Source organism: Pseudomonas amygdali, from assembly GCF_002699855.1.
Lineage (GTDB): Bacteria > Pseudomonadota > Gammaproteobacteria > Pseudomonadales > Pseudomonadaceae > Aquipseudomonas > Aquipseudomonas amygdali.
In genome coordinates this window covers 54,203-98,269 of record NZ_LKBW01000277.1, presented here as the reverse complement: position 1 = coordinate 98,269, position 44,067 = coordinate 54,203, and the positions used below count along the sequence as shown (strand labels likewise).

Sequence of the window (44,067 nt, the reverse complement as noted above, 5' to 3'; positions counted from 1 at the left end):
TTTGGTCGGCATACATGCACCTCTAGCTACATGTTATGCCCGAACACAAAATTTCTGACAGTCTCCGCTGGAGTAGTAAGCACTTGGAAGGCAGCTACCATTAAGACAGTGGCACAGGAAGCAAAAAACAAGTCGGCAGAAACCATTCTTCTCATCAGCCGACGCACGTACGACAAAGTGAATAAAAGCATTTCATATGCGCTGCCTTTTGCCTGCTCAACCTTTGTAATTCCCTTCAATTTTTTAATCCTGCCCATTGTGAAAGGTACTCACATTGCGCTCTCAGGGAGTCGCCATGAACACTACTCAAGCATTCAGAAAACCACATGAACGCGATGAGTTATTCGTCATGCCCAATGCGTGGCGTGAGGGAAGCGTGCTGCCAGTTAGGCAGTCCATGCGCCTAATGCCTATTTTATCGTCACAGCCAGGACAGACTATCTGCTTGGAGCGCATGAGTATTCGTTGAGTGAGGTTGTTACACTTATTTGGCTTGGAGAACACCTGGATTTGCAAAACTGCACAGGTGGTAACTAACACGGTAAGCTCACTCCATCTGTCGGGGGCTCACTCCGCATGCAACGGAATAAACACCGCAAAGGTAGTCCCAAGATCCGCTTTTGACGTCACTTCAATACGCCCGCCATGGGCATCGACGATCTTGGCGACGATGAACAAGCCAAGCCCAAGGCTTGAGTAAGGACCGTTGTCAGTCATTTTCTCGGGCGAGTAGCGATCCATCGGGTTGAAGATGAAAGGAAGCACGTCTTCGGGAATCGGACTGCCTGTGTTATGCACGGTGAACTGAAGCGTGCCGTCAGAAGCTGCCAGCGTTAACTCGACAGGATCGCGGCTGTTGCCGTGCTGTATGGCATTGCCAATGAGGTTAGAGAAGACCTGTTCCAGGCGATCACCATCAAAATTGCCAATGACCGGATCGTTGGAAGTCAGGTGAATATCCGCCTCTGGATTGACCGTACGCGATTCGTCAACGATGCGAGCACAGATGGGCTGGATGTCTGTCTGGGTCTTTTTCAACGGAATGCCGGGACCGATCTGTGACCGTGTGAAGTCGAGCAGATCGCCAACGATCTGATTGGCTCGTTTCACGCTTGAGTAGATCCTTGATGCCACCTTGGTCGGCCGCGCGCCCAGGTCATTGGTACGCAACAGCACGTCTGCACCCAGCAATATGGCACTTAACGGTGTGCGCAAGTCGTGCCCGAGGATGCCCAGAAAGATATTGCGCGAGGCTTGAACCGCACCGGTATAGCTGGAGATGGATTCCGCGAGAGCCTGATCTATTGCTTCGTTGAAGCGGATCATGTCATCCCTCTGCTGCTGGGTGTCCGAGGTCGGGCGCATCATCCACTGTTTTATCACGCTCGCGCGTAACGCTCGAAACTCCGAGACCACCTGATCGATGGTGAAGCCTGACATCAAACGAGTGATCGCATGGCTTTTCGCAGCGGTGTCTTCTTGCGATACGACCTGACCCTGAGATTTGTCGACCTGTTGCTGCGACGACTGATCCGTCCTCAGATCAGTGGCAATGGCTCGAAGCATCTGCTCGGCGTGATCCCTGAGCTCCTTGGTATCCAGAGGCTCACCGAGCGTGGACATGGTGCGCGCGAAGTCGGTCCACTCCAGTACAATAGGCTCGATGTTCTCAAGGATGAAGCCCGATAACCGCATAGCAATTAAAACCCGAAAATGAACCCCGCGAATTGCAGATTCGTGGGGCGAGTTAAACACCAATTCCGATCAAAAAGACGGATACATTTGTTAAATGAATTTCACGCAGACCAGGAAAATATCGAGGCCCGGAGCTAATCGGAAAGCGCTTGTAAACGAGCCTGAACTGCGTCGTCAAAAATGATGTAAAGCGCCTCGGCATCGGCGGGACGCAGCTTTCTGCTTGTCTCAAGACCGTGAATGTAATCGATCTGCAACGCCCCTTCGGCCTCCACGTCAGCGCGGGTGCTGGTTGCCTCGAGCGCTCTCACCAGATCACTGATAGCCCCCTGGACAGCCTTGGGGAGCCGTAACTGGTCAAGTTGTTCCTGCATTCGCTCAATTTCCGGGTTAAAACCATAGGGTCGGCAGCAGATCACGGTGAAGCGTGCAATGCAAGGCCATGAGCCCGATCATCGATGAGCTGAAGAGGCGGTGCGCCCTTCAAGAAGGTTTTTCAGGCTGTAGGTCACTACACCCAGAATAATCAGGTCGTCGTGGTCAGTGACATGCAGTGGTGGATAATCCGGGTGTTCGGATTTGAGGATCACGACATCGCCATGCATGTGCAAACGCCGACACATCTGCCTTGCGTTGAGTGAGGCGACGACGATGTCACCGTGCTCGGCGTACTGACTGCGGTCGACAACCAGCATGTCACCGGTGCGCATGCCGCCTCCCTGCATCCCTTCATCCCTTCATCCCTTCATCCCTTCATCCTCGACCCTGGCCAGATAAACGTGCGGTTCACGGACCTCACAAAGCTCTGCGATAGAGACATGCTTCTCGACCACTGACGACCTGGAGCCGACGGATGACAAGGATAGCAAAGGGAGCTTGATGCCCTCTGCCGACAAGGGGCCAAGGAATGTGACACACATGGGGCGAGCCTTTTATGATTAACTGTATACATATACAGTTAATCGTTTATCAGGCGCCAGGTCAATCTCCACTACCCGACCCATCGACAAATGGCGTGGACTCAACCCGATGCACGGTCAACATCCGCTGACTGTCAGGGCGCCTCACCTTGCGACAAGCGGGTAATCAGCGCCACCGTCAGGTAAAGCCTGGGAGCGATACTCGACAGTTCGATGTACTCATTGTCCGCATGCAAGCCGGCCCCGACAACACCCATGGTTTCCAGCACGGCAGGCTTTGCGCTACCCGGTACGTAGGCGTAGCCCGCATCGGTGCCGAAGCGCATGGCGATCGGCTCGACACTGCGACCGATTTTTTCATAGAGCGTCTGCGCGGTTTTCGCCAGTTGCTCGGAACCCGGATTCCTGGCCAGTGGCGGACGGCCTTTTTCCATGCGCAAGGTCACTTCGGTGCCTTCAACGAGGGTTTTCTTCATAATCCGCTGACCGTCGGCGAGCACCCTGTCGCTCTCGCTCGGATCGGAATAGCGCATGTCCGCCTCGGCCGAAGCGCTGGACGGGATGATGTTGCGCTTCTCACCGCCTTTGACAAGCGTCCAGTTGACGGTCGTACCCTTGCCAGGATCGCCAAGGTCCTTGAGTTGCAGCAGTTGGTGCGCCAACTCGATCGCCGCATTGCGCCCGGCTTCAGGGGCCGAACCTGCGTGTGACGACTTGCCTTTGACGTCGAGGAGCAAGCCATTGATGCCATTGGTGGCGACAGTCACGGCGTCTTTGTCAGGCGGCTCATAGGAAAACACGTAGTCATGCTGGCGAGCGAGTTCGGCTATGACTTTCTTCGACCCGCTGGAGCCGGTTTCCTCGTCCGGATTGAAGAGCACGGTGAGCGTGCCGAAATCCTTGAAATTCTGGTCCTGCAGCAGTTGCAGCGAATGCAGAATCATCGCCACGCCGCCCTTCGCATCTGCCACACCGGGACCATAGGCGCGTTCGCCGTCGAGCCTGAACGGGCGTTTGGCGGCAGTGCCCGGCCCGAAGACCGTGTCGTAATGGACCATTAGCAGAAAGGACCGGGTGCCATTGCCTTTGAACCTGCCAACGATGTTGTCACCCGCAGAAGGGTCTGCCGGCGTGGTGGAAACTTCGGCACCCAATGCCTTGAGACGCTCCACCAGCATCGCGCTGACGGTTTTCAGTCCGGGTGCCTGGCCGGTACCTGTATCGATATCCACGAGTTGCCGGACGGTTTCGAGGTAGGAGTGTTGTTCAGCCTGAGCTTTTTTCAGTAACAGATCAGATGGCAGCTCAGCGGCGATGACGCCCATGGAAAACAATGAAAAGCCGATTGCGGCCGTGGTGGGGAAACGTCGTGAATGCATGCTGGTTCCTTCAGATCATCGCGAGTTGAACAGCATCTTTACCCCAATGCACTGCTCGACGCCACAAGCGAGTCTCATCAGATAAATATGTATGAGAATGTAACTGATAGTGATTAGCATTTAATAAGATATGAAAAATTTGTTAGTCTCGCCCTCCGCTGCCGCCTGTCACGACCTGCCAGCCAGCACGCCATCACCCAGGTTTCCCGCCACGTCCCAGTCCTCCCTGCAGGAATTACCCCAATGCTTCGTCCGTTTCTACCTTCTTTGACCAGCCTCGTGGCTCTCGGTCTGTCGGCCGCCGCTCTGGCCAGCCCCGTTCAACTCGATCTGCCTGCACAGGCGCTTTCCAGGTCGCTCGCACAACTGAGTCAGGCGAGCGGCATGCAGATATCGGTTGATGACCAATTGCTTGCAAGCAAGCAGGCTCCAGCCATCAGAGGCAGCCTGGAGCCGGCTCAGGCATTGAATCAGCTACTGCTGGGCAGCGGCCTTGATGCGCAGGTGCAGGGCAATGCTGCGAGGGTATTCCAGCCATCGAGCGGTGGCTCGCTGACGCTGGGCAATGTGGACATCAGCGCTCAGGCGGGCATTGCAGGAATGGCCACCACAGAAGGCAGCGGTTCGTACACCACGGGCTCGATGAGCAGCGCGACCGGGTTGCCCCTTTCGATTCGCGAGACGCCGCAGTCGGTAAGCGTGATCACTCGCCAGCGAATTGAAGATCAGGGCATGAACGACCTCAATGATGTCGTCAAATATGCACCCGGCGTGACACTGCGCAAATTCGGCTCGGACCGTCAGCAGTTTCTGGCGCGCGGCTTTACCATCGATAACCTGATGTATGACGGTCTGCCGACCATCGTCAGCACCTTTACACTGGATACCATCTCCGGTGCTGACCTGGCCTTGTACGACCGCGTTGAAGTGGTACGCGGCGCTACGGGGCTGATGACCGGTGCAGGCAGCCCCTCGGCGACACTCAATCTGATTCGCAAGCGCCCTACTGCTACCCCGCAAGTCAGCGTGACCAGCAGCGCCGGGAGCTGGGACCGCTACCGTACCGAGGTGGACGCGTCGAACAGGCTCAACGATTCCGGTACGTTACGTGGCCGGGTGGTGGCAGCCTATGAAACGGGCAACAGTTTTGTCGATGAGCTCGATAAAGAGCGTCAGACGTTCTATGGCGTTCTGGAAGCCGACCTTAACGAGTCGACCACCTGGACCATAGGAGCCTCGAAGCAGCGCGATGATGCAACGTCGGACTGGGGCAGCCTGCCATCCGGCCCTAACGGTGAAAACCTTCACCTGCCACGTTCCACCTTCCTCAGTAACGACTGGGCGTATTGGGACAGGGAAAACGTCAGTGTTTTCACGGACCTGACTCATCGCTTCGACAACGGCTGGAGCAGCAAACTGGCGGCGACCAGAATCTGGGCTGAATCCGACATGTACTCCAACTACCTGACCGCCAGTGGCACCGGTTACGGCCAGGCGGCTGGCGAGTACGACACCACAGACGTGCAGACCAGTCTGGATGGTTCGCTGTCCGGTCCATTCCAGCTGTTTGGCCGGCAGCACGAGCTGATGCTCGGCGTCAGTCGGCGCGAAGAAAAGTTTGATCAGAAAGGCGGCTTTTACGGCTCTACACCGGTCGATATCTACACCTTCAACCCCAATCTCATTGCAAAACCGGACCCTGCCACGCGTACCGCCTACGTCAATCAGAACACCGCCACCGAGGAAGGCGTCTACGCCGCCGCACGTTTCAACCCGATTGATCCATTGCACGTTATCGTCGGCAGCCGGGTAAGCTGGTACGACTATCAGAATCGTTCGGCCAGCAATGGTGACTACAAAGTCATTCGTGAGGTCACGCCTTATGCCGGCATCGTCTATGACCTGAACGATACCTACTCGGCCTACGCAAGCTATACCGAGATCTTCAAGCCGCAGAACCAACTGGACGTGGGAGGCGGCGTATTGGACCCGATGACGGGCGAAAGTTACGAAATCGGCCTGAAAGGCGAATACTTCGACGGTGGTCTGAACGCATCGCTTGCAGTCTTCGACATGACCCAGGAAAACCGCGCGTACGCCATCGTCAATCCGCCAGTCACTTGCCAGCAGCAGAATCGCGTCTGCTACGAAGCAGCCGGTGAAGTGCGCAGCCGAGGGATCGACGCAGAAATCAGCGGCCAGCTGACACCTGACTGGCAGGCTTCCGCCTCCTACACACTGGTGTTGAGCCAGTACGTCAAGGACCGGACCAATGACAAGGGCGACCTGTTTGCGCCCAATCAACCGAAACACCTGTTCAAGGCAGCAACGTCCTATCACCTGCCCGGCAACCTGAACAAATGGCGCGTGGGTGTCGACGTTCTGGCGCAAAGCGAGACGTACAACCGGGTCGGCACCGGTCACTCCGAGCAGGACGCCTATGCGGTTGTGGGACTGATGGCAGGCTACCGTTTCGACGAGCACTGGGATGCACGGGTCAATCTCAACAACGTATTCGACGAAAAATACTGGCAGGGCATTCCCTTGGCGACCGGTAGCGGCGTTTACGGTGACCCGCGCAACCTGATGGTCTCGCTGAAGTGGTCGCTCTGACTCTTGCACGCTGCAAGCTGCCTGATGGCCGTTAAATTCACATCAAGGGAACAAGCAGTGCGTGCGAGGCTCAAAAACAGTCTCGACAAAGGTATTCACGACAATGCCGTCCCTCAGGGCCTATCATCGGCAGCAGGAAACGCTGCGGCCTTGAGTGGTCGGCAGCGCTCGGGTAATGTCATCCAACCGCACAGGACAGAACACGCTCATGACTTCCAAGCTGGATCAACTCAAGAAATTCACTACCGTTGTTGCTGATACCGGCGACTTCGGCGCAATCAAAAGCCTCGAACCAGAGGACGCCACCACCAACCCTTCGCTGCTGCTCAAGGCCGCATCCGACGTAAACAACGCTCAGATGCTCGCCGACGCATTCAGCGGTGCCAAGGGTGACATCGGCCTGGCCTGCGACCGCTTTGCAGTCGCCATCGGTCAGGAAATTCTCAAGGTGGTTCCGGGCCGCGTATCCACTGAAGTGGACGCACGCCTCTCGTTCGACACCAATGCCCTGATCGAGCGCAGCGAGCGCTTGATCGGCCTTTACGATGCCGCCGGCATCAAACGTGATCGGGTGCTGATCAAGCTGGCAGCCACGTGGGAAGGTATCCGTGCCGCTGAGAAGCTAGAGAAGGACGGTATTCAGACCAACCTGACGTTGTTGTTCTCCTTCGCCCAGGCAATCGCCTGTGCCGAGGCTGGCGTGTTCCTGATTTCTCCGTTCGTGGGCCGTATCTACGACTGGTACAAGAAATCTTCAGGCATCGACTACGTTGGCGCAGAGGATCCGGGTGTGCAGTCTGTGACGCGCATCTATAACTACTACAAGGCCAACGACTTCAAAACCGTGGTCATGGGGGCAAGCTTCCGCAATCTGAACCAGATCGAACAGCTGGCGGGCTGTGATCGCCTGACCATCAGCACCGACCTGCTCAAGAAACTGGCTGAAGATACCGGTACGCTGGAACGCAAGCTTGCACCGGGCAATGCCGGTGAGGCTCGTCAGAGCCTGACCGAGAGCCAGTTCCGCTGGGCCTCCAATGAAGATGCCATGGCCACTGAAAAACTGGCTGAAGGCATTCGTCAGTTCGCTCGCGATCAGGAAAAGCTGGAAGCGCTGCTCTCCGCAAAAGCCTGATAACGAAAAAGGGCGACACCTTAACGGGTGTCGCCCTTTTTGCTGCCTGTCGTTCAGTGATCAGAAGGACAGACGCCAATGGCGCCTAGCGCTGACCTTCCAGTGCATTGACCAGATCATGGAACGCTTCACGATTCGAGTCGTTAAGGCCCATGAGAATCTTGTGCGCCTCAAGTACCTTGGCCTTTACCACTTTCTCGCACTGATCCTGCGAAGGCAGGTCAGTCAGGCTCTCAGGCCGCGGCAGGGGCCGGTCAACGATGTTGAACACCTGATCAAAGCCCATCGACTGCAACAGGCGCGTGATGTCCTCGTGAGTGGTCACGAGAGTCGGCAACAGTCCAACCTTCTGGCGCGACAGGATCGAAAGTTTGGCCAGCAAGCCAAGCGTTGTGCTGTCAATGCTGCGCGTCTCGGTAAGATCGATGACCACCGCCGAGAAATTCAACGCAGTGAAGATACGCTCGATAGTCGCATCCAGAGCCGAACACAGCGTCAACCGCACTTCACCCACGAACTTGAGAACGAAGGTGCCTTCCTGCTCGGCGAACTGGATTCTACCGGTACTCATTCAAGATTCCTGCTTAACACTAACAAGGCGATATCATCCGGCATCTCCCCTAGCGTTGCCAATTCAAAAACCCGCTGCAAGCCATCCAGGCTGCCGCCAGCCGTCTTGACCAACTTGGGAAGGACGGCTTCTTTCTCTTTGAGTGTATCACCGGGCAACAGATCCAGTATGCCATCAGACAACATGGTCAGACTGAAGGATGCTGGCAGGTCGATTTCGTGATCCTGATAGGTCGCTTCGTTGAACAAACCGACCGGTAGGCCGCGACCTTCCAGATAACGCGCCTGCCCTTCGGAATACAACACCGGCAGTGGCAGATGACCACCCACGGCATACGTCAGTTTACCTGACTCTTCATCAATAACACCGCCGACCATCGTAACGTGCTTGCCCAGCTTGCAACTGATAAGCCCGCGGTTGATATGCCCCAGTACATCCGACGGTTTGAATTCCGGCAGTGTTCCGCCACGCCTGGATTCAAACAGCAGCCGAGTCGTCATGAACTTCAGCAGCACCGTGATGAACGCCGATGAAGCACCGTGACCTGAAACATCTGCCAGGTAGAAGGCAACACGCCGTTCGTCGACCCTGAAGTAATCGACAAAATCGCCGGACAGATACAACGACGGAATGATCTGATGGGCAAACTTGAATTCGTCAATCGACCACGGGGTGATCGGCAACATGTTCATCTGCACTTGCCGACCTGCGTCCTGATCTTCCTGCAACAGGTGAAGACTGGCTTCAAGTTCGCGATTGGCCTTTTCCAGCTTTTCGCGGTAGACCTGGTTTTCAGTAAGCAGACGAGCCCGATCCAGCGCCCGACGCACTGAATGCTCCAGCACGGCAAGATCTTCAAGGGGCTTGATCAGATAATCGGCAGCGCCGAGGCGCAAGGCCTCTACCGCATCGCTCATCACGCCCGCACCGGATACAACGATGACAGGCGTCTGTGGAGCGATGGCGGTGACCTGACGGATCAGCTCAAGCCCGCCCATCTGAGGCATGCGTAGATCGCAGACCACCAGATCGGGGTTCTCTTGCTCGAACATCTGAATTCCCTGCAAGCCACTACTCGCTTGCAGAACGCTGAAGCCACTGTCTTCAAGGTAGGCGGCAAGGCTCGCGCGCACTACGTCGTCGTCATCGATAATCAGCAGCTTGGCACTGGTTTTTGGCATGGGGGCAAACGGCGCCAGATCAGGTTGGCGTAGGCGGCCCGGTGTTTCCGGAACCAGCTTACTGGATTCGCTTCTAGCCTCTCCGTAATAACACGCGACAACTGGATGTGCGTGGCGTGTCTCAGAGGTGCCCTTCAAGGCGCAGACGGTACTCCCATCCGACGGGTGTTTCAAGCATGCTCCTATCCTCACTTTGCGCTCTTTACATCGCAAATCACCCGGAGTTATAAGAACTCACAAATCAGCAACTAAAACGAAGGACTGTACATGAGTGGAAACGATCGCAACTACGAGGAAAAGCGGGATTACATCCGCATGCGCGTCGAAGCAGACGTCAACCTGATCCACGCGGGCCAGGTGATTACCGCCGTATGCATTGACCTTTCCAGCTCAGGCATGCAGGTCCAGGCACCACGCTCATTCCAGGTCGGGGACAAGCTTAGCGTGAGCATCGACTCTGATCATCCTGCGCTCAAGGGACTTGAGGCCGAAACCGAGGTGGTGTGGGTCAATGACGAAGAAGGCGGCGGACAGAAACTGGGGCTTTCCATCGTCTCGATGCGCTGACTGCAGGCGGAATTACTTCACACTTTCAAAAAATAATAAAGGCGACCCAGGGTCGCCTTTATTGATTCACGCAGAGGCAAAGTGTCGATTAAAAATCGTCTTCGACCTTTCCGTCCTTGACCTTGAACTCGCGGTTCTGCAGGTAAGCGTTACGGATGAACGTGTAACGATCACCGCTGACCATACGCTCGGCAGACAGCAGGCTGGCACGCGTATCGATGAGGTTGACGCCCAGCGCCGTGTTACGGGTCGGCACATGATCGATGTAGCGGTATGGAGACGTGTAGGTGTCCGGGTATTTGGCGAAGGCATCACGCACGGTGCTTGGACCCAGCAGCGGAATCACCACGAACGGGCCGCTCGGCACACCCCAGTAGCCCAGTGTCTGGCCAAAATCTTCATCGTTGCGTTGCAGGCCCATGCGGGTACCCACGTCAATGAAACCCAGCAGCCCGAACGTGGTGTTGACGATCAGGCGCGCAGTGTCGACACCGGCCGCTTCAGGCTTGGCTTGCAGCACGTTGTTCGCCAGGTTGCCGACATCGCCGATGTTGTTGAAGAAGTTATGGATACCGTCTTCGACAAATTGTGGCGCGATGTACTGATAACCCTTAGCCAGCGGCTTGAGCGTATAAGCGTCGAGGGTATCGTTGAAGCTGAAAATGGAGCGGTTGATGCCTTCCCACGGGTCATCTTCGGCGGCCTGAACGGCTACCGGCACCAGCGCAATGCCGGCACAGAGGGACAATTGCAGCAAACGCTTGATAAAGCCTGCACCGGTCACGGGCATAGCTGACACTCCTGATCGAGATATCGAAATAATGACGCGGGTGCTACGCCCCACACGCTAGGACAGGGAGTATAAAGCCTTCTGTCATGAATAAGGCAGGTCTGTCAGCAAAGGGTTCCGGATAAACCCCCGTCATCGCACATTCATCGAAGTGTCACAAAATACCGGTAGCGTTTCTGGATATTTCAGAGAGATCCTCATGCTCGCGCCGGTCCTCACGCCTCTGCCAACCTTTCCCGCCCTGCTGTTCGGCCTTAGCGGCTGTCTGGTGGACTTCGGTGCGCAGGCCGCGACCTCGCTTACACCAGGCAATGAGCTCACACAGCTCACACCTGGCGCAAAGGATATTCTGCGGACTCTGCGTGATCAGGGAATGCCTTGCGCCTGGCTTGACGAGCTGCCTGAAACCGTCAGCGCTACGCTGGCTGAACCAGTAAGTGACTGGATGATTCCCGCCCCTCGCCCAACCGCCAAATGGCCCGCCCCGGATGCTTGCTGGATGGCGCTGATGGCCCTGAAGGTCAGCCAGCTGGATGGCTGCGTGCTGATCAGCGGCGACCCACGCCTGTTGCAGTCCGGGCTGAATGCCGGGCTGTGGACCATTGGCCTGGCGTCTTGCGGGCCACTGTGCGGACTTTCGCCTTCGCAATGGCAGGCACTGAGTGACGCCGAACGCGAGCAGCGACGCGCGCAGGCCACGCTCAAACTCTATTCGCTGGGAGTACACTCGGTCATTGATCACCTTGGCGATCTGGAGTTCTGCCTGGCCGATATCGCATTACGCCGCAGCAAAGGTGAAAAACCCTGATACACATGCAGCCAGGCACTGACTGGATTAGTCTTGAGTGATCATGGACCTTTAGCTCTTCGGCGAAGTCCATGAGACAGACTTATCAATCAAGGAGCACGTCATGCCCGCCCGCGAACTGCAAGAACAACTCAACACCCTGCGCGAGCAACTGGAGCATAACCCCCCGCTTTCGGAGTCTGACCGGGAAAACCTGCACGAACTCATGCAACAAATCGAAACTAAAATTCAGCTGGAACACCCCACTCATGAACAGGACAGCAGTCTGGCTGACGGCGTGAACCTGGCCGTCGAGCGTTTCGAGCTGGAGCATCCGACCATCGCTGGCACCTTGCGCAACATCGTGCAGACGCTGGGCAATATCGGAGTCTGATGGGGAATGCCGCTCTGCTGACTCTGCGTCCGGCCGCTGCTGCATGGTGAGGCGTAGAGTTGTGACGCAGAGCGTCACCCAACGCATGCCGACGCGGAGCGTCGGCACGATAATCCTGAACCTGGAAATATCAGTCAGTGGGTAACGACGCGCTGCATCGGCACTGATGGACACAGACAACTATCGTTCCACACTCCGCGTGGGAATGCCGTTCCGGACGCTCTGCGTCGACGCCCTTGGCGGCAGACGCTACTACTGCCGCGCCAGCCTGTGATTGTCCACATTGAGCGTTTCTGTGCTGCGATACGGGTTGATATCCAGACCACCGCGGCGCACGTAGCGTGCATAAACCGTCAGTTTTTCCGGTTTGAGCAAACGCTGCAGGTCGAGGAAGATTCTTTCCACACACTGCTCGTGAAAGTCCGAATGCTGGCGGAAGCTGACGATATACGCCAACAGGCTGCGGTGATCCAGCGCCGCCCCGCGATACTCGACCACTACACTGCCCCAGTCGGGCTGACTGGTGACCGGGCAGTTGGATTTGAGCAAATGACTGTGCACGCTCTCTTCGATAATTCGCGACTCATCGCAGCGCAGCAGCTCAGGCTGAGGGCGATCGTAGCTACTGACCGTGATATCCAGATCGTCGATGCAGACGCCCGGCAAAGTCGCCACACCCTCCCCCTCAATGTCGCTCAGGCTGCGAATGCGCACGCCAACCGGCTTGCCGGCCGCAGCTGACAGATCCTGCTCAAGGGTTGCCTGCACTTGCTCAACGGTAGCGAAGGCGGTCTGATTCAACGAGTTTAGGTACAGCTTGAAGGACTTCGATTCGATGATGTTCGGCGAATCGGCCGGAATGCTGAACTCGGCAATGGCCACCACCGGTTTGCCGGATGGCAGCAGCCAGGACAACTCGTAACAATTCCAGAAATCGACACCCTGATAAGGCAGCGTCTGAGCCGTCAGCCCAAGCTCCGCCCATTTTGCAGCACGGGGGATCGGGAACAGCAAAGATGGCGTATAGGTGGCGATGTACTCACTGGACTTGCCCAGCGGCGAGTGTTCGGCTGCGGGATGCATGGCGATACCTGGATCATGAATTAACGCGGCGAGTTTATAGCGTTTGCGCAGGGCTTTCAGCGAAAATCCGCTTCAGCCCGCAGCCGTCGCGGGCCGCAATGCAGCCTCGACGAGGGCGACCCGGTTCTGATCACTCATAACGCAATGCATGCGCAGGCTGGATCTGCGCGGCGCGCCAGGCTGGGTAGATCGTGGCCAGAAAGCTCAGGATAAAACCGGCACTGCAGATCAGCAGCACATCGCCGCCCTGCAATTGGGAAGGCAGGTTGCTGATGAAGTACACGTCGGAACTGAAGATGTGCTGGCCACTGACCCGCTCGACCCAACCCACCAGACTGCTGACGTTCAGCGCGGCAATAATGCCCAGCACGCCGCCGATCAGGGTGCCGACAATACCGATCACAGTGCCCTGGACCATGAAGATCGCCATTATTTGCCGGGGCGTAGCGCCGATGGTGCGCAGAATGGCGATGTCCGCGCCCTTGTCATTGACCACCATGATCAGCGTGGCAATGATGTTGAACGCCGCAACCGCAACGATCATCAGCAGCAAAAGGCCGATCATGGTCTTTTCCATTTTCATGGCGCTGAACAGGCTTCCCTGAGTGTGGGTCCAGTCATCGGCGTGATACCCGGCACCCAGACCGGCAGCAATGGCTGTGGACACCTGAGGCGCCTTGTACAGGTCCTTGAGCGCCAGTCGCACGCCTTGAACCTGATTGGGTTGCCAGCGTTGCATCTGCGCGGCGTCGGCAATGTTGATCAAGCCCATCGAGCCGTCCAGCTCGGCACCGACCTTGAAAATACCCACGACGGTCAAGCGTTGCAGGCGCGGCGTGATGCCGCCTGGCGCACTGCTGACTTCCGGTACGATAAGGGTCAGCTTGTCGCCGATGCTCAGGCGAAAGCGGCGCGCGGTTATATCGCCAAGTACCACACCAAATTCGCCCGGCTTGAGGTCTTCAAGACTTCCACGCGTAATGTGCTGAGTGACAATCGACACTTCATGCTCCAGCGCCGGGTCAACGCCGCTGATCTGGATAGGCTGCATCGAGCCCTTGTAGGACAGCATGCCTTCCATGTCGGTAAACGGTACAGCAGCGGTGACTTCAGGATTTTTCAACGCAGCGTCGGCCAGCGGTTTCCAGTCATCCACCGGTGTGGCGCCTGCGATAACCGCATGCGGCACCATGCCCAGAATCCGCGAACTCATTTCCCGCTGGAAACCGTTCATGACCGACAGCACCACGATCATCGCCAGCACACCGAGTGCCAGCCCGATCATCGAAGTCATCGAAATGAACGAGATGAAGCTTTTGCGGCGTTTGGCGCGGGTATAGCGCATGCCGATGAAGATGGGTAACGGTCTGAACATTCGCGAAGCACCGTGGGAAAAAACACCGTATAAAAACGTAGAGCCCGACGCGATGAGTTGCGCCGGGCCGGGTCAATCAGGCCTCGACGAGGCGGCCGTCTTCCAGACGCAGAACGCGGTCCATTTGTCTGGCGAGGCTCATGTCGTGGGTCACGATCAGAAACGCCGTGCGCGATGACGTGCTCAACTCACGCATCAGGTCCTGAATGCCCTGCGCGGTGTGGTGATCGAGGTTGCCGGTCGGCTCGTCAAGCATCACCAGACCGGGCTGATTGATCAAGGCACGAGCAATGGCCACACGCTGCCGCTCGCCACCGGAAAGCTCCGAAGGCTTGTGCGCCAGACGATGGCCGAGGCCGACACGTTCGAGCAACGCGGTGGAGCGTTTGCGGGCCTCGGGTATCGCCGTACGGCCGATCAGCAAGGGCATGCAGACGTTTTCCAGCGCCGTGAATTCGGGCAGCAAATGGTGAAACTGGTAGACAAAACCCAACGCGCGGTTACGCAGCAGGCCACGCGCCTTTTCGCCCAGCGCCGACAATTCTTCGCCCGCCAGCCAGACGCTGCCTTCAGAAGGTGTGTCCAGGCCGCCCAGAAGATTGAGCAAAGTACTTTTGCCCGACCCCGAACTGCCGACAATAGCCACCCGCTCACCGGGATGCAGCTCCAGTTGCAGACCAGACAACACCACGACCGACTCCGGGCCTTCCTCGTAGGATTTACCCAGGTTGCGGCAACTCAATACTGCTTTATCAGACATGCCCGACTCACTCATAACGTAACGCCTCCGCCGGCTGGGTGCGCGCAGCACGCCAGGCGGGATACAGGGTGGCGAGGAAACTCAGGACCAACGCCGCACCGCAGACCTGGAACACGTCCTGGGCCATCAGTTGCGAAGGCAGGTAATCAATGAAATAGACGTCGGCGTTGAGAAACTTGTGGCCGATCAGCCCTTCCAGCGCAGCGATGGCAGCACTGACGTTAAGCGCGGCAAGGATGCCCAGCGCAGCGCCGATCAGCGTACCGACCACCCCGATCACCGTGCCCTGCACCATGAAGATCGCCATGATCTGCCGCGGTGTCGCGCCCAGTGTGCGCAAAATGGCGATATCGCCCTTCTTGTCATTGACCACCATCACCAGCGTGGAAATGGTGTTGAATGCCGCAACGGCCACAATCAGCAACAGCAACAGGCCAATCATGGCTTTTTCCATGCGGATGGCCTGATAGAGGTTGCCGTGGGTGCGTGTCCAGTCACGGGAATAGAAATTGTTTTCGCCCAGTTTCTGGGCGATTTCCCACGAAGTACGCGGCGCTGCAAACAGATCATCGAACTTGAGCCGCAGGCCCTGCACCTGATTGGGCTTCCAGCGGTGCAGACGGGCCAGGTCATCGAGGTTGGTCAGCCCCAGAAAGCCGTCGATTTCGCCAGCGCCGACATGAAAGATACCGGTCACCTCGAAACGCTTCATGCGCGGGAACATGCCGGCAGGCGTGACAGTCACCTCAGGCGCGACAAAGGTCAGTTTGTCGCCGACCACGACGCCCAGTTTGGCAGCCGCCTTGTCGCCGATCATGATGCCGAAACTGCCGGGAGACAGGCTGTCGAGCTGGCCCTGCTTGATGAAGTGGTCAATGATCGAGACCTTGCGCTCCTCGGCCGGGTCGATGCCATTGAGCAGCACCTTCTGAACCTTGCCGTCGTGGGTCAGCAAACCCTGCATTTGGGTGAATGGCGCAACGGCCAGCACCTGCGGGTTTTCCTGAACCTTCGCGGCCAGGCCACGCCAGTCGGTGATCGGGTCAGCCGATTCGATGGTCGCGTGCGGCACCATGCCCAGCACGCGGGTACGCATTTCGTGATCGAAGCCATTCATCACCGATAACACGACTATCATCACTACCACGCCGAGGGCGAGGCCGATCATGGACGTCAGAGAGATGAACGAAACAAAATGGTTGCGTCGCTTGGCACGTGTGTAGCGCGTGCCGATAAATACAAAAAGAGGTCTGAACATGTAGGAATTTGTTCGCAGGAATGAGGACGTCCATGTGGCGGGCCTTGACGTGCAGCTTTACACTCGAAACTCTCAGACCACCGCCGCTAGCTTGGGTTCGCCATGTCGACATTAGATGAAGCAGGACGCCGCGAATACTACCGTATCGACGACAGCGTCGCACTGGAAATTAACCCCCTGTCTGGTGCCGACCAGGCAAGTCAGGACGCCATGCAGGACACCTCGACACTGTTCGACCTGCTCAGCGAGCTGCACGTCAGCGAGTTCGAATCACAGCATTTGATGCGCCAACTCGACGAGCGCGACCGGGTGCTGAACAGTTTTCTCAAGTCGTTGAGCAAGCGCATCGACCTGCTGGGCGAAGTGGTTGCACACACGGCACTGGGCAAACTGGGCGCTCCACAGCCGGTAAAACTGTCCGAAGGCGGCATTCAATTCAATTCACAACAAGGTTTTGCCGTGGGCGAACAGCTGTCGATCAAGATGGTGCTGATGCCCCAGGCGGCAGGTCTGATGCTGCGCGCCAGGGTCAGCCAGTGCGATGCACGGGCAGATGGCGGTTTTGACATCAGCACCGACTTCGTCAACCTGCCGGACGCTCAACGTCAATTGCTCGCACGGCACGTGTTGCAGCGTCAGGCTCAGCATCGACGCCAGGCCCTTGAACAGGGTCAGCCATCCGGCAATTGAGTTTCCGGTATATCTCTTTTCACCTCATCATTTTCATATCAGCAGTGGGTGCCTTAACGGCCAGGAGTAAACGTGACCCTTATCTACGGCCACCGCGGCGCCAAGGGCGAAGCACCGGAAAACACCCTGGTCAGCTTCCAGGAATGCATCAAGCACGGCGTGCGCCGCTGTGAACTGGACCTGCATCTTTCACTGGACGGAGAGTTGATGGTCATTCACGACCCGACCCTCAAGCGCACCACCGACCGACGCGGCAAGGTCAATGAGCATCTGGCCGCCGACCTGGTGACCTATGACGCGCGCAAAGGTGGCCCCGGCTGGGTCTCGCCCTGCCCGATTCCGCGTCTTGAAGAGTTGTTCGAGCAATGCGATTTCGAGCACTGGCAACTGGAAGTCAAAAGCGCTTCACGCACCCGCGCCGCCAACACCGTTCTGGCCATTCGTGAAATGGCTCAGCGTCATGGCTTGCTCGACAAGGTCACCATCACTTCCAGCTCTCGTGAAGTGTTGCGCGCCGCCCTCGACCTGACGCCGGACATATCGCGCGGACTGGTGGCCGAGTACGCCTGGCTCGACCCGTTGAAGGTCGCGCAAAGCTACGGCTGTGAAATTCTGGCATTGAACTGGACACTGTGTACCCCGGAGCGCCTGCAGAAAGCACAGCGTCAGGGCCTGCATGTGTCAGTGTGGACAGTCAACGAGCCTGCACTGATGCGCAGGCTCGCTGATTTCGGCGTCGACAGCCTGATTACAGACTTTCCCGGTTTGGCCACCGCCACGCTCGGGAGTCGCTGAAATCGGTCTCCCCGGCCGGCTCAGGCCACCGGCCGGAGTCGCTTAAAAAAGCCGGTTGAGGCCGTCGTATGCCGCTACCCGATAGGCTTCGGCCATGGTCGGGTAGTTGAACGTGGTGTTGACGAAGTACTTCATGGTGTTCGCTTCACCCGGCTGGCTCATGATCGCCTGACCGATGTGCACGATCTCGGACGCCTGGTCACCGAAGCAATGCACGCCCAGCACTTCCAGCGTCTCGCGGTGGAACAGGATCTTCAGCATCCCGACCCGCTCACCGGAAATCTGCGCACGGGCCATGCCCTTGAAGAACGCCTTGCCCACTTCGTACGGCACCTTGGCCTGGGTCAGCTCGTGCTCGTTCTTGCCGATCGAACTGATCTCCGGAATGGTATAGATCCCGGTCGGTACGTCGTTGACATAGCGCCAGCTGCCGTTGTCGACCATGCTCCCAGCCGCCGAGCGGCCCTGATCGTAGGCAGCGCTCGCCAGACTTGGCCAGCCGATAACGTCGCCTGCGCCATAGACATTGGAAACGCTGGTGCGATAGTTCTCGTCCACCTCGATCTGGCCACGACCGTTGGCCTTGAGACCAATGTTTTCCAGCCCCAGCTTGTCGGTGTTGCCGGTACGGCCATTGCACCACAGCAAGGCATCTGCCTTGATTTTCTTGCCGGACTTGAGGTGCAGGACAACGCCGTTATCCAGACCTTCGACCTTCTCGTATTCTTCGTTGTGGCGAACCATCACGTTGTTATTGCTGAAGTGATAACTCAATGCCTGAGAGATTTCCGAATCCAGGAAGCTCAGCAACTGGTCACGGTTGTCCACCAGCTCGACCAGAACACCCAGACCGCTGAAGATCGAGGCGTATTCACAGCCTATCACACCGGCGCCATAAATGATCAGCTTACGCGGGGTGTGCCCCAGGCTGAGGATGGTGTCGCTGTCGTAGATGCGCTTGTGACTGAAATCGATGTCGGCCGGACGATAGGGGCGCGAACCGGTGGCGATGATGATCTGGTTGGCCACCAGCTTTTCCACCACACCGTTGGTGCAGACCACGTTGATGCTGGTCTCGTCGGCAAAACTGCCGGTGCCGAAGAACACATCGACACGGTTGCGGGCGTAGTAACTGGTGCGCGAGGCCACCTGTTTGGAAATGACCATTTCGGCGTTTTTCAACACATCCGGAAACGAAAACCAGCGCGGCTCGCCAATGGCCCGGAACATCGGATTGGTGTTGAACTGAATGATCTGCTTGACCGAGTGACGCAGAGCCTTGGACGGAATGGTGCCCAAATGGGTGCAGTTACCGCCCACTTGCCGACGGCTGTCGACCATGGCGACCTTGCGCCCCGCCTTGGCGGCGTTCATTGCCGCGCCTTCTCCGGCAGGGCCGGAACCCAGTACCACTACGTCGTAGTTGTAGACAGCCATGCGTACTCCTTTAAACAGACCGAGGCGCCACTCTGGCATCTCTGGCTAAATCACGCGGCGCAGTCTAGCGCTGCACCGAGGCGGCGAACATTAACCCTTGGTCGCGTCGAAGGCCAATTTTTGTCTGTGCAGAGAAGCAATTGACCGGAAGTTCCGGCCTCTTGACTTACCGCGGCTGCTCCACCGCCAGACGATCAAACGACGCGTTGCTGCGAATGATAAAGCGCTTATCGGCACGAATCACAAAAAAAGCAGGGATTTTATGTTCTTGCGCATAATTCCAGCCGCGCCGCGGGCCGAGAATCAACAGCAGTGAGGAGAGGCCGTCAGCCATCAGCGCCGAGGGATGAATGACCGTCACCGACGCCAGACTGTGGCTGATCGGCTTACCGGTCAAGGCATCGAGCGTATCGGAAATGCGCCACCCGTCATGATCGGCGTAACGACGATAGTCGCCCGACGTAGACACGGCGTAGCCCTTCAGTGGAAATACTTTTTGCGTGACATTGCCATCATCGAGTGGCGCGTCCAGCGTCACCCTCCAGGGCGAACCGTCGGGCTTGAGCCCGCTGACTTTCAGTTCACCCGTGGCTTGCACCAGATAATCGTGCAACCCCAGCTTTTCCATGCGCTCGCTGATGCGATCTACCGCATAACCGGCGGCAATACTGTTGAGGTCCACTTGCACAGCGGCGCTTTTGCACAACTGCTGCCCGACGACACGCAGACCGCGATAGCCCACCGTCGCCCGAGTGCGGGCCAACTGGCGCACCAGCGGCATTTGCTCAAACAGTGCATGAGCGCCCAGCCCCCACAGGTCCATCAGCGGCTTCACCGTCAGGTCGAACGCACCATCACTGTCCCGTGACAGCTGCTCGCCAACACCGATCAGTTTCAAAACCGGTTCGGGCATGGTCTGGCAGCTATTGGCAGGCAATGCATTGAAAAGCTCGATATCCGAGTCACTGCGCCAAAGCGACATCTGTTGATCGACTTCGGCCAGAATCGATTCGATCTGCGGGCGCACGACATCAGGTTCAGGCTGCCCGGAAGCGCGCACGTATACCACTGAATAATGACTGCCCATGGCCGGCCCGCCAAAGCTTTCCAGCTTGCGTTCCTGACCGCAACCACCGCACCCCAGCAGCACCAGGTACACTGCAACCCTGCAAAACCCACGCAAACTGATGCCCCGCACTAAAAAAACCTTTCAGAGTGACTTGCCATCATTGGCAGGCAAGACAGAAACCTTCCGTAGCGGCCCGCTCGGACCAGGGCCGGGCTTCACCCATATGAGGCCGACCAAAGCATTGAGTTGTCAGTGTCGGGCTTATGGTTCCCATACAGCATGTCTGTTCATCCGGTTTCATCTAGTTGGTACGCCGTGCACGCATCGACCGGTCATACCTGTCAAGCGTCTGTTAAGTGATAGCAAATCGCCGAAACGGTTGTTTTTGAGCCCTGTTACACATACTGTTACAAATGTGCATCGCCAGTCGCACACACGTAATGGCGATGTAAACGGGATAACAACGACAACGGACTCCAAGCCGACGAGCCTGAGCGAGTAACTAAATGGCCTCCACAACAAGTAAGGGCGAAGCGATCTTTCGCGTTGTCAGCGGTAACTTCCTCGAGATGTTCGATTTCATGGTCTACGGCTTTTACGCCACGGCCATTGCCAAGACATTTTTCCCATCCGACAGCGCATTCGCTTCGTTGATGCTGTCGCTGGCGACCTTCGGCGCAGGCTTCCTGATGCGACCCTTGGGCGCTATCTTTCTCGGTGCCTATATCGACCGTCACGGACGTCGCAAGGGCCTGATTATCACCCTCGCGATGATGGCAATGGGCACTTTGCTGATTGCCTGTGTGCCGGGCTACGCCACTCTGGGCGTTGTTGCACCGCTGCTGGTGCTGCTCGGTCGCCTGCTGCAAGGCTTCTCGGCTGGCGTCGAGCTGGGTGGTGTTTCGGTGTACCTCGCTGAAATCTCGACACCGGGTCGCAAAGGCTTCTTCGTCAGTTGGCAGTCCGCCAGCCAACAGGCTGCCGTGGTATTCGCCGGTTTGCTGGGCGTTGGTCTGAACCACTGGCTGAGCCCGGAGCAAATGGGCGAATGGGGCTGGCGCGTGCCGTTCCTGATCGGCTGCCTGATCGTGCCGGCGATATTCATCATCCGCCGTTCGCTGGAAGAGTCACCGGAGTTCGAAGCCCGCACGCACCGCCCGACGCTGCGTGAAGTGGTGCGCTCCATCAGCCAGAACTTTGGCCTGGTGCTGGGCGGCATGGCGCTGGTAGTGATGACCACCGTGTCGTTCTACCTGATCACCGCCTACACTCCGACCTTCGGCAAGAACGAACTGAACCTGACCGACCTGGAAAGCCTGCTGGTGACGGTCTGCGTGGGTGTGTCCAACTTCATCTGGCTGCCGATCATGGGTTCGTTCTCCGATCGCATCGGCCGCAAGCCGCTGTTGATTGCAGCTACCGTGCTGGCCATCGCCACCGCCTACCCTGCGCTGTCGTGGCTGGTAGAGCACCCAAGCTTCAGCCACTTGCTGATGGTCGAGCTGTGGTTCTCGTTCCTGTACGGTTCCTACAACGGCGCAATGGTCGTGGCGCTGACCGAGATCATGCCGGTCGAAGTCCGCACCACCGGCTTCTCGCTGGCCTACAGCCTGGCGACCGCAACCTTTGGTGGCTTCACCCCGGCGGCCTGTACTTACCTGATTCACGAATTGGGTAACAAGGCAGCGCCCGGTATCTGGCTGACGGGTGCCGCTGTGCTGGGTCTGGTTGCTACGCTGGTGCTGTTCCGCAAAGGCGGGCAGAAGCTGGAAGCGCCCGGAGCACCTGCAACCGCCTGATTCATCGCTTGATCGATCAGATAGCTGTAACGGCTAAAAGCAAAAACCCCGGCACGAGTTGATCTCGGCCGGGGTTTTGCTTTTTCAGACAGCGCGCCTCCAGGGTCGAAAGCCAAGCCAGAGCAACACCCCGGGCAATTGCAACGCAATCATTAAACCCAGCGACCACTGATAGGCCTCAAGCGGATGACCGGCACCCTGCGCAACCGGCCACAGGTTGAGCACCACTCCCATCAGCCACTGGAGGAAGAACGCGAGCACAAACACCACCAGATTGAAGGAAGAGCTGACCCTGCCCGCCAGCTCCGGTGCAACCGATTGCGCCACAATGGCGTAGTTCATGGTGGTCGACGTGCCGAAGAAGCTGAAGCCCATCGCAACAATATAGGGTGACACCGGTAGACCACTGGCCATCAGCATCTGGAAGCCGATGAAGATCATCATCCCTGCACCAAAGACCATGATCGGCTGTACACCGAACCTGCGCAGATAATCAGTGATCGTGCCGAACGTCAGAGACCCTGCCACCATCGCGATGGCGCCGAACAGCAGTACATTGGCCATGCCTGAATCGCTCAGCCCGGCCATGTCACGCAACCACGGTCCCATCCACAGCGACAGTACCGACATGTAGATGGCGTGCGAAAACACTGAATACAACGCCAGACGCCAGAACGTCCAGGAAGAGTAAAGTTTGCCGACTGCGGCAAACATATCGCTGTAGCGGGTGTTTCTGGTCTCGTAGGCTTTGGGAACACTGAGGTGTATGACCACGGCCACACAAAAGGTCAGCAGCGCCAGCACCAGAAACGCTTCTCGCCAGGTCAGCCAGCTCAGCAACGCATGCAAAGGCGTGGTCGACGCCATCGCGCCCAGCCCGCCAATTGACAGCAAGCAGGCGGTACTCAGCGGCAAACGTTCGACCGGCAACCAGATGACACACGCCTTGATGGCACTCATCAGCGAACCCGCTACCCCCAGACCGATCAGCCCTCGCCCGATCAACAACCCTGTTTCGCTGCTGGAAATACTGAAGATGACCGAACCGGCGACCGCAAACAACAGCATCGGCGCCTGCACGCTGCGCGGGCCGTAACGATCAAGCATGACGCTGAGGGGAATCTGTGCGGCAGCGAAGGTCAGAAAATACACGCCAGTCAACAACCCCAGGCTGCTCGCGGGCAAACTCAGGTCGGCCTGCAGATCGACATAGATCACCGCATTGACGGTACGAAACAGGTAGGAAACGAAATGCCCCAGACCAAAGGGGACGAAAATCGTCAGAAACAGAAAAAAGAAGCTGCTTTTGAGGTGTTGCTGCGATCCGTCCATGGCCGAACTGCTCATCCTTGGCTACTCCTTCATCCACAAGGGCTGTGCCTGACAGGTTCTCATGACACGCAACAAAACAAAACGGGCCGAAGCCTGCATGCGCAGGGTTCGGCCCGTTTATTTGCTGCCCGGTCAGACCGGGCAGTTCAAGCGTTCAACATTTACTGCGGAAAGGCAGGCGGATTGACGTCTGCCATGTCTTCCATCACGCGAACAACCTGGTGGCTGTAGCCAAACTCGTTGTCGTACCAGACGTACAGCACAACGCGGTTATCGTTGACGATGGTGGCTTCGGCATCCACAACACCGGCGTGACGCGAGCTGACGAAGTCAGTGGACACCACTTCCTGCGAGTTCACAAAGTCGATCTGCTTGTGCAGGTCCGAGTGCAGCGCCATGTAGCGCAGGTACTCGTTCATTTCTTCGCGGGTGGTCGGCTTCTCGAGGTTGAGGTTGAGAATGGCCATGGACACGTTCGGCGTTGGAACGCGGATCGCGTTACCGGTCAGCTTGCCGGCCAGTTCAGGCAGTGCCTTGGCAGCAGCGGTGGCTGCGCCGGTTTCGGTGATGACCATGTTCAACGCGGCGCTGCGGCCACGGCGATCGCCCTTGTGGAAGTTGTCGATCAGGTTCTGGTCGTTGGTGTACGAGTGAACGGTTTCAACGTGACCATTGGTGATGCCGAACTTGTCGTTGACAGCCTTGAGCACCGGCACGATGGCGTTGGTGGTGCAGGATGCCGCGGACACGATTTTGTCATCCGCGGTGATTTCACCGTGGTTGATACCGTGCACGATGTTCTTCAGCTTGCCTTTGCCCGGCGCGGTCAATACCACGCGGTCGATGCCAGGGCAGGCCAGGTGCTGACCCAGACCGTCGGCATCACGCCATACACCGGTGTTGTCCACCAGCAGAGCGTCCTTGATACCGTATTGGGTGTAATCCACCTCGGACGGGTTCTTGGCGTAGATCACCTGAATGAGGTTGCCGTTGGCAGTGATGGTGCTGTTGGCTTCATCAATGGTGATGGTGCCATCGAACGGACCATGTACCGAGTCACGACGCAGCAGGCTGGCACGCTTGACCAGATCGTTTTCCGCGCCTTTGCGGACCACGATGGCACGCAGGCGCAGACCGTCGCCACCACCGGTCTTCTCGATCAGGATCCGCGCCAGCAGGCGACCGATACGACCGAAACCGTAAAGCACGACATCGGTGCCCTTGCGCGGGCTGGTGCCCTGCTGACCCACTACACTGGCCAGTTCTTCACGTACGAACTGCTCGGGCGTGCGGCCGTTGCCTTCAGTCTTGAACTTCACGGCCAGCTTGCCCAGGTCCACCGAAGCGGCACCCAGTTTGAGCTCGCTCATCGCTTTTACAAGCGGGAACGTCTCGTGTACGGACAACTCAACCGCATCGGACTGACGATGACGCGCAAAGCGGTGAGCTTTGAGAATCGCGATGACTGAACGGTTGATCAGGCTGCGGCCATAGATCGAACTCACCACATTATTATTGCGGTAGAGCTGACCGATGAGCGGGATCATCGCTTCGGCGAGAGCTTCACGATCGATCCATTCACCAAGACACTGGTCGGGCTTCTGAGTCACGGGAACCTTCCACATGTAGGGGCTGAAAAAAGGGGCTACATTATGACCGCGCCTTTGTTTATGAGCAATGCGCGACTGTCATATCGATGGGCACTACATAATTTTCGCCCGTAAATACGCGGTAACACTCTGGAAAACTGACAGCCACCACCTTCCCCCGTTACAATCGCCGCCCCTGTTGCAACGCCTGGAGCCCGACCTTCCCGTGCCAGTTCTGCGTCTACCGCATCTTTCTGCCGCTGCAGGCAAACAACACTGGGGCAATCTTCCCGGTGCCGCACTGAGCCTGGCCATTGCCGAGGCCGCCAGCGCAGCCAAGCGCTTTACCCTGCTACTGACCGCCGACAGCCAGAGCGCCGAGCGGCTGGAGCAGGAGCTGAAGTTTTTCGCGCCCACGCTGCTGGTTCTGCACTTCCCGGACTGGGAAACCCTGCCCTACGACCTGTTTTCGCCGCACCAGGACATCATTTCCCAGCGCATCGCCAGCCTTTATCGCCTGCCGGAGCTGGAGCATGGCGTTTTGGTAGTACCGATCACGACCGCCCTACACAGACTCGCGCCGACCAAATTCCTGCTCGGCAGCAGCCTGGTGCTGGATGTCGGCCAGAAGCTTGATGTGGAAGCCATGCGCACGCGCCTGGAAGCCAGCGGCTATCGCTACGTGGATACGGTTTACGAGCACGGCGAGTTCACTGTGCGCGGCGCATTGATCGACCTGTTCCCGATGGGCAGCAAGCTGCCGTTCCGTATTGACCTGTTCGACGATGAAATCGAAACCCTGCGCACCTTCGATCCGGACACGCAGCGTTCCATCGACAAGGTGGAGTCGGTGCGCTTGTTGCCTGCTCGTGAGTTCCCGCTACAAAAAGAAGAAGTCACGCGCTTCAAGGCACGCTTTCGCGAGCGTTTCGACGTGGACTTCCGGCGCAGCCCGATTTTCCAGGACTTGAGCAGCGGCATCACGCCTGCCGGTATCGAGTACTACATTCCATTGTTCTTCGAAGAAACCTCGACGCTGTTCGATTATCTGCCGCAGGACACTCAGGTGTTTTCCCTGCCGGGTATCGAGCAGGCCGCAGAGAATTTCTGGAACGACGTGCGCAACCGCTATGAAGAACGCCGCGTCGACCCTGCACGGCCACTGCTGCCACCGGCCGAGCTGTTCCTGCCGGTGGAAGACTGCTTTGCACGCTTGAAAAACTGGCCGCGCGTGGTGGCCAGCCAGCAGGATGTCGATGCCGGAGCCGGACGCGAACGCTTCCCGGCCCAGACCCTGCCGGATCTGTCCATTGAAGCCAAGGCCAGTCAGCCATTGGCGGCATTGTCGACATTTCTTGATGACTTCCCCGGTCGCGTGCTGTTTACCGCCGAGTCCGCCGGTCGCCGTGAAGTGCTGCTGGAACTGCTTGAACGCCTGAAGCTGCGGCCGAAAACGGTCGACAGCTGGCAGGACTTTGTCGATGGCAAGGACAGGCTGGCAATCACCATCGCTCCGCTGGACGACGGCCTGCTGCTGGAGCAACCGGCACTGGCGCTGGTCGCTGAAAGCCCGCTGTTCGGCCAGCGGGTCATGCAGCGCCGCCGCCGCGAAAAGCGCGCCGATGGCGGCAATAACGACGCCGTCATCAAGAACCTGACCGAACTGCGCGAAGGCGCGCCGGTGGTGCACATCGACCATGGCGTTGGCCGCTATCTGGGGCTGGCGACGCTGGAAGTCGAAAATCAGGTCGCCGAATTCCTGATGCTGGCCTACGCCGAGGACGCCAAGCTGTACGTCCCGGTCGCCAACCTGCACCTGATTGCCCGCTACACCGGCAGCGACGACGAGAGCGCGCCACTGCATCGCCTGGGCTCGGAAACCTGGCAGAAAGCCAAGCGCAAGGCGGCCGAGCAGGTTCGCGACGTGGCTGCCGAGCTGCTGGATATCTACGCACGCCGGGCTGCCCGCGAGGGTTATGCCTTCGCCGACCCGAAAGCCGACTACGCCACCTTCAGTGCGGGCTTCCCGTTCGAAGAAACGCCGGATCAGCAGACCACCATCGAGGCCGTGCGCGCCGACATGCTGGCACCCAAACCGATGGATCGCCTGGTGTGTGGCGACGTGGGCTTCGGCAAGACCGAAGTGGCCATGCGCGCCGCCTTCATTGCCGTGCACGGCGGGCGTCAGGTGGCCATTCTGGTGCCGACCACCCTGCTCGCCCAGCAGCACTACAACAGCTTCCGCGACCGTTTCGCAGACTGGCCGGTGACGGTCGAAGTGATGAGCCGCTTCAAGTCGGCCAAGGAAGTCAGTGCCGCCTTTGCCGATCTGGCCGAGGGCAAGATCGACATCGTCATCGGTACGCACAAGCTGTTGCAGGATGACGTCAAGATCAAGAATCTCGGTCTGGTGATCATCGACGAAGAACACCGCTTCGGTGTCCGCCAGAAAGAACAGCTCAAGGCACTGCGCAGCGAGGTCGACATTCTGACCCTCACAGCAACGCCGATTCCGCGAACCCTGAACATGGCCGTGTCGGGCATGCGTGATCTGTCGATCATCGCCACGCCACCGGCGCGCAGGCTGTCGGTACGCACCTTCGTCATGGAGCAGAACAAGCCGACCATCAAGGAAGCCCTGCTGCGCGAGTTGCTGCGCGGCGGCCAGGTCTACTACCTGCACAACGACGTCAAAACCATCGAGAAATGCGCGGCGGATCTGGCCGAACTGGTGCCGGAAGCCCGTATCGGCATCGGCCACGGGCAGATGCGCGAGCGCGAACTCGAACAGGTGATGAGCGATTTCTACCACAAGCGCTTCAATGTGCTGATTGCCTCGACCATCATCGAGACCGGCATCGACGTGCCGAGCGCCAACACCATCATCATCGAGCGTGCCGACAAGTTCGGCCTGGCCCAGCTGCACCAGTTGCGCGGCCGCGTCGGGCGTAGTCACCACCAGGCCTATGCCTACCTGCTGACCCCGCCGCGCAAGCAAATCACCCCCGACGCCGAAAAGCGTCTGGAAGCGATTGCCAACACCCAGGACCTGGGCGCGGGCTTCGTGCTCGCGACCAATGACCTGGAGATCCGTGGCGCAGGCGAACTGCTCGGGGACGGCCAGAGCGGTCAGATCCAGGCAGTGGGTTTTACCCTGTACATGGAAATGCTCGAGCGCGCGGTCAAGTCGATTCGCAAGGGCGAACAGCCCAATCTCGATCAACCGTTGGGCGGCGGACCGGAAATCAACCTGCGTGTACCGGCATTGATCCCCGAAGCCTACCTGCCGGATGTACACACCCGCCTGATTCTCTACAAACGCATCGCCAACGCGGCAGACGAAGAGGCGTTGAAAGACTTGCAGGTAGAAATGATCGACCGCTTCGGCCTGTTGCCGGAGCCGACCAAGAACCTGGTGCGCATCACGCTGCTCAAACTGCACGCCGAACAGCTGGGTATCAAGAAAATCGACGGCGGCCCGCAAGGTGGACGCATCGAATTCGCGACCGAGACTCCAGTTGATCCGCTGACCCTGATCAAGCTGATCCAGAGCCAGCCCAACCGTTACAAGTTCGAAGGTGCCACGCTGTTCAAATTCCTGGTGCCCATGGAGCGCCCGGAAGAGCGTTTCAATACCATCGAAGCGCTGCTTGAGCGCCTGACCCCGAAAACTGCTTGAAGGATTCACGCATGCGTCTGTTTCGTTCATTGATCCTGCTGCTGACGCTGATCGCGCCGACCGCGTTCGCCGACGGCTTGTATCAGGTCGAGATTCTGCTGTTTCGCCAGAACGGCGAACCCGCCTCGACCCGTCAGCTTGTCCCGGAAAACTGGGACAAGGACGCGCAGAAGATCGCCGCGACCGATGAACGAAGCCCCGCCCTCAATGATCTGGCCAGCAAACTGCAGGGCAGTGGCAATTACCAGGTGCTGATGCAGCGCGCCTGGCAGCAGAGCATCGGCAGCGAACCGGGCAAAGTCGCCATCACCAGTGGTGAAGAGCGGCTTGGGCATTTCCCGATCGAAGGTACAGTGAGTCTGGCGATGGCACGCTTCACCGATATTGGTGCACAATTCTGGGTCAACCAGCTGGACCCGCATGGCGTGGTCATCAGCAGTGAACGATTGAAGCAGACTGCCAGGGTAAAGAACGGTGAGCTGACCTATCTGGACAACGGCAACCTCGCGTTGCTGATCAAGGTTTCTCCTCTTTGATCTTTACGTACGCAAGGGACGCCCGGGCGTCCCCTTTCTTTTTGAGCATCGCTGCGGCGTAGGGCTTTTTAAAACTTGTCGTCCATTCTCGAAAAAGTCCTGGCTGCGGCCTGGACAGACCTATTCCACGAGCGAACGCTTGAGCGAGGGCGCGACTACGCCCGGCAAAAACGCATCGTGCTGGAAGACTCCAGCCCGCAGATCATCCGCACCGCCTGTCGGGGCTCGGGCCTGGAAATCTATACCCAGACACTGCTGTTCAAGGACCCCGATCGCTACAAGAATTACCTGACCTGCAAATGCACCTGCCCGGTTCGCAACGATTGCAAACATTGCGTGGCTGCCCTGCTGTTTCTGCAGGACCCGCAAAACCGTCCGTTGCTGCAGGCCGCACTGGCCTCGCACCAGCAAGAGCCGGAAAAGCCCGTCGAGCAAAAACCCAGGTTGCCGGAGCGCCTGATCGATGACCTGCAGCCACGCCCCAGGCTGATTCTGGCCAGCATCGAGTTCAGTGCCTACGAGCCGCGCAACGGGCGCATGCAGCGGCACATTCAGCACCGTGCCGCGCTCGCCTTCGCCTACGGCAAGCATTACGCGGTCGGCACCACCAACGTCAGCATTCTGGTCAGTTCGCTGGGCAGCGATCTGGTGAATCAGAAAAGCGACATCATCGAGCACACCGACACCGAAACCCTGCGCATCCGTCGTCAGGGCGAACGGGAGCGGCAGTTGCGTCAGGAACTGGCCGACCTGGGCTTCAAGGTCGCCACCCGGCAAAGCAAGGCATTGCCCGACAGCGCCGGCGACATGTACGAACTGCCCAATGACAAGGCCTGGCTGCACTTTGTCCTCGATGACCTGCCGCGACTGCGCGAGCAAGGCTGGGAAATCGACATTCAGGACGAGTTCGGCTTCGACGTCACGCCGGTGGAAGACTGGTATGCCGTCATTGATGAAGAGAACGAACGCGACTGGTTCGACCTGGAACTGGGCATCATCGTCAACGGCGAGCGCCTGAGCCTGCTGCCGATCCTGATCAACCTGATTCGCAGCCACCCCGAACTGATGAGCCCGTCGGCAGTGGCCAAGCGCGGCGACGAAGAACAATTGCTGGTGCAGCTCAACCACTTCACGCAAAGCGGCGGCAGCCCGGTACAGATCGCCCTGCCCTATGGCCGACTCAAGCCGGTGCTGGCGACGCTGGGGGACTTCTACTGGCGTCAGGAGGGCAACAACGCGCTGCGCATGAGTAAAGCCGATGCGGCGCGCCTTACCCAGCTCGAAGACCTGCCGCTGACCTGGCAGGGTGGCGACCGTCTGCGCCATTTCGCCGAACGCCTGATCAACATCAAGGACGCGCCGGTCAGCCTGCCCGATGGTCTTAACGCCACACTGCGCCCTTATCAGCTGGAAGGCCTGAGCTGGATGCAGTCGTTGCGTGAGCTGGAAGTCGGCGGCGTGCTGGCTGATGACATGGGACTGGGCAAAACGCTGCAGACCCTGGCTCACCTGTTGATGGAAAAACAGGCCGGACGCCTCGACCGCCCCGCACTGGCCGTCATGCCCACCAGCCTGATTCCCAACTGGCTGGACGAGTCCGAGCACTTCACCCCGGACCTCAAGGTACTGGCACTGTATGGTGCCAATCGTCATCAGGACGCTGGCAACCTGCAGGATTACGACCTGATCCTGACCACTTACGCATTGCTGCCAAGAGATCTGGAACTGCTCGCAAAACAGCCCTTCCATGTGCTGATTCTCGATGAAGCGCAGTACATCAAGAACCCCAACAGCAAGGCCGCCCAGGCCGCACGCAACCTCAACGCACGTCAGCGCCTGTGCCTGAGCGGTACGCCATTGGAAAACCACCTGGGCGAGCTGTGGTCGCTGTTTCACTTCCTGATGCCCGGTTGGCTGGGCAACAGCAAGGAATTCAACAGCAATTACCGCACGGCGATCGAAAAGCACGGCAACCAGGACCGCTTGCATCACCTCAATGCGCGCATCAAGCCGTTCCTGCTGCGTCGCACCAAGGAACAGGTCGCGACCGAACTGCCACCCAAGACCGAGATCATCCACTGGGTAGACCTCAACGACGCGCAGCGCGATGTGTACGAAACCGTGCGCCTGGCGATGGATAAAAAGGTCAGGGACGAAATCACCCGCAAAGGCGTGGCACGCAGCCAGATCATCATTCTCGAAGCGCTGCTCAAGCTGCGTCAGGTGTGCTGCGACCTGCGCCTGGTCAATCAGGACATGCCGGTCAACAGCAAACAGGGCACCTCGGGCAAGCTCAACAGCCTGATGGAGATGTTCGAAGAACTGCTGGCCGAAGGTCGCAAGATTCTGTTGTTCTCGCAGTTCACTTCGATGCTCAGCCTGATCGAGGAAGAGCTCAAGCAACGCGGTATCGCCTACGCCCTGCTGACCGGGTCGACCCGCGATCGCCGCACGCCGATCCATGATTTCCAGAGTGGCAAGCTGCCGATCTTCCTGATCAGCCTCAAAGCAGGCGGCACCGGCCTCAACCTGACCGCCGCCGATACGGTGATCCACTACGACCCGTGGTGGAACCCGGCAGCGGAAAATCAGGCGACCGACCGCGCGTACCGTATCGGCCAGGACAAGCCGGTGTTCGTCTACAAGATGATCGCGCGCGGCACCGTGGAAGAGAAAATCCAGCGCCTGCAACGGGAAAAATCAGCGCTGGCAGCCGGTGTGCTTGATGGCCGCACAACCGGCGACTGGAAACTGCGCGACGAAGACCTTCAGGCCCTGTTTGCCCCGCTTCCCGCAGCCCCGAAGAAAACCCGCAAGTAAACCCGTCCGGCGCTATTCGACAGCAATATGCTGAAGGATCTGCGCCGTGGACAAGACCGTAGCGTATTCACCGTGCAGGTTGGCCAGCGACATCGCGTGCACATCTTCGGCACTGCGCGGCGTGCCGAAGAAGTCTGCTTGATCAAAGGTAAAGCAGGCGTCATGCGCGACCATCACGTTAAAGCCAAGATTGCCTCCACTGCGCGCGGTGGACTCGACGGAATTGTTGGTGATCACGCCGACAATCACCACCTGCCCGATCCCGTCCGAGCGTAACCACATCTCCAGAAACGACCCGCAAAACGCGTCAGGCACCTGCTTGCTCAACTCCCGCTCCTCGGCGTGCGGCAAGAACGCTGACTGGTACTCGACCCCCGACTGCTCCGGCCAGAACACTGATTGCGACGACGTCGAGAAATGCCGAACGTGAATCACCGGACGCCTGGATTGTCGCCAGGCACCCAGCAGCGCGCCTATATTCGCCTCGGCTTGCGGATTGTTACGCCGCCCCAGCCTGGGATGATTGATCCCCTGCTGCATGTCGATCAGGATCAGCGCGCTGTTGCCTTGAATATCCATGATGAATCAGTCCGAACTTTTGGTTCAGCAAGACTATCGCAATCAGGGTCTATTCTGGTCTCAATCGTCGACAGGCTCAGGCTTGTCCGAGGCCCGCCCTCCAAGGAGAACATCATGATCGAACACCTTAAACTCGCTGGCAAAGTAGCGCTCGTGCAGGGCGGCTCCCGAGGCATCGGTGCAGCCATCGTCCAGCGGCTGGCTAAAGAAGGCGCCGCCGTGGCATTTACCTACGTCAGCTCCGAGGTCAACGCTCTGGAGATTCAGGACAGCATCGTCGCCAACGGCGGCCGGGCCCTGGCCATTCGCGCCGACAGCGCCGACGAAAAAGCCATCCGCCAGGCCGTACAGGCCACTGCCGAGACCCTTGGCAGGCTGGATATCCTGGTCAACAACGCCGGCATTCTGGCGATCGCACCACTCAATGAATTCAGCATGCAGGACTTCGACAAAACCCTGGCGATCAACGTGCGTAGCGTGTTCATCGCCAGCCAGGAAGCCGCCCGGCACATGGAAGAAGGTGGCCGCATCATCAACATTGGCAGCACCAACGCTGATCGCATGCCATTTGCAGGCGGAGCAACCTACGCCATGAGCAAATCGGCGCTGATTGGCCTCACCAAAGGCATGGCCCGCGACCTTGGCCCGCAGGGCATCACCGTCAACAACGTCCAGCCCGGCCCGGTGGATACCGACATGAACCCGGCACAGGGCGAATTCGCCGAAACCCTGAAAGCACTGATGGCCTTGCCCCGCTACGGCACAAGCGAAGAAATCGCCAGCTTCGTCGCCTACCTGGCAGGCCCGGAAGCCGGCTACATAACCGGTGCCAGCCTGACCATCGACGGCGGCTTCAGCGCCTGAACTTCACGAGACGAGCGGCGCTGCGCCTCAGCGCCGCACCGCCTTCTCGGGCTTTTCAGTGGCGCATAAGCGTTTATTTGCTTAACCGCATGAAAAATCTGAAAAAAAGTTTTGCGTTAGGAAAAGGTTTCGACTACATTAGCGCGCCTCGACAGACACAACGTTGTCGTCGAGATACGGTGAGGTGTCCGAGTGGCTTAAGGAGCACGCCTGGAAAGTGTGTATACAAGAAATTGTATCGAGGGTTCGAATCCCTCCTTCACCGCCATATTTGAAACACACAAAACCCCTGAATTCGCTGAAGAATTCAGGGGTTTTGTGGTTTCTGGGGTCTGAAAAAGTGATCGTTGGACGCTACATGGGACAGAGCTGGGACAGAGCAGACATTAAGGGTGGCAATGCCAAGGACGTCGGACACGATGATGCGGCGTGAAGATGCGATCGTGTGACCGCATCTTCACAGACATGTACAGGCTTGAAACACATGTTATTTTTACCGCATATCGCGTGTATCGTAAAAAACTCAACCTTCGCCGCCACCGCCGCACGAAATCAGTTCAATAAGTCCCATTTGATACCATTTATTCTGGCAACTCCACCCGTGTTCAAATGTAAACGCACTTGCAGTGCCGCTGAATGCAACGCCCAATGCGAGCGCCAAGGCGATTCCAATATTTCGCGAACGCACTTTCTTCATATTGTCTTTCATAAATGCTCCATAGTTTTAGCAGGTAATGCGAGCCTGTAAAGACCGCATCAACGTCACAATACCCTACCGCTTTAACGCTTTATTATCGGCACTCAAGGTACACTGCCGCGGCCCTAAACCGTGACCAGGCAAACAGCGACCCTAAGTCAGCTGCATGATTTTTGATTTAGAGATGCGCTTCTCTATGGCACATTTGAGTACTGAAACCTAATACGATCAATAGCACAAATGGGCTAATAGCCTCATGCCACAACGTCAGGCAGCACACGCGTCCTCAAGCTTTTCTGATTGTCAGATCCTGTTTCTGCCGTCTTGGCTGCAAAGCTTTGCGGATTTCGAAGATGACGTACTACGGCCCCGATGGATCGTTTATTTGCAGGGTGTATGCCCAATTTCGTAGCCCCTTGGTCTGGCTCACTTTGCACTTCGGTGAATCAGACCAAGGATCAATGCTGGCAGCTGCTTGGGCAGCCGATAACGGATCGGACAGAACGTGCGTGGTCGCTGGCTGGTCGGATCAATAATCGGTTCGCCGGCAGGATGTTTCTCCGCGCTGTATTTGCGCGAAAAGCAGTGATATGAAAACGTGACGCGCACCGCCAAAGTTTCCTGGCCAGCCTACTGACGATTGCGAAGAAAAACGACATGTTAAAGAGTCGACCAAAAGCTGTCGGTCAGATGTGTCCGAGAAATTGTTGACGACTTAAAAAGCGGTCAGGTGCAACCGACTAAAACGTCCAAGATTGCACTAATTTAGACACCCTTTTCCTTCCGAGTCCTATATCGGACAGGTTCGAATCCCTGCTTCACCGCCATACTTGAAACACACAAAACCCCTGAACTCGTTGAAGAATTCAGGGGGCTTGTGGTTTCTGGCCCTGAAAAAATGGTCGTGGGATCGATTGCTTAGCAGCAGGCCTCACACGCCCCCCCCTTTCTCCGATCCGGAACGGCCACCGAAACGCCCTGCAGGCGTTTTGATAGCGCACGCTCAGATCAAAAAATAAAGATTGAATCCTCACAGAAAATGTTATTTAAATAACAAAAATAAAAGCCGCCGAAGCTTCCGTCGGCGCTGTTGAGGTCAAAATAACAATGAGCAAGATTGCAGTCATCGGCAGCAACATGGTCGACCTGATCACTTACATCGAACGCATGCCCGCCCAGGGCGAAACGCTCGAAGCACCGCGTTTTGCCATGGGCTGCGGCGGCAAGGGCGCCAATCAGGCCGCGGCCGCGGCGCTGCTGGGTGCCGACGTATTGATGCTCAGCAAGGTCGGCGACGATGCTTTTGCCGATACCACCCTGGCCAATTTTCAACGGCTGGGCATTGATACACGCTTCGTCGAACGGGTGCCGGGCGTGTCGAGCGGCGTTGCGCCGATCTTCGTCCAGGAGAACTCCCACAACAGCATCCTCATCGTCAAAGGTGCCAATGCCCACCTGAGCCCGGCCGATATCGACCGTGCCGAGGCGCAACTGCGCGATTGCGCTTTGATTGTGCTGCAACTGGAAGTCGAGCTGGCGACCGTCTACCACGCCATCGCCTTCGCTCACCGGCATGCCATCCCGGTGCTGCTCAACCCCGCCCCGGCCTTGGCCGGCCTGAGCCGCGAGCACTTGGCGCGGCTGGATTTCCTGATCCCCAACGAGAGCGAACTGGCGCTGATCAGCAGCCAGCCGGTCACGTGCGCCGAGGAAGCGGCTCAGGCTGCGCGCCAATTGGTCGCGCTGGGCGTACGCCACGTCATCGTCACCCTGGGCGAACAAGGGGCGCTGTACGTCGGCGCCGAAGGCGAGTGGCAGGTGCCAGGGGTCAAGGTTCAGGCGCGTGACACCACCGGTGCCGGTGACGCCTTTATTGGCTGCTTCGCCCGACACTGGAGCCAGGACGGCAATATTCGCCAGGCCATGCAGCAGGCGGTGGCCTACTCCGCCTGCTCGGTCACCGGCCTCGGCACGCAATCTTCTTACCCCGATGCGTCCACGTTTGCGCGATTCCTCGATGCATCGGCCAACTGACACTCACCAGCATCTCGCGGAGAACAATAATGAATAAGCCTGCGCTGCAACAAACCCCGGACGGGTTCTACCTGAACCGCACGCCGTGGTTCGCCTTCCTCCTGCTCTGTAGCATCTTAGCCCTTTGGGCGGCGGCCGCGAGCATGAACGACGTGCTGATCGCGCACTTTAAGAAAGCCTTCATGCTCAGCGACTTCCAGACCGCTTTCGTCCAGTCGGCGTTCTGCCTGGGCTACTTTTTCGTCGCCATTCCGGCGGCACTGGTGGTGCGCCGCTTCAGCTACAAGACCACCATCCTCATCGGCCTGATGCTTTACCTGTTCGGCTGCGCTCTGTTCTTTCCGGCGGCGTCGACCGCCAAGTACGGCATGTTTCTGATGGCGCTGTTCGTCATCGCCGTCGGCCTGTCGTTTCTCGAGACCGCGTGCAACACCTATTCGACACTGATGGGGCCGCGGGAAACCGGCACACGGCGCCTGAACATCTCGCAGACCTTCCACCCGTTCGGCGCCATGACCGGGGTATACGTCGGCAGCTTCGTGATGTTCAAAGACACCGACGCCACCAGCGAACAGCTGGCCCAGATGAGCGCCAGTGAGGCAGCGGCGCAGCAATTGCAAATGATCCAGTCGACCCTGCTGCCGTACAAATGGATGATCGCGGTACTTATATTGATGTTCATTCTGATCGCCATCACCCGCTTCCCCGCGTGCAAGGGCAACGGCACCGTCAGCGAACCGCGGGCGAGTATCGGCCAGAGCCTTGGCCGCCTGCGGCGCAATCCGCGCTTCTGCTTCGGTGTACTGGCGCAGTTCCTCTACGTCGGCGCGCAGGTCGGGGTGTGGAGCTTCACTATTCGCCTGGCCATGCAAATGGGCGGCATGAACGAGCGAAGTGCCTCGTGGTTCCTGCTGACCACTTTTGCCGCCTATTTTATCGGCAAGATGATTGCCAACCTGCTGATGCGCAAAATGCACCCGGCCAAAGTCCTCGCGGTGTATGGCGTGCTGTGCATCGTGCTGCTGGCCTACACCATTCTGGTGCCGAACATCACCGCGGTGTATGCCGCCGTGGGGGTCAGTGTGTTTCTCGGGCCTTGCTGGCCGACCATCTATGGTCTGACCATCGACGGGCTCGGCGAGGACACCGGTGTCGGCGGCTCGTTGCTGGTGATGAGCATCGTCGGCGGTGGCGTGATGCCGATCTTCCAGGGCCTGCTCAGCGATGCCAATGGCGGCAACATGCAGATTGCCTATAGCGTGCCGCTGCTGTGCTTCGTGGTCATCGTGATGTACGCAGTGCACTGCATGCGTCAGCCGCAACCGGTGCTGGGTGGCTCGGCCACGGCGGTGGCACAATGATTAGCGAAACCTTGCGCCTGCCGCTCTACCCACAGCTCTGGGACCAAGCCAGCCGGCTGCTGCTCGAATCAGCGAATTTCAGCGTGCGTGCCTGGACCTACCCCAGCGGCGTCAAGGCGCTGTCACTGGAAAACAGCCGCGGCAAGCTGGTAATCCTGCCCTGGCAAGGGCAAATGATCTGGTCAGCCGAATTCGACGGCGTTGATTTGACCATGCTCAATATGTTCACCCAGCCGCGGCCCAGTGCCAGCGTGATCGGCACTTACGGCTGCTTCATGTTTCACAGCGGCCTGTTGCGCAACGGTTGCCCGGGGCCCGAGGATGATCATGCGCTGCACGGCGAAATGCCCTGCGCGCCGATGGACGATGCCTGGCTGCAAGCAGGCGAAGACGAGCACGGTGCGTATCTGCGCCTCGGCGGCACCTGTGAATATGTGCAGGGCTTCGGCGACCATTACCGGGCTAGCCCAAGCGTGACCCTGCGCCCGGCCAGCGGGCTGTTCGAGATCAACATGCAGGTGGTCAATCTGGCCGGCAAGGCCATGGATCTGATGTACATGGCGCACATGAACTACGCCTACGTCGACGACGCCCTCCTCACCCAGCAGCTGGGCTGCGAGCGCACAAGGGTGCGCTCCAGCGTGCCGGCCCATGTGCGGCCGACGCCGGCCTGGAGCGCCTATATCGCCGAACTCAGCCAGGACCCGACTCGCCTCAAGGTGCTCGACTCTCCCGCGCTTTATGACCCTGAGATCGTCTGCTTCTTCGACGATGTGCGCAGCGACGCCCAAGGACAGGCGCACTTCTTCCTTGATCATCCCGACGACGCGGCGTTCTACACCCGCTACAGCCCCCGGCAATTTGAACATGCCGCGCGCTGGATCCTGCATAACACCGATCAGCAGGTGGCGGCCTTCGTCCTGCCCGCCACCTGCGAACCGGAGGGCTACCGCGCTGAACTCGCCAAAGGCAACGTGCGCAGCTTTGCGCCCGGTGCCAGCGCTGAGTTCAGCGTGACCACCGGTTACCTGAACGCAGCCGAACGCCGGGCGCTGCAACCGTGATGCCTCTAGATTACAAGCTGCGCCCCACCCGCCTCGATGGCCTCGCGGTAGCTACGCGGGATTTTCTTATCGCTGACCACGCAATGGAAATCGCTCAAGGCACCGAAGTGCGCAGTGCGTACGGCGTCGAATTTGGAATGATCAGCCAGCAGCAGACTTTGCCGGGCCTGGCGCATGACCTTCTGCTTGACCTCCACCTCGTGGAAGTTGAAGCAGGTCACGCCGCAGTCCAGGCTGACCCCGGCCGCAGAGACAAAGGCCCAGGTCAGGCGCACGCCATCAAGAATGCTGGTTTCGGCGTGGCTCTCGAACACCTGGTTCCTGCGGTGGAATACACCGCCGCACAGGACAATGCTGCAGTTGGGTTTCTGCTGCAGCTTGAGCAGCACGTTGAGCGAGTTGCACACCGCGGTGAACTCCAATTCGTCGGGGATGAAGTCGACTACGAAAGGGATCGTCGTGCCACAGTCGAAAAAAACCGTGTTGCCAGGACTGATGAAAGCAGCGGCCAGCTTGCCGATGCGGCGCTTCTCCTCGACATGGCGGGTGCCCTGCTCGCTGACCCGGTAATCCCCCGGCTCAGGATCATCGTGGGCGCGGGTGATGTAGCCGCCCAGCAGTCTTAACTGCCCAGGATGCCGGCTGAGGTCGCGACGCAAGGTCATTTCGGACACCTCGAGCAGCGCCGCCATCTCCCGCAGATGGATGGCTTTCTCATCCTGAAGGGCCTGTTGAATCTGTTTGATGCGGTCGGTTTTCTTGACGTCCACGGGCATCCCGGCAATCCGTTGTTGGTGTCGATAGAGTAACACCAAGTGTTAATTTTATAACTTAAGGGTATCCACCCAAGTGTTTTTAATGATGACAGGAATACTTTGATGAATTCACTCGAACCCGCTGCACTGGCCCAGGCCATCGATCACACCTTACTGGCCGCGGATGCCAGCCGAGAGCAGATTGCCACACTTTGCGCCGAAGCCCGAGAACACGGTTTCTATTCGGTGTGCGTGAACTCCAGCCAAGTGCCTTTTGCCGCTCGACAACTGGCCGGGGCTGCCGTGAAGGTCTGCGCGGTGGTGGGCTTTCCGCTGGGCGCTGGGTTGAGTGCCAGCAAGGCGTCGGAAGCAGCCCTGACGATCGCCGCCGGAGCTCAGGAAATCGACATGGTGCTGAACATCGGCTGGCTCAAGGACGGCCTGTTCGATGAGGTCCGCGATGATATCGCCGCGGTGCTACAGGCCTGTGGCAAGGTGCCGCTCAAGGTGATCCTGGAAACCTGCCTGCTCGATGAGGCGCAGAAGGTGCGCGCCTGCGAGATCTGCCGCGAGCTGGGCGTGGCATTCGTTAAAACCTCCACAGGCTTCAGCCGCAGTGGCGCAACGCTTGAGGATGTGGCACTGATGCGCCGCGTAGTAGGCCCCGACATCGGCGTCAAGGCGTCTGGCGGAGTGCGTGACGTGGCCACGGCCAGAGCAATGATCGAAGCCGGCGCAACACGCCTGGGCACCAGTTCCGGGATTGCGATCGTGACAGGCGCGGGTACGGGGGCAGGCTATTGAGTCTGCGGGCTTTGAACATCAAAGCCCGCTGCACTTAGCTCAGATCAATCACGCCGGTCATGGCCGTGAAATGGCTTTGCTTGTGCTGAACCTTGTCGAGAACCTGCGCAGGGGTCGACTCACGGAATACCACCATGTGCCCGACGTCCTTGCCGCCCTCGGTCACGCGCTCGATATCGTTGATCATCCAGGTGGTCAGCTCTTCGGCAGTAATGCCCAGTTCGGACGCTACTCGCTGGTGAAGACGCTCGGCGTCGTGTTGATTGAGTTGATCGCTGTTCATGGGGCTGGCTCCTTCAAGGGGTGTTAAGTTCAGTCCCCGTGAGGGCTTCACAGTTCAGTCGGGTTTGAGCGGGATGCGAATGAGCTGTTACTCTGGCTTTGCGCCTGGCTCCCGACACTCTGGGTATTTGCATATTTATCTTGCGCCGGGAGGCTTCAGGGAGGCTGTAAACCGAGAAAAGCAATCAGCCCGAAGGCCATCTCAATTCCATGACTGCGATACTGACTCATGGCCGATCAACTTCAGCTACAGGCAATGTCAGCTTTGGATCGTTTGTGGCCCCTCGCGACATGCAGTAATCGGCCAATTGCGGACGATTAGCGCATTGAAATACTGGCTCTATTTCGCCATTCGGTCGTCAATTGCGTTCAGGGCAATGCCACACTAGGCAGTGCCACATACTGCCAGGCACCGTAAATTGCACCATTAGCATCTGCGACTCGGCGTGGTCCGGTGCTTCGATATAGCTAAATACCAAATTCGGGTAAATTTCCTGACCGAATTCCAGAAATGCCTCAGTGGGCACATGCTTTTTCGCCAAGCTCGCCGTTAGTAGATGCCACTCGCCGGTTGAAAACGCTCTCAGCGCCCTCCGCCACTCGACGTACTCCTTGTTCAGAAACAGGTCATGGATACAGCTGGTTAGCTCTTCTTCCGTCTGGTCGATTTTGTCGGTGGGGGTAGTCAACATTCCAATCCGTGGTGGTTTACAAAAGAGCCTTAGTATAACCGCCTACCGGTTGCTACCGGTGCCGGCCGGCTACTATGGTTCGAAAGCGGTCATCCATGGCCGATGGCTATCAACCCGAAGCGGTAGGTCGCGCAGGCAGCACTTCGGCATCGTCGTGACGCGGCTGACTACAGAGATGAGGATTTATATGACGACAACCGGCGAAGTATATTTCGCAATGTACGGCGACAATTTTGAGCCAGACGAAGTGACGGCGTACATAGGACTAACTGCGACAGAGATTTTTCGGAAAGGTCCGCGCAGTCCTGACGCGCCCCTGCGTCGAAACTCATGCTGGTCAGTCTCAAACGGAAGGATAGAAAGCGATTTGATCGACGTATACGAAATGTCGGAAGCGTTAGTCACCCGACTAGCACCATTTGCTGCAAAAATTGTTGAGGCAAAACAGAAGTTTAATCTGAGGTGCGTTTTTCAGACCGTACTGTGGATTGACCAAGATGAAGAAGCTCCCATGCCAGCCATAGGCTTTGGGTTACCAGTCATTGATTTCATCCACATCGTAGGCGCGACAATAGATATTGATACCTATCGAAATTAGGGCCTTCGAAGCATAGCAATTGGGCAAAATTGGCCTGTGCTTCAAGCTTCGTCGCCTTACTCCTGGTTTCTCAGATAGCTCTGAAGCTAGCCTGTCACCGGCTAGCTGTCGCGCTACCTTCTGAGTTTACGACGGTCTTTGTTCACGAGGCAAGGAGTGAAACGGACGAATTCGAACGATTACTTCTGGCCGATAGCGGTCGGGCGCCACCGGCAGATTCAAGCCCAAGCGGAAACGCCTGCGACCCGACGCAATCTCCTGGACATTACACGGCGATGTAGAATCATTGCTCGCCAACCAGCCTCCGGCGAAGAACTCCGTACAGGCCTTTTCTAAATCCATGCCGGTGAGCTTTTCGAACCTCTCCCAGCATAGCTCACTAAATGGCAACGCCTGTGCGGCTCTGCGGACTGAGGTAAAAGGTGGGACATGACTTGCTGGCGCCGTAATTGCAGTTCCCATCATTTTTGAGCATCCATGTGCAAATGCGGCTCCTGTCATCGGGCACCGGTGCTTGTGCATCATATTGTGTGTTCAAAACGCGAGCACCGCGGCTTTCCTTACGCAAGGGAATCAACCTCAGGCCCAACTCAATGTTCGTTTCTCGGGAAAGCATCAAGTCATTGTCTTGGTGATGGACTCGCGAGGGTAAACGCTCCGGTATCGCACCACGCCATTGACGATTACTTGAGTCCCCTCCTTCACCGTCATATCAATACAACGCAAAGCCTCTGAACTCTGAAAGCAATTCAGGGGTTTTGTGGTCTCTGACGTATCAAAACCAGCTGTCAGACGCCGCATGAGCGGACATCCACGATAAGCCTGGCAGCGATACGACTTCCTGAATGCAATCAAACAACCACAATCAAAATACGAACCCAGTCCCTACGCCAACCGCCTCATGGACAAATCCATCAACCCCATCAGATCCCTCTGCTCTCTCAGCGAAAGCACCAGCCGCGCGATGGATCGGCTGCTCTCTACCTCGGACAAGGACAGCCCCTTTACATACAGCTGGATATCGCCTGACTCGGGGTGGAGAAGCTTCACTGAAAAGGTTTCATCCAGCGCGACGACGCACTCGCACTTTGACGGCAGAAAGGCCGTTTCAAGAACGCGTTGAATATCGGTTTTTGAAAACATGGTGCGTCCTCTGCAAAGGGCTGAATCGTGATGTAAAGAGTAGACGAGTTTCAGGTGAATAGGTTTCCGACCTGCGCAACGGATGCACGCGGCGCGGGGGCTTTTTTGTGGCGACTGCCCGGGATTGTTTTTCCTGATCAAGGTAACTGCCTGCAACGCATCACGCTGTCTGGTCTAAAGTACCCTCTTCTGAACTCCCCGAGCGTCGACCGACATGAATGAACGCGCACGTGAACTGGCGTCTCGTCTGATTCGCAATTTCAACGAGGCTCCCCTCGCATATGAAGTTCGTGAACCTCTCTATGAAAGCTCGGCAGCCCGCCTGGGCACAGGCACGGCGGCACAAAAGCTCGGGGCCTCTATTGATGTCGTCGCGCCGGGCAAGCGCTCGTGCCCTTATCACTTTCATCATGCGCAGGAAGAGATGTTCGTGATCATCGAGGGCGAAGGCAGTTTGCGTGTCGCAGGCGAGATGCTGCCGATCCGGACGGGTGACATCGTGTTTATCCCGGCTGGTTCCGAATACCCTCATCAGATAATCAACACCTCGCAGACGCCGCTGAAGTACCTGTCGATCAGCACCCGGGAAACGCCGGAGGTCTGTGAATACCCCGACTCGGGGAAGTACCAGGCGATGGTTTCAGTGCAGGGAACCCGGGTGTTTACCGCTAACCAGCGGACCACTGAAAACCTCGATTACTGGGAAGGCGAACCCTGATTTCAATTGTTCATAAATTGTATCCGGCAGTTCACGCTTTTTTCACGTTCGCGGGTTTATTGTTAACTCAATTCCCAGCAAGACCTTAAGCCCGCTACCCCCCATCGCGGGCTTTTCTTTGTCTGCGATTTGAGCATGCAGCGTCTGGCATGGGTCAAGAGACATCAGGGATACGACTGCTCAAGCAAGCGTCGGGCAGACAGGGAACATCATGCAGAAAAC

General features: G+C 58.0%; 40 protein-coding genes, 1 tRNA gene and 1 pseudogene. 20 read left to right on the top strand and 22 right to left on the bottom strand.

Annotation, left to right across the window (positions count from 1 at the left end; all coding sequences use genetic code 11):
* Nucleotides 1-330: hypothetical protein (locus AO277_RS28810; protein WP_218962517.1), on the top strand; the 330-nt coding region annotated here is incomplete at its 5' end.
* Between the two features lie 237 nt (nt 331-567).
* On the opposite strand, the gene AO277_RS19815 is transcribed toward AO277_RS28810, so the two are convergent.
* From AO277_RS19815 to AO277_RS19800, 4 genes and pseudogenes are all read right to left on the bottom strand, one after another.
* Nucleotides 568-1,695, bottom strand: a complete 1,128-nt coding sequence (locus tag AO277_RS19815) for a sensor histidine kinase (protein WP_044317563.1) — start codon at nt 1,693-1,695, stop codon at nt 568-570.
* Between the two features lie 134 nt (nt 1,696-1,829).
* Nucleotides 1,830-2,069: a hypothetical protein gene (locus AO277_RS19810; protein WP_044317564.1), complete on the bottom strand. Its 240-nt coding sequence runs from the start codon at nt 2,067-2,069 to the stop codon at nt 1,830-1,832.
* Nucleotides 2,070-2,147: 78 nt separating this feature from the next.
* Nucleotides 2,148-2,615: pseudogene (locus tag AO277_RS29255) on the bottom strand (S24 family peptidase).
* Nucleotides 2,616-2,749: 134 nt separating this feature from the next.
* Nucleotides 2,750-3,994, bottom strand: coding sequence for a M20/M25/M40 family metallo-hydrolase (locus tag AO277_RS19800; protein WP_044317565.1), 1,245 nt, complete (start codon nt 3,992-3,994; stop codon nt 2,750-2,752).
* A gap of 243 nt (nt 3,995-4,237) precedes the next feature.
* On the opposite strand from AO277_RS19800, the gene AO277_RS19795 reads away from it, so the two are divergent.
* Both AO277_RS19795 and tal read left to right on the top strand, forming a co-directional pair.
* A complete protein-coding gene (locus AO277_RS19795) occupies nt 4,238-6,607 on the top strand; it encodes a TonB-dependent siderophore receptor (protein ID WP_044317566.1) in 2,370 nt (789 codons plus the stop codon).
* A gap of 208 nt (nt 6,608-6,815) precedes the next feature.
* Nucleotides 6,816-7,742 (top strand): transaldolase, encoded by a 927-nt coding sequence (gene tal / locus AO277_RS19790; protein WP_002552899.1) that lies wholly within the window; start codon nt 6,816-6,818, stop codon nt 7,740-7,742.
* An 85-nt stretch (nt 7,743-7,827) separates the two neighbouring features.
* On the opposite strand, the gene rssC is transcribed toward tal, so the two are convergent.
* Nucleotides 7,828-8,313, bottom strand: a complete 486-nt coding sequence (gene rssC, locus AO277_RS19785; protein ID WP_044317567.1) for an anti-sigma factor antagonist RssC — start codon at nt 8,311-8,313, stop codon at nt 7,828-7,830.
* Complete coding sequence (gene rssB, locus AO277_RS19780) at nt 8,310-9,494, bottom strand: two-component system response regulator RssB (protein ID WP_044317568.1); 1,185 nt, start codon at nt 9,492-9,494, stop codon at nt 8,310-8,312. The genes rssC and rssB overlap by 4 nt, the downstream gene beginning before the upstream one ends.
* A gap of 267 nt (nt 9,495-9,761) precedes the next feature.
* Here rssB and AO277_RS19775 point away from each other — a divergent pair, with 267 nt between their 5' ends.
* Nucleotides 9,762-10,061 (top strand): PilZ domain-containing protein, encoded by a 300-nt coding sequence (locus AO277_RS19775; RefSeq protein WP_044317569.1) that lies wholly within the window; start codon nt 9,762-9,764, stop codon nt 10,059-10,061.
* 88 nt (nt 10,062-10,149) lie between these two features.
* Here the strand turns inward: AO277_RS19775 and AO277_RS19770 are convergent, their stop codons facing one another.
* Nucleotides 10,150-10,851 carry an MlaA family lipoprotein gene (locus AO277_RS19770; RefSeq protein ID WP_004659844.1) on the bottom strand — a complete coding sequence of 234 codons (702 nt, stop codon included), beginning with the start codon at nt 10,849-10,851 and terminating at the stop codon, nt 10,150-10,152.
* A gap of 199 nt (nt 10,852-11,050) precedes the next feature.
* On the opposite strand from AO277_RS19770, the gene pcrP reads away from it, so the two are divergent.
* Together pcrP and AO277_RS19760 are read left to right on the top strand one after the other, a co-directional pair.
* Nucleotides 11,051-11,659 (top strand): HAD superfamily inactivated hydrolase PcrP, encoded by a 609-nt coding sequence (pcrP, locus tag AO277_RS19765; protein ID WP_002552894.1) that lies wholly within the window; start codon nt 11,051-11,053, stop codon nt 11,657-11,659.
* A 103-nt stretch (nt 11,660-11,762) separates the two neighbouring features.
* Nucleotides 11,763-12,032 (top strand): DUF4404 family protein, encoded by a 270-nt coding sequence (locus AO277_RS19760; protein WP_044317570.1) that lies wholly within the window; start codon nt 11,763-11,765, stop codon nt 12,030-12,032.
* 252 nt (nt 12,033-12,284) lie between these two features.
* On the opposite strand, the gene queF is transcribed toward AO277_RS19760, so the two are convergent.
* From queF to AO277_RS19740, 4 genes are all read right to left on the bottom strand, one after another.
* A complete protein-coding gene (gene queF / locus AO277_RS19755; protein ID WP_044317571.1) occupies nt 12,285-13,115 on the bottom strand; it encodes an NADPH-dependent 7-cyano-7-deazaguanine reductase QueF in 831 nt (276 codons plus the stop codon).
* Between the two features lie 130 nt (nt 13,116-13,245).
* A complete protein-coding gene (locus tag AO277_RS19750) occupies nt 13,246-14,490 on the bottom strand; it encodes a lipoprotein-releasing ABC transporter permease subunit (protein WP_005744382.1) in 1,245 nt (414 codons plus the stop codon).
* Nucleotides 14,491-14,566: 76 nt separating this feature from the next.
* Complete coding sequence (lolD, locus tag AO277_RS19745; RefSeq protein ID WP_011168252.1) at nt 14,567-15,250, bottom strand: lipoprotein-releasing ABC transporter ATP-binding protein LolD; 684 nt, start codon at nt 15,248-15,250, stop codon at nt 14,567-14,569.
* Between the two features lie 7 nt (nt 15,251-15,257).
* Nucleotides 15,258-16,508, bottom strand: a complete 1,251-nt coding sequence (locus AO277_RS19740) for a lipoprotein-releasing ABC transporter permease subunit (protein WP_044317572.1) — start codon at nt 16,506-16,508, stop codon at nt 15,258-15,260.
* Nucleotides 16,509-16,610: 102 nt separating this feature from the next.
* Between AO277_RS19740 and AO277_RS19735 the strand changes: the two genes are divergently transcribed.
* Complete coding sequence (locus AO277_RS19735; RefSeq protein WP_002552888.1) at nt 16,611-17,198, top strand: PilZ domain-containing protein; 588 nt, start codon at nt 16,611-16,613, stop codon at nt 17,196-17,198.
* Nucleotides 17,199-17,270: 72 nt separating this feature from the next.
* On the top strand, nt 17,271-17,993 hold the full coding sequence (locus AO277_RS19730; RefSeq protein WP_010203821.1) for a glycerophosphodiester phosphodiesterase: 723 nt from the start codon (nt 17,271-17,273) through the stop codon (nt 17,991-17,993).
* Nucleotides 17,994-18,035: 42 nt separating this feature from the next.
* Here the strand turns inward: AO277_RS19730 and sthA are convergent, their stop codons facing one another.
* Both sthA and AO277_RS19720 read right to left on the bottom strand, forming a co-directional pair.
* Nucleotides 18,036-19,430 carry a Si-specific NAD(P)(+) transhydrogenase gene (sthA, locus tag AO277_RS19725; RefSeq protein WP_002552886.1) on the bottom strand — a complete coding sequence of 465 codons (1,395 nt, stop codon included), beginning with the start codon at nt 19,428-19,430 and terminating at the stop codon, nt 18,036-18,038.
* Nucleotides 19,431-19,596: 166 nt separating this feature from the next.
* Nucleotides 19,597-20,589, bottom strand: a complete 993-nt coding sequence (locus AO277_RS19720) for an FAD:protein FMN transferase (RefSeq protein ID WP_161795772.1) — start codon at nt 20,587-20,589, stop codon at nt 19,597-19,599.
* A gap of 416 nt (nt 20,590-21,005) precedes the next feature.
* On the opposite strand from AO277_RS19720, the gene AO277_RS19715 reads away from it, so the two are divergent.
* Complete coding sequence (locus AO277_RS19715; protein WP_044317573.1) at nt 21,006-22,298, top strand: MFS transporter; 1,293 nt, start codon at nt 21,006-21,008, stop codon at nt 22,296-22,298.
* 84 nt (nt 22,299-22,382) lie between these two features.
* Here the strand turns inward: AO277_RS19715 and AO277_RS19710 are convergent, their stop codons facing one another.
* Both AO277_RS19710 and AO277_RS19705 read right to left on the bottom strand, forming a co-directional pair.
* Entirely contained in the window at nt 22,383-23,645 is a 1,263-nt protein-coding gene (locus AO277_RS19710; RefSeq protein WP_044317574.1) for an MFS transporter, read from the bottom strand.
* A gap of 146 nt (nt 23,646-23,791) precedes the next feature.
* Nucleotides 23,792-25,255, bottom strand: a complete 1,464-nt coding sequence (locus AO277_RS19705) for a glyceraldehyde-3-phosphate dehydrogenase (RefSeq protein WP_044317575.1) — start codon at nt 25,253-25,255, stop codon at nt 23,792-23,794.
* Nucleotides 25,256-25,445: 190 nt separating this feature from the next.
* Between AO277_RS19705 and mfd the strand changes: the two genes are divergently transcribed.
* From mfd to AO277_RS19690, 3 genes are all read left to right on the top strand, one after another.
* Nucleotides 25,446-28,898 (top strand): transcription-repair coupling factor, encoded by a 3,453-nt coding sequence (mfd, locus tag AO277_RS19700; RefSeq protein WP_044317576.1) that lies wholly within the window; start codon nt 25,446-25,448, stop codon nt 28,896-28,898.
* A gap of 11 nt (nt 28,899-28,909) precedes the next feature.
* Nucleotides 28,910-29,434 (top strand): CsiV family protein, encoded by a 525-nt coding sequence (locus tag AO277_RS19695; RefSeq protein ID WP_044317577.1) that lies wholly within the window; start codon nt 28,910-28,912, stop codon nt 29,432-29,434.
* A 75-nt stretch (nt 29,435-29,509) separates the two neighbouring features.
* Entirely contained in the window at nt 29,510-32,254 is a 2,745-nt protein-coding gene (locus tag AO277_RS19690; protein ID WP_044317578.1) for a DEAD/DEAH box helicase, read from the top strand.
* A gap of 12 nt (nt 32,255-32,266) precedes the next feature.
* On the opposite strand, the gene AO277_RS19685 is transcribed toward AO277_RS19690, so the two are convergent.
* Entirely contained in the window at nt 32,267-32,833 is a 567-nt protein-coding gene (locus AO277_RS19685) for a cysteine hydrolase family protein (RefSeq protein WP_044317579.1), read from the bottom strand.
* Nucleotides 32,834-32,947: 114 nt separating this feature from the next.
* On the opposite strand from AO277_RS19685, the gene AO277_RS19680 reads away from it, so the two are divergent.
* Nucleotides 32,948-33,697 (top strand): 3-oxoacyl-ACP reductase family protein, encoded by a 750-nt coding sequence (locus AO277_RS19680; RefSeq protein WP_044317580.1) that lies wholly within the window; start codon nt 32,948-32,950, stop codon nt 33,695-33,697.
* A 178-nt stretch (nt 33,698-33,875) separates the two neighbouring features.
* Nucleotides 33,876-33,965, top strand: a tRNA-Ser gene (locus AO277_RS19675).
* A 255-nt stretch (nt 33,966-34,220) separates the two neighbouring features.
* Here the strand turns inward: AO277_RS19675 and AO277_RS19670 are convergent.
* Together AO277_RS19670 and AO277_RS29970 are read right to left on the bottom strand one after the other, a co-directional pair.
* On the bottom strand, nt 34,221-34,406 hold the full coding sequence (locus AO277_RS19670; protein WP_004664555.1) for a hypothetical protein: 186 nt from the start codon (nt 34,404-34,406) through the stop codon (nt 34,221-34,223).
* A gap of 414 nt (nt 34,407-34,820) precedes the next feature.
* Entirely contained in the window at nt 34,821-35,003 is a 183-nt protein-coding gene (locus AO277_RS29970; protein WP_052834976.1) for a YjaZ family protein, read from the bottom strand.
* Between the two features lie 498 nt (nt 35,004-35,501).
* Here AO277_RS29970 and rbsK point away from each other — a divergent pair, with 498 nt between their 5' ends.
* The 3 genes from rbsK to AO277_RS19650 are packed head-to-tail and all read left to right on the top strand — an operon-like array spanning nt 35,502 to nt 38,853.
* The gene (gene rbsK / locus AO277_RS19660) at nt 35,502-36,428 is read left to right on the top strand and encodes a ribokinase (protein ID WP_044317581.1); all 927 of its coding nucleotides are present in this window, start codon (nt 35,502-35,504) and stop codon (nt 36,426-36,428) included.
* A gap of 29 nt (nt 36,429-36,457) precedes the next feature.
* Nucleotides 36,458-37,789 carry an L-fucose:H+ symporter permease gene (gene fucP / locus AO277_RS19655; protein WP_044317582.1) on the top strand — a complete coding sequence of 444 codons (1,332 nt, stop codon included), beginning with the start codon at nt 36,458-36,460 and terminating at the stop codon, nt 37,787-37,789.
* Nucleotides 37,786-38,853: an aldose 1-epimerase family protein gene (locus AO277_RS19650; RefSeq protein WP_044317583.1), complete on the top strand. Its 1,068-nt coding sequence runs from the start codon at nt 37,786-37,788 to the stop codon at nt 38,851-38,853. The genes fucP and AO277_RS19650 overlap by 4 nt, the downstream gene beginning before the upstream one ends.
* A gap of 5 nt (nt 38,854-38,858) precedes the next feature.
* On the opposite strand, the gene deoR is transcribed toward AO277_RS19650, so the two are convergent.
* Nucleotides 38,859-39,629, bottom strand: coding sequence for a DNA-binding transcriptional repressor DeoR (gene deoR, locus AO277_RS19645; RefSeq protein ID WP_044317584.1), 771 nt, complete (start codon nt 39,627-39,629; stop codon nt 38,859-38,861).
* 102 nt (nt 39,630-39,731) lie between these two features.
* Between deoR and deoC the strand changes: the two genes are divergently transcribed.
* Complete coding sequence (gene deoC / locus AO277_RS19640; RefSeq protein WP_044317585.1) at nt 39,732-40,412, top strand: deoxyribose-phosphate aldolase; 681 nt, start codon at nt 39,732-39,734, stop codon at nt 40,410-40,412.
* A gap of 34 nt (nt 40,413-40,446) precedes the next feature.
* Here the strand turns inward: deoC and AO277_RS19635 are convergent, their stop codons facing one another.
* Complete coding sequence (locus AO277_RS19635; protein WP_005783010.1) at nt 40,447-40,695, bottom strand: hypothetical protein; 249 nt, start codon at nt 40,693-40,695, stop codon at nt 40,447-40,449.
* Nucleotides 40,696-41,053: 358 nt separating this feature from the next.
* Nucleotides 41,054-41,386, bottom strand: a complete 333-nt coding sequence (locus tag AO277_RS19630) for a hypothetical protein (protein ID WP_044317586.1) — start codon at nt 41,384-41,386, stop codon at nt 41,054-41,056.
* Nucleotides 41,387-41,573: 187 nt separating this feature from the next.
* Here AO277_RS19630 and AO277_RS19625 point away from each other — a divergent pair, with 187 nt between their 5' ends.
* Nucleotides 41,574-41,984 carry a DUF4279 domain-containing protein gene (locus tag AO277_RS19625; protein WP_044317587.1) on the top strand — a complete coding sequence of 137 codons (411 nt, stop codon included), beginning with the start codon at nt 41,574-41,576 and terminating at the stop codon, nt 41,982-41,984.
* An 885-nt stretch (nt 41,985-42,869) separates the two neighbouring features.
* Here AO277_RS19625 and AO277_RS19615 read toward each other — a convergent pair.
* Entirely contained in the window at nt 42,870-43,127 is a 258-nt protein-coding gene (locus AO277_RS19615) for a DUF1652 domain-containing protein (protein WP_010197125.1), read from the bottom strand.
* Nucleotides 43,128-43,341: 214 nt separating this feature from the next.
* Here AO277_RS19615 and AO277_RS19610 point away from each other — a divergent pair, with 214 nt between their 5' ends.
* Nucleotides 43,342-43,845, top strand: a complete 504-nt coding sequence (locus tag AO277_RS19610) for a cupin domain-containing protein (protein ID WP_044317588.1) — start codon at nt 43,342-43,344, stop codon at nt 43,843-43,845.
* Nucleotides 43,846-44,067: the final 222 nt, after the last annotated feature.

Excerpts from the sequence above, each read along its gene's own strand:
- AO277_RS19815 (WP_044317563.1), bottom strand. The coding sequence starts at position 1,695 with ATGCGGTTATCGGGCTTCATCCTTGAGAACATCGAGCCTATTGTACTG.
- AO277_RS19810 (WP_044317564.1), bottom strand. The coding sequence starts at position 2,069 with ATGCAGGAACAACTTGACCAGTTACGGCTCCCCAAGGCTGTCCAGGGG.
- AO277_RS19800 (WP_044317565.1), bottom strand. The coding sequence starts at position 3,994 with ATGCATTCACGACGTTTCCCCACCACGGCCGCAATCGGCTTTTCATTG.
- AO277_RS19795 (WP_044317566.1), top strand. The coding sequence starts at position 4,238 with ATGCTTCGTCCGTTTCTACCTTCTTTGACCAGCCTCGTGGCTCTCGGT.
- tal (WP_002552899.1), top strand. The coding sequence starts at position 6,816 with ATGACTTCCAAGCTGGATCAACTCAAGAAATTCACTACCGTTGTTGCT.
- rssC (WP_044317567.1), bottom strand. The coding sequence starts at position 8,313 with ATGAGTACCGGTAGAATCCAGTTCGCCGAGCAGGAAGGCACCTTCGTT.
- rssB (WP_044317568.1), bottom strand. The coding sequence starts at position 9,494 with ATGCCAAAAACCAGTGCCAAGCTGCTGATTATCGATGACGACGACGTA.
- AO277_RS19775 (WP_044317569.1), top strand. The coding sequence starts at position 9,762 with ATGAGTGGAAACGATCGCAACTACGAGGAAAAGCGGGATTACATCCGC.
- AO277_RS19770 (WP_004659844.1), bottom strand. The coding sequence starts at position 10,851 with ATGCCCGTGACCGGTGCAGGCTTTATCAAGCGTTTGCTGCAATTGTCC.
- pcrP (WP_002552894.1), top strand. The coding sequence starts at position 11,051 with ATGCTCGCGCCGGTCCTCACGCCTCTGCCAACCTTTCCCGCCCTGCTG.
- AO277_RS19760 (WP_044317570.1), top strand. The coding sequence starts at position 11,763 with ATGCCCGCCCGCGAACTGCAAGAACAACTCAACACCCTGCGCGAGCAA.
- queF (WP_044317571.1), bottom strand. The coding sequence starts at position 13,115 with ATGCATCCCGCAGCCGAACACTCGCCGCTGGGCAAGTCCAGTGAGTAC.
- AO277_RS19750 (WP_005744382.1), bottom strand. The coding sequence starts at position 14,490 with ATGTTCAGACCGTTACCCATCTTCATCGGCATGCGCTATACCCGCGCC.
- lolD (WP_011168252.1), bottom strand. The coding sequence starts at position 15,250 with ATGTCTGATAAAGCAGTATTGAGTTGCCGCAACCTGGGTAAATCCTAC.
- AO277_RS19740 (WP_044317572.1), bottom strand. The coding sequence starts at position 16,508 with ATGTTCAGACCTCTTTTTGTATTTATCGGCACGCGCTACACACGTGCC.
- AO277_RS19735 (WP_002552888.1), top strand. The coding sequence starts at position 16,611 with ATGTCGACATTAGATGAAGCAGGACGCCGCGAATACTACCGTATCGAC.
- sthA (WP_002552886.1), bottom strand. The coding sequence starts at position 19,430 with ATGGCTGTCTACAACTACGACGTAGTGGTACTGGGTTCCGGCCCTGCC.
- AO277_RS19715 (WP_044317573.1), top strand. The coding sequence starts at position 21,006 with ATGGCCTCCACAACAAGTAAGGGCGAAGCGATCTTTCGCGTTGTCAGC.
- AO277_RS19710 (WP_044317574.1), bottom strand. The coding sequence starts at position 23,645 with ATGAGCAGTTCGGCCATGGACGGATCGCAGCAACACCTCAAAAGCAGC.
- AO277_RS19705 (WP_044317575.1), bottom strand. The coding sequence starts at position 25,255 with ATGTGGAAGGTTCCCGTGACTCAGAAGCCCGACCAGTGTCTTGGTGAA.
- AO277_RS19695 (WP_044317577.1), top strand. The coding sequence starts at position 28,910 with ATGCGTCTGTTTCGTTCATTGATCCTGCTGCTGACGCTGATCGCGCCG.
- AO277_RS19685 (WP_044317579.1), bottom strand. The coding sequence starts at position 32,833 with ATGGATATTCAAGGCAACAGCGCGCTGATCCTGATCGACATGCAGCAG.
- AO277_RS19680 (WP_044317580.1), top strand. The coding sequence starts at position 32,948 with ATGATCGAACACCTTAAACTCGCTGGCAAAGTAGCGCTCGTGCAGGGC.
- AO277_RS19670 (WP_004664555.1), bottom strand. The coding sequence starts at position 34,406 with ATGAAAGACAATATGAAGAAAGTGCGTTCGCGAAATATTGGAATCGCC.
- rbsK (WP_044317581.1), top strand. The coding sequence starts at position 35,502 with ATGAGCAAGATTGCAGTCATCGGCAGCAACATGGTCGACCTGATCACT.
- fucP (WP_044317582.1), top strand. The coding sequence starts at position 36,458 with ATGAATAAGCCTGCGCTGCAACAAACCCCGGACGGGTTCTACCTGAAC.
- AO277_RS19650 (WP_044317583.1), top strand. The coding sequence starts at position 37,786 with ATGATTAGCGAAACCTTGCGCCTGCCGCTCTACCCACAGCTCTGGGAC.
- deoR (WP_044317584.1), bottom strand. The coding sequence starts at position 39,629 with ATGCCCGTGGACGTCAAGAAAACCGACCGCATCAAACAGATTCAACAG.
- deoC (WP_044317585.1), top strand. The coding sequence starts at position 39,732 with ATGAATTCACTCGAACCCGCTGCACTGGCCCAGGCCATCGATCACACC.
- AO277_RS19635 (WP_005783010.1), bottom strand. The coding sequence starts at position 40,695 with ATGAACAGCGATCAACTCAATCAACACGACGCCGAGCGTCTTCACCAG.
- AO277_RS19630 (WP_044317586.1), bottom strand. The coding sequence starts at position 41,386 with ATGTTGACTACCCCCACCGACAAAATCGACCAGACGGAAGAAGAGCTA.
- AO277_RS19625 (WP_044317587.1), top strand. The coding sequence starts at position 41,574 with ATGACGACAACCGGCGAAGTATATTTCGCAATGTACGGCGACAATTTT.
- AO277_RS19615 (WP_010197125.1), bottom strand. The coding sequence starts at position 43,127 with ATGTTTTCAAAAACCGATATTCAACGCGTTCTTGAAACGGCCTTTCTG.
- AO277_RS19610 (WP_044317588.1), top strand. The coding sequence starts at position 43,342 with ATGAATGAACGCGCACGTGAACTGGCGTCTCGTCTGATTCGCAATTTC.